Origin of the sequence: Loigolactobacillus jiayinensis (genome assembly GCF_003946445.1) — a bacterium.
GTDB lineage: Bacteria > Bacillota > Bacilli > Lactobacillales > Lactobacillaceae > Loigolactobacillus > Loigolactobacillus jiayinensis.
Window position 1 is genome coordinate 115,343 of sequence record NZ_RHOF01000001.1, and the last position, 52,333, is coordinate 167,675.

Annotated in this window: 56 protein-coding genes and 2 other annotated features (1 of these 58 only partly in view); of the genes, 45 read left to right on the forward strand and 11 right to left on the reverse strand. The window is 41.8% G+C overall.

Annotated elements, in window-relative coordinates:
- From EKM80_RS00525 to EKM80_RS00535, 3 genes are all read left to right on the forward strand, one after another.
- Positions 1–724, forward strand: partial view of an ABC transporter substrate-binding protein gene (locus EKM80_RS00525; protein ID WP_225418769.1) — the 3' portion only. The gene continues 278 nt to the left of window position 1, outside the view; only the last 724 of its 1,002 coding nucleotides appear in the window; its start codon lies off the left edge, out of view; it ends in the stop codon at positions 722–724.
- A gap of 24 nt (positions 725–748) precedes the next feature.
- On the forward strand, positions 749–1,498 hold the full coding sequence (locus tag EKM80_RS00530; protein ID WP_125551135.1) for an ABC transporter ATP-binding protein: 750 nt from the start codon (positions 749–751) through the stop codon (positions 1,496–1,498).
- Between the two features lie 115 nt (positions 1,499–1,613).
- A complete protein-coding gene (locus EKM80_RS00535; protein ID WP_125551136.1) occupies positions 1,614–2,012 on the forward strand; it encodes a hypothetical protein in 399 nt (132 codons plus the stop codon).
- Between the two features lie 121 nt (positions 2,013–2,133).
- Here the strand turns inward: EKM80_RS00535 and EKM80_RS00540 are convergent, their stop codons facing one another.
- The gene (locus EKM80_RS00540) at positions 2,134–3,000 is read right to left on the reverse strand and encodes a DegV family protein (RefSeq protein ID WP_125551137.1); all 867 of its coding nucleotides are present in this window, start codon (positions 2,998–3,000) and stop codon (positions 2,134–2,136) included.
- Positions 3,001–3,295: 295 nt separating this feature from the next.
- Here EKM80_RS00540 and EKM80_RS00545 point away from each other — a divergent pair, with 295 nt between their 5' ends.
- The 9 genes from EKM80_RS00545 to EKM80_RS00590 all read left to right on the forward strand — a co-directional run bounded on the left by EKM80_RS00545 (position 3,296) and on the right by EKM80_RS00590 (position 10,299).
- On the forward strand, positions 3,296–3,763 hold the full coding sequence (locus EKM80_RS00545) for an acyl-CoA thioesterase (RefSeq protein ID WP_125551138.1): 468 nt from the start codon (positions 3,296–3,298) through the stop codon (positions 3,761–3,763).
- A gap of 16 nt (positions 3,764–3,779) precedes the next feature.
- Positions 3,780–4,703, forward strand: a complete 924-nt coding sequence (gene coaA, locus EKM80_RS00550) for a type I pantothenate kinase (protein ID WP_125551139.1) — start codon at positions 3,780–3,782, stop codon at positions 4,701–4,703.
- A 195-nt stretch (positions 4,704–4,898) separates the two neighbouring features.
- Positions 4,899–6,440 (forward strand): glutamine-hydrolyzing GMP synthase, encoded by a 1,542-nt coding sequence (gene guaA / locus EKM80_RS00555; RefSeq protein WP_386699236.1) that lies wholly within the window; start codon positions 4,899–4,901, stop codon positions 6,438–6,440.
- Between the two features lie 325 nt (positions 6,441–6,765).
- Positions 6,766–7,326 (forward strand): Crp/Fnr family transcriptional regulator, encoded by a 561-nt coding sequence (locus EKM80_RS00560; RefSeq protein ID WP_225418770.1) that lies wholly within the window; start codon positions 6,766–6,768, stop codon positions 7,324–7,326.
- An 88-nt stretch (positions 7,327–7,414) separates the two neighbouring features.
- Entirely contained in the window at positions 7,415–8,005 is a 591-nt protein-coding gene (locus tag EKM80_RS00565; protein ID WP_125551141.1) for an NAD(P)H-dependent oxidoreductase, read from the forward strand.
- 573 nt (positions 8,006–8,578) lie between these two features.
- Complete coding sequence (locus tag EKM80_RS00575) at positions 8,579–9,121, forward strand: MarR family winged helix-turn-helix transcriptional regulator (RefSeq protein WP_225418771.1); 543 nt, start codon at positions 8,579–8,581, stop codon at positions 9,119–9,121.
- On the forward strand, positions 9,114–9,476 hold the full coding sequence (locus EKM80_RS00580) for a rhodanese-like domain-containing protein (RefSeq protein WP_125551143.1): 363 nt from the start codon (positions 9,114–9,116) through the stop codon (positions 9,474–9,476). The genes EKM80_RS00575 and EKM80_RS00580 overlap by 8 nt, the downstream gene beginning before the upstream one ends.
- A 282-nt stretch (positions 9,477–9,758) precedes the next feature.
- On the forward strand, positions 9,759–9,995 hold the full coding sequence (gene relB / locus EKM80_RS00585; protein WP_125551144.1) for a type II toxin-antitoxin system RelB family antitoxin: 237 nt from the start codon (positions 9,759–9,761) through the stop codon (positions 9,993–9,995).
- A complete protein-coding gene (locus EKM80_RS00590; RefSeq protein WP_125551145.1) occupies positions 9,988–10,299 on the forward strand; it encodes a type II toxin-antitoxin system RelE family toxin in 312 nt (103 codons plus the stop codon). The genes relB and EKM80_RS00590 overlap by 8 nt, the downstream gene beginning before the upstream one ends.
- A 349-nt stretch (positions 10,300–10,648) precedes the next feature.
- Here EKM80_RS00590 and EKM80_RS00595 read toward each other — a convergent pair whose 3' ends face one another.
- Complete coding sequence (locus EKM80_RS00595) at positions 10,649–10,870, reverse strand: site-specific integrase (RefSeq protein ID WP_125551146.1); 222 nt, start codon at positions 10,868–10,870, stop codon at positions 10,649–10,651.
- Between the two features lie 284 nt (positions 10,871–11,154).
- On the opposite strand from EKM80_RS00595, the gene EKM80_RS00600 reads away from it, so the two are divergent.
- From EKM80_RS00600 to EKM80_RS00615, 4 genes are all read left to right on the forward strand, one after another.
- Positions 11,155–11,742 carry a type IV toxin-antitoxin system AbiEi family antitoxin domain-containing protein gene (locus tag EKM80_RS00600; RefSeq protein ID WP_164509469.1) on the forward strand — a complete coding sequence of 196 codons (588 nt, stop codon included), beginning with the start codon at positions 11,155–11,157 and terminating at the stop codon, positions 11,740–11,742.
- Entirely contained in the window at positions 11,739–12,590 is an 852-nt protein-coding gene (locus EKM80_RS00605; RefSeq protein ID WP_125551148.1) for a nucleotidyl transferase AbiEii/AbiGii toxin family protein, read from the forward strand. Before EKM80_RS00600 ends, EKM80_RS00605 begins: the two co-directional genes overlap by 4 nt.
- A 251-nt stretch (positions 12,591–12,841) precedes the next feature.
- Positions 12,842–14,836, forward strand: a complete 1,995-nt coding sequence (locus tag EKM80_RS00610) for a serine hydrolase (RefSeq protein WP_125551149.1) — start codon at positions 12,842–12,844, stop codon at positions 14,834–14,836.
- Between the two features lie 92 nt (positions 14,837–14,928).
- Positions 14,929–15,348 carry a hypothetical protein gene (locus EKM80_RS00615; protein WP_125551150.1) on the forward strand — a complete coding sequence of 140 codons (420 nt, stop codon included), beginning with the start codon at positions 14,929–14,931 and terminating at the stop codon, positions 15,346–15,348.
- 7 nt (positions 15,349–15,355) lie between these two features.
- On the opposite strand, the gene EKM80_RS00620 is transcribed toward EKM80_RS00615, so the two are convergent.
- Positions 15,356–15,799 (reverse strand): hypothetical protein, encoded by a 444-nt coding sequence (locus tag EKM80_RS00620; RefSeq protein WP_125551151.1) that lies wholly within the window; start codon positions 15,797–15,799, stop codon positions 15,356–15,358.
- 215 nt (positions 15,800–16,014) lie between these two features.
- On the opposite strand from EKM80_RS00620, the gene EKM80_RS00625 reads away from it, so the two are divergent.
- Positions 16,015–18,549 (forward strand): M1 family metallopeptidase, encoded by a 2,535-nt coding sequence (locus tag EKM80_RS00625; protein ID WP_125551152.1) that lies wholly within the window; start codon positions 16,015–16,017, stop codon positions 18,547–18,549.
- 148 nt (positions 18,550–18,697) lie between these two features.
- On the opposite strand, the gene EKM80_RS00630 is transcribed toward EKM80_RS00625, so the two are convergent.
- Positions 18,698–18,919, reverse strand: a complete 222-nt coding sequence (locus tag EKM80_RS00630; protein ID WP_125551153.1) for a hypothetical protein — start codon at positions 18,917–18,919, stop codon at positions 18,698–18,700.
- Between the two features lie 333 nt (positions 18,920–19,252).
- Here EKM80_RS00630 and rpmG point away from each other — a divergent pair, with 333 nt between their 5' ends.
- The 17 genes from rpmG to EKM80_RS00715 all read left to right on the forward strand — a co-directional run bounded on the left by rpmG (position 19,253) and on the right by EKM80_RS00715 (position 34,261).
- Positions 19,253–19,402 carry a 50S ribosomal protein L33 gene (rpmG, locus tag EKM80_RS00635; protein ID WP_125551154.1) on the forward strand — a complete coding sequence of 50 codons (150 nt, stop codon included), beginning with the start codon at positions 19,253–19,255 and terminating at the stop codon, positions 19,400–19,402.
- Positions 19,403–19,410: 8 nt separating this feature from the next.
- Complete coding sequence (secE, locus tag EKM80_RS00640; protein WP_125551155.1) at positions 19,411–19,593, forward strand: preprotein translocase subunit SecE; 183 nt, start codon at positions 19,411–19,413, stop codon at positions 19,591–19,593.
- Positions 19,594–19,698: 105 nt separating this feature from the next.
- Complete coding sequence (gene nusG / locus EKM80_RS00645; protein WP_125551156.1) at positions 19,699–20,247, forward strand: transcription termination/antitermination protein NusG; 549 nt, start codon at positions 19,699–19,701, stop codon at positions 20,245–20,247.
- 17 nt (positions 20,248–20,264) lie between these two features.
- A complete protein-coding gene (locus EKM80_RS00650; protein WP_125551157.1) occupies positions 20,265–20,786 on the forward strand; it encodes a hypothetical protein in 522 nt (173 codons plus the stop codon).
- Positions 20,787–20,974: 188 nt separating this feature from the next.
- On the forward strand, positions 20,975–21,400 hold the full coding sequence (gene rplK, locus EKM80_RS00655) for a 50S ribosomal protein L11 (RefSeq protein WP_125551158.1): 426 nt from the start codon (positions 20,975–20,977) through the stop codon (positions 21,398–21,400).
- Positions 21,401–21,488: 88 nt separating this feature from the next.
- Positions 21,489–22,178 (forward strand): 50S ribosomal protein L1, encoded by a 690-nt coding sequence (rplA, locus tag EKM80_RS00660; RefSeq protein WP_125551159.1) that lies wholly within the window; start codon positions 21,489–21,491, stop codon positions 22,176–22,178.
- A 117-nt stretch (positions 22,179–22,295) separates the two neighbouring features.
- Positions 22,296–22,448: a sequence feature (ribosomal protein L10 leader region), on the forward strand.
- 51 nt (positions 22,449–22,499) lie between these two features.
- Positions 22,500–23,009, forward strand: coding sequence for a 50S ribosomal protein L10 (gene rplJ / locus EKM80_RS00665; RefSeq protein ID WP_125551160.1), 510 nt, complete (start codon positions 22,500–22,502; stop codon positions 23,007–23,009).
- Between the two features lie 28 nt (positions 23,010–23,037).
- Positions 23,038–23,406, forward strand: coding sequence for a 50S ribosomal protein L7/L12 (rplL, locus tag EKM80_RS00670; RefSeq protein WP_125551161.1), 369 nt, complete (start codon positions 23,038–23,040; stop codon positions 23,404–23,406).
- A 422-nt stretch (positions 23,407–23,828) separates the two neighbouring features.
- Positions 23,829–24,063 (forward strand) — a binding site (T-box leader).
- Between the two features lie 224 nt (positions 24,064–24,287).
- Complete coding sequence (locus EKM80_RS00675) at positions 24,288–25,403, forward strand: vitamin B12 independent methionine synthase (RefSeq protein WP_125551162.1); 1,116 nt, start codon at positions 24,288–24,290, stop codon at positions 25,401–25,403.
- A gap of 248 nt (positions 25,404–25,651) precedes the next feature.
- Entirely contained in the window at positions 25,652–26,752 is a 1,101-nt protein-coding gene (locus EKM80_RS00680) for a competence protein CoiA (protein ID WP_125551163.1), read from the forward strand.
- Positions 26,753–27,037: 285 nt separating this feature from the next.
- Positions 27,038–28,690, forward strand: a complete 1,653-nt coding sequence (locus tag EKM80_RS00685; RefSeq protein WP_386699191.1) for a peptide ABC transporter substrate-binding protein — start codon at positions 27,038–27,040, stop codon at positions 28,688–28,690.
- 162 nt (positions 28,691–28,852) lie between these two features.
- On the forward strand, positions 28,853–29,788 hold the full coding sequence (opp3b, locus tag EKM80_RS00690) for an oligopeptide ABC transporter permease (RefSeq protein ID WP_125551164.1): 936 nt from the start codon (positions 28,853–28,855) through the stop codon (positions 29,786–29,788).
- Positions 29,788–30,810, forward strand: a complete 1,023-nt coding sequence (gene opp3C / locus EKM80_RS00695) for an oligopeptide ABC transporter permease (protein WP_125551165.1) — start codon at positions 29,788–29,790, stop codon at positions 30,808–30,810. Before opp3b ends, opp3C begins: the two co-directional genes overlap by 1 nt.
- Positions 30,811–30,815: 5 nt before the next feature.
- Entirely contained in the window at positions 30,816–31,907 is a 1,092-nt protein-coding gene (locus tag EKM80_RS00700) for an ABC transporter ATP-binding protein (protein WP_125551166.1), read from the forward strand.
- 96 nt (positions 31,908–32,003) lie between these two features.
- Complete coding sequence (locus EKM80_RS00705; protein ID WP_125551167.1) at positions 32,004–32,960, forward strand: ABC transporter ATP-binding protein; 957 nt, start codon at positions 32,004–32,006, stop codon at positions 32,958–32,960.
- A gap of 137 nt (positions 32,961–33,097) precedes the next feature.
- Positions 33,098–33,862 carry a type I 3-dehydroquinate dehydratase gene (gene aroD / locus EKM80_RS00710; protein ID WP_225418772.1) on the forward strand — a complete coding sequence of 255 codons (765 nt, stop codon included), beginning with the start codon at positions 33,098–33,100 and terminating at the stop codon, positions 33,860–33,862.
- 30 nt (positions 33,863–33,892) lie between these two features.
- Positions 33,893–34,261: a PTS sugar transporter subunit IIA domain-containing protein gene (locus EKM80_RS00715; protein ID WP_125551168.1), complete on the forward strand. Its 369-nt coding sequence runs from the start codon at positions 33,893–33,895 to the stop codon at positions 34,259–34,261.
- 44 nt (positions 34,262–34,305) lie between these two features.
- Here the strand turns inward: EKM80_RS00715 and EKM80_RS00720 are convergent, their stop codons facing one another.
- Positions 34,306–35,058 carry an amino acid ABC transporter ATP-binding protein gene (locus tag EKM80_RS00720; protein ID WP_125551169.1) on the reverse strand — a complete coding sequence of 251 codons (753 nt, stop codon included), beginning with the start codon at positions 35,056–35,058 and terminating at the stop codon, positions 34,306–34,308.
- The gene (locus EKM80_RS00725) at positions 35,055–36,503 is read right to left on the reverse strand and encodes an amino acid ABC transporter substrate-binding protein/permease (protein WP_125551170.1); all 1,449 of its coding nucleotides are present in this window, start codon (positions 36,501–36,503) and stop codon (positions 35,055–35,057) included. The genes EKM80_RS00720 and EKM80_RS00725 overlap by 4 nt, the downstream gene beginning before the upstream one ends.
- A 177-nt stretch (positions 36,504–36,680) precedes the next feature.
- Between EKM80_RS00725 and EKM80_RS00730 the strand changes: the two genes are divergently transcribed.
- Entirely contained in the window at positions 36,681–37,244 is a 564-nt protein-coding gene (locus EKM80_RS00730) for a GNAT family N-acetyltransferase (RefSeq protein WP_125551171.1), read from the forward strand.
- Positions 37,245–37,281: 37 nt separating this feature from the next.
- Here the strand turns inward: EKM80_RS00730 and EKM80_RS00735 are convergent, their stop codons facing one another.
- Together EKM80_RS00735 and EKM80_RS00740 are read right to left on the reverse strand one after the other, a co-directional pair.
- Positions 37,282–37,803, reverse strand: coding sequence for an LURP-one-related/scramblase family protein (locus tag EKM80_RS00735; protein ID WP_125551172.1), 522 nt, complete (start codon positions 37,801–37,803; stop codon positions 37,282–37,284).
- 106 nt (positions 37,804–37,909) lie between these two features.
- Complete coding sequence (locus EKM80_RS00740) at positions 37,910–38,782, reverse strand: Cof-type HAD-IIB family hydrolase (RefSeq protein ID WP_125551173.1); 873 nt, start codon at positions 38,780–38,782, stop codon at positions 37,910–37,912.
- A 238-nt stretch (positions 38,783–39,020) separates the two neighbouring features.
- Between EKM80_RS00740 and EKM80_RS00745 the strand changes: the two genes are divergently transcribed.
- The 4 genes from EKM80_RS00745 (at position 39,021) to EKM80_RS00760 (ending at position 41,834) form a co-directional block, all read left to right on the forward strand.
- Complete coding sequence (locus EKM80_RS00745; RefSeq protein ID WP_125551174.1) at positions 39,021–39,719, forward strand: uracil-DNA glycosylase; 699 nt, start codon at positions 39,021–39,023, stop codon at positions 39,717–39,719.
- Between the two features lie 70 nt (positions 39,720–39,789).
- Positions 39,790–40,764: a phosphate acetyltransferase gene (pta, locus tag EKM80_RS00750; protein WP_125551175.1), complete on the forward strand. Its 975-nt coding sequence runs from the start codon at positions 39,790–39,792 to the stop codon at positions 40,762–40,764.
- Positions 40,765–40,845: 81 nt separating this feature from the next.
- Positions 40,846–41,313, forward strand: coding sequence for a tRNA (adenosine(37)-N6)-threonylcarbamoyltransferase complex ATPase subunit type 1 TsaE (tsaE, locus tag EKM80_RS00755; RefSeq protein WP_125551176.1), 468 nt, complete (start codon positions 40,846–40,848; stop codon positions 41,311–41,313).
- On the forward strand, positions 41,310–41,834 hold the full coding sequence (locus tag EKM80_RS00760; protein ID WP_125551177.1) for a GNAT family N-acetyltransferase: 525 nt from the start codon (positions 41,310–41,312) through the stop codon (positions 41,832–41,834). The genes tsaE and EKM80_RS00760 overlap by 4 nt, the downstream gene beginning before the upstream one ends.
- A gap of 45 nt (positions 41,835–41,879) precedes the next feature.
- Here EKM80_RS00760 and EKM80_RS00765 read toward each other — a convergent pair whose 3' ends face one another.
- A complete protein-coding gene (locus EKM80_RS00765) occupies positions 41,880–42,416 on the reverse strand; it encodes a 3'-5' exonuclease (RefSeq protein WP_125551178.1) in 537 nt (178 codons plus the stop codon).
- Between the two features lie 66 nt (positions 42,417–42,482).
- Positions 42,483–43,247, reverse strand: coding sequence for an exodeoxyribonuclease III (locus EKM80_RS00770; protein ID WP_125551179.1), 765 nt, complete (start codon positions 43,245–43,247; stop codon positions 42,483–42,485).
- A gap of 155 nt (positions 43,248–43,402) precedes the next feature.
- Here EKM80_RS00770 and murB point away from each other — a divergent pair, with 155 nt between their 5' ends.
- Together murB and EKM80_RS00780 are read left to right on the forward strand one after the other, a co-directional pair.
- Positions 43,403–44,317 carry a UDP-N-acetylmuramate dehydrogenase gene (gene murB, locus EKM80_RS00775; RefSeq protein ID WP_125551180.1) on the forward strand — a complete coding sequence of 305 codons (915 nt, stop codon included), beginning with the start codon at positions 43,403–43,405 and terminating at the stop codon, positions 44,315–44,317.
- Between the two features lie 75 nt (positions 44,318–44,392).
- The gene (locus tag EKM80_RS00780) at positions 44,393–46,519 is read left to right on the forward strand and encodes a cation:proton antiporter (protein WP_125551181.1); all 2,127 of its coding nucleotides are present in this window, start codon (positions 44,393–44,395) and stop codon (positions 46,517–46,519) included.
- 227 nt (positions 46,520–46,746) lie between these two features.
- Here the strand turns inward: EKM80_RS00780 and EKM80_RS00785 are convergent, their stop codons facing one another.
- A complete protein-coding gene (locus EKM80_RS00785; RefSeq protein WP_125551182.1) occupies positions 46,747–47,733 on the reverse strand; it encodes a YhdH/YhfP family quinone oxidoreductase in 987 nt (328 codons plus the stop codon).
- Between the two features lie 425 nt (positions 47,734–48,158).
- Here EKM80_RS00785 and EKM80_RS00790 point away from each other — a divergent pair, with 425 nt between their 5' ends.
- The 4 genes from EKM80_RS00790 to EKM80_RS00805 are packed head-to-tail and all read left to right on the forward strand — an operon-like array spanning position 48,159 to position 51,901.
- Positions 48,159–49,208 (forward strand): ABC transporter ATP-binding protein, encoded by a 1,050-nt coding sequence (locus EKM80_RS00790; protein ID WP_386699235.1) that lies wholly within the window; start codon positions 48,159–48,161, stop codon positions 49,206–49,208.
- The gene (locus tag EKM80_RS00795) at positions 49,195–50,007 is read left to right on the forward strand and encodes an ABC transporter permease (RefSeq protein ID WP_125551183.1); all 813 of its coding nucleotides are present in this window, start codon (positions 49,195–49,197) and stop codon (positions 50,005–50,007) included. Before EKM80_RS00790 ends, EKM80_RS00795 begins: the two co-directional genes overlap by 14 nt.
- Positions 50,004–50,831, forward strand: coding sequence for an ABC transporter permease (locus EKM80_RS00800; protein WP_125551184.1), 828 nt, complete (start codon positions 50,004–50,006; stop codon positions 50,829–50,831). The genes EKM80_RS00795 and EKM80_RS00800 overlap by 4 nt, the downstream gene beginning before the upstream one ends.
- Entirely contained in the window at positions 50,828–51,901 is a 1,074-nt protein-coding gene (locus tag EKM80_RS00805) for an ABC transporter substrate-binding protein (RefSeq protein ID WP_125551185.1), read from the forward strand. The genes EKM80_RS00800 and EKM80_RS00805 overlap by 4 nt, the downstream gene beginning before the upstream one ends.
- Positions 51,902–52,333: the final 432 nt, after the last annotated feature.

Genomic DNA, 52,333 nt, shown 5'->3' on the forward strand with positions numbered 1-52,333 from the left:
GTCACCAGAACTTAGCGGGAAAAAACAATTGCCGATCACGGCCATTGCTGCATTAGTGCAACATAATACGTCAGGAATCATGTCGCGGCAGGCTGATAATATCACCAGTCCTAAGGCGATGGTAGGTAAGCGTTACGCCACGTGGAATTTACCGATCGAACAGGCAATTATCCGTACCTTAGTTAATCAGGATGGTGGTCGCTACCAAGACGTTAAATTGACCCCGGGGAACTTTACTGACGAGGTGGCCGCGCTAAAAACTAAGAAAGTCGATGATGTCTGGGTTTATTACGCTTGGGGTGGCATTAACGCGCAAGTCCAGAATTATCCGGTTAATTATTTTGCCTTACGTAAAATCAATCCAGTATTTGATTATTACACACCAGTTTTGATTGGGAATAATCGTTATTTGAAACAACATCCAAAAGTCGCTAAAGAATTTTTAGCGGCGACCAAGGAAGGCTATCAGTATGCCATCAAGCATCCGACCAAGGCGGCAACTATTTTAGAAAATAAAGTGCCAGAATTAAAGGGTAAGCAAGCTAAGTTAGTTTTAGCGAGTCAAAAATGGTTAAGCGGCCAGTATCAGGCGGAAGTTAAACGCTGGGGTTACATTAAACCACAACGGTGGAATCGCTTCTATCAGTGGTTAAATCAAGAAAAATTAGTCGACACACCATTAGCTAAAAATGCCGGCTTCACTAATCAGTATCTACCTAAGTAAGCGACTGAAAAGTTTAGAAAGTGGGTGAGTCGTATTCTATTAGAGGTCGCGCACGTCAGTAAAAAATTTGATCAGCAGCCAGTTCTTGCTGATATTAGTTTGAAAATCGACCATGGTGAGATCGTTGCCTTATTAGGAATCAGTGGCTCTGGAAAGACAACCTTGTTCAACATTATTGCTGGATTATTAGCTTGTGATCAGGGACAAGTGCTTTTGGCCGGAGAAGATGTTACTGGGCAAAGCGGCCAGGTTAGTTATATGCTGCAAAAGGATTTGTTGCTACCATTTCGAACGATTGCTGGTAATGTAGCGTTACCGCTGTTGCTGCATGGTGAAAACAAACACGCGGCCTACCAAAAAGTATTGCCCTACCTTGAGACGTTTGGTTTGGCGGGAACGCAAGCACAATATCCAGCAGCACTTTCTGGCGGGATGCGTCAACGCGCTGCCTTATTGCGTACTTATTTATTTGGTAAACCGCTGGCGTTACTGGATGAACCGTTCAGTGCTTTAGACGAGATTACCAAACGCAATATGCATCAATGGTATTTAGACGTGATTCAGCAGATTGATTTGACCACGCTACTCGTGACACATGATATTGATGAAGCGTTGGTGTTGGCGGATCGAATCTATGTTTTGGCCGGCACACCTAGTCGTATTGCAACAGAATTGAAGTTGCCAGCCCGTGCGCAGCGGGGACAGGATTTTGAGTTAACACCCACCTTCGTTGACTTTAAACGGCAAATTTTAAGCCTATTAGCGGGTGCGTAATTTAAAACTTACTATAAAAATAAAGCGCTTTAGCAAAATTCATGAATTCTCCCCACCAAGTATGCTAAACTTTAATTATGAATGGGTCATATGGCTTAGCATTGGGGGGATCGAAGTGGCAAACTATCAAATTAGTTTTAACAATAAGATCAAAACAGAAACTATTACGGTGGCTTACACTGCCAGTCATACAACGTTGAGTGGCCGGCGGCAGATTTTGTATAATGGTGAGTCAGTTTTCCAACGGGAGGCGGTACCACCGCTGTTATTACAAACTGGAGAAGTGGCTTTACGGTCGATTGAGCAAGTTATGGTCGGGTTAAAACAAAACTATCAGTTGGTAAAGGTTAATTTTGCACAGCCACAAAACTCTGCGTTACTGGGTGTACCGAGTTTTCAGATGTTTAGTCGCTATTTAAAGGAGCATAAATTGTTACATTGTGTGCCAACGCACCAAGCTGCTGGTAAAACGGTTGTAGATATTACATTTGAACAAGAATTACGCATTGGTTAAAGCAAATGCGAGTGCGCCATAGTTTAGGTTTTTTCTGGACTACGGCGTGAAAAAACAAGCAACCGCCTACTGAAGTTTGTCAGTGGACGGTTGCTTGTTTCCTTATTTAATTTAAAACAATTTAATCAATATCCTCAAAATTGCGGGACCAAACAGCACCCATTACTTTGCGGCCAGTATGAACACCTAGTACTGGTCCTAGGCTACTGGTATCGATCGTAGCTTGGGGAAACGTTTCTTTTAGATCGGCGACCCATTCGTCACTGGTCGCCTGATTGTCGCCATTAATGACATCAATGCGAACAGGGTAGCCAACGCTATCGATAAAGCTAGCAATGTCGGTTTTGATGTGAATAAAGGCGCGGCGCATCGTTCGTTCCTTAGCCGCAGCAATAATTTGCCCAGCATCGTTGAAACGTAAAATTGGTTTGATCCGTAGCATATTACCCAGCAGCGCCGAAGTATTACTTAAACGGCCTGTACGGACCAAATGACTAAGATCGTCAACAACGAAATCAACGTGTTGCGTTGAACGCAATTCAGTTAATGCGGCAAGAATTTCTTCAACCGACTTACCGGCGCGGATTAATTTTGCGGCTAACAGTGCTTGGTTAGCTTCGGCGGCGCTGGTCAATTTAGAATCAAATGGATAAACTTTAATGTTATGAATATTCGGTAGATAAGCTTCAAGGTTGTTGATGAAGCTGGTGATGCCGCTAGATAAATGAATACTGATCACGGCTTCATAACCCTGAGCGGCTAATTCATCATAGACCGCTTGAATTTGGCCCATGGAGATTTGTGCGGTGGTTGGCAATTCCTTTTCGCTGGTTAATTTCTCGTAGAATTCCTTAGTTGTGATATCGACATTTTCTTTATATGTGTGCTGACCAAAAATTACGGTGATTGGAACGACAGTAATATTATTGGCAGCGGCTTGTTCAGGGGTTAAATAGCTGGCACTATCAGTTACAACGGCAATTTTCATACTAAACTCCTTTTTGGCGCAAACCTTGTATTATTTATTGAGCAAACGTTAACTGGATTAAATGCGCTAAGGTAAAAAAGCGCGTAGTTTCATTTTACGCTAAATATAAAAGTATTGCGACTATGTTTTACTTGCCAAATAATTGTTAGCGCTTTATTTTGCAGGTAGTACATCTATCAGTCTACTTTGTTATTGTCTGGATAAATTGCAATTAATTTTGCGGTGAACCTGTGCTATAATTCTGGTAATGCTTACACCGTAACTGGCTAAGTATAGATTACAATGAGGTGAGTAAATGGCCGTAAAAAGTTGTCAAGCATCGTTGATCGTGCATCAGCATCGGGTACGTTATCAGGATCTTAATTCACATCAAACGATGCACGGTGGTCAATTACTTCATTTGTTCGATGATCAAGTTGCTGAATCAGCCCGACAGTTTGGCCATCAGCGGGTGGTAACGGCTAGCGTCGATCGTTTTGACTTTATTCAGCCGTTAGTCTATGGTGAGCAATTCACAATTTATAGTTTTGTTAGTGGCGTGACCCAGCGTTCACTAGAAGTTTACGCTTACGTACTCAATGCAAAAGGCCAGTTCGCCGACGAAGCGTTCTTATCCTTGGTCAGCATGGTCCAACAACCTGATTGGCCACAGATTCAGCCGGAAAGTAAATTAGAACAAGCGGTGTGTGCTGGTTACGCTCAGCGCTATGCCGCCAATCTAGCACAACGACAAGCGGCCAGCGCACGACAAGCTTTACTGTAGTTGGAGGAAACTTGGTTTGCAAAATGAAATGAACTATTACAAAATTGAACGGCATGAATGGAAAAAGTTTTACCGTAACGGTATGGCACCATTATCACAGGCTGATTTGGATCAAGCCAAGTCACTGAATGACCGAATTTCTTTAGCTGACGTTAAAGAAATTTATTTGCCGTTGCGTCATTTGGTCCACGTTTATTATGATCAGTATCAAAGCCAGCAACAAGATCGGGCGGATTTTCTACGTTTGCGGCTGCACAAGGCACCATTTGTCGTGGGTATCGCAGGTAGTGTTGCCGTGGGTAAAAGTACGACTGCACGCTTATTGGAGATATTACTGACCCGCGCTTATCCGACTAAAAAAATTCAAAATATTACCACTGATGGCTTTTTATATTCTAACGCCGAATTGAAGAAGCGTGGTTTGTTGGCGCGTAAAGGCTTTCCGGAAAGTTATAATATGAAGCGGCTGATCATGTTTATGAATGAAGTTAAAAATAATCTTGGTCCCGCTAAAGCACCACGTTACTCCCATCAAAGTTATGACGTATTACCTAATCAGTATGACTTGATCGATTCACCAGATATATTGATCGTTGAAGGAATCAATGTACTCCAGTTACCTAGCAGCCAGCCAGTCTACGTCAGTGACTTTTTTGATTTTTCAATTTATGTTGATGCTGATCCTGTGCTGATTGAGCAATGGTATTTGGATCGCTTTAAGTTGTTGCTGGATACGGCCTTTACTGATCCAACTAATTATTATTATCCTTACGCCATTGGTGATCGTAAGGCTGCAGTGGAAATGGCTAAAAATGTCTGGATGACCAACGATCTACCTAATTTACGTGATTATATTTTACCAACACGCAGTCGAGCCGATGTGATTTTACATAAAACGAATAATCACCGGATCAATGAAATTTATTTACGTAAGTTCTAGCGGTGGGTAAAGTGTTCAGGTTTTAAGGCTACTTGAGCCTGATTCAGGCTAATACCTATTTTTGCGAAACATATTTTAAATGAGAGTCTGTTAGGAATAGTTGACCTAGCGGCTTGCAATCAGTAGAATAGGTTTATTGAAAAAAGTTATGAAAGTCAATCTTATAATGAGGTGAATTTGTTGGCAACGACGAACATGCAAGATTTTGATAAAATTATCGTGCTCGATTTCGGTAGTCAGTATAACCAATTGATCACCCGGCGGATTCGCGAATTCGGCGTTTATTCCGAATTATTGTCGCATAAAATAACTGCGGCAGAAATTAAAGCAATGAATCCAAAAGGCATTATTTTCTCTGGTGGCCCGAACAGTGTTTATGATGAAGGGGCATTCCAAGTTGATCCTGAAATTTATCAACTCGGTATTCCAATCCTAGGTATTTGTTATGGCATGCAATTGATGGCCCAAGATTTACCTGGTGGCGTGGTTGAAAATGCCAATAACAGTGAATACGGTCGTGCTGACATTCACGTGACCGACCCGAATGCGGTTATGTTCAAAGATTTGCCAGCTGATCAATACGTTTGGATGAGTCACGGTGATTTAGTGACTAAAGTACCTGATGGTTTTGTAGAAACAGCTACCAGCAAGAACTGCCCAATTGCAGCGATTGCTGATGATAAGCGTAAATTCTACGGACTGCAATTCCATACTGAAGTTCAAAACACTCAGTATGGCAGTGAGATTTTACATCATTTTGCTTTTGACGTTGTTGGTGCCCGTAGCAACTGGTCAATGGACGACTTTATTGACTTACAAATTGACAAAATCCGTAAGCAAGTTGGCGACCGTAAAGTCTTGCTTGGCTTATCTGGTGGTGTCGATAGCTCAGTTGTCGGTGTATTGTTGCACAAAGCAATTGGTAGCCAATTAACTAGTATCTTTGTTGATCATGGTTTGTTGCGTAAAGGCGAAGCTGACCAAGTTATGGCTAGTCTAGAAGGTAAATTTGGCTTAAATATTATTAAGGTTGACGCACAAAAACGTTTCCTAGATAAATTAACTGGTGTGTCTGATCCTGAAACTAAGCGTAAAATCATCGGTAATGAATTTATTCAAGTCTTTAACGATGAAGCGATTAAGCTGAAGGGAATCGACTTCTTAGCACAAGGGACACTGTATACCGATGTCATTGAAAGTGGTACCGATACAGCGCAAACAATCAAATCGCATCATAATGTCGGTGGCTTGCCAGAAGACATGCACTTTGAGTTGATTGAACCATTACGGACCTTGTTCAAAGATGAAGCACGTGAATTAGGCGAAAAGTTAGGCATGCCCGAAGCACTTGTTTGGCGCCAACCATTCCCTGGTCCTGGTCTTGGTATCCGGGTCATTGGCGCAATCACTGAAGATAAATTAAAAATCGTCCGTGATAGCGACTTGATTTTACGTGAAGAAATCAAAAACGCCGGCTTAGACCGCAGTATCTGGCAATACTTTACTGTTTTGCCTGGTATCCGTAGTGTCGGCGTCATGGGTGACGGCCGCACATACGACTACACTGTCGGTATCCGTGCCGTTAACTCAATTGATGGTATGACCGCAGACTTTGCGCGTATTCCGTGGGATGTACTGCAAAAGATTTCCGTACGAATCGTTAACGAAGTGGATCACGTTAATCGTATCGTGTATGACATCACCTCCAAGCCACCGGCAACTGTCGAGTGGGAATGATCCAGATATAAAACTTGGAGCCGAAATGTTGATTTAACGGCATTTTATTGAGATATAAAGCTAAGTTTTGGTGGGGTATTTAGATAGTTTCCCGCCAAAATCCCCGTCAAGATTTGGGATTCGCTGTTTGCGATTCCAAGTTTTGACGGGGATTTTTTAATGGTTATATGGGTTAAATAATAATAGAGTACGTTGAGTTTGCACTGGATTAAGTGTATTTTATTTAGATCCCAAGGTCTAAATTGTGACTTTGATTAAGTTCTAAAATGTGCAGGCTTTCATAAATTTGTTATTGATATGGTATTATAAAATTGAGGTGGGGTAAATGGTAGCGGAACAAAAAATATTAGATGGGGCTGCTTTCTTGAAGAAATATGGTTCAATGTTGACTGATGGGCTTTATATGGAACAAGTCCCTGCATTAACGACATTACTTTATCAAGGCGATATTTCGCATAGCTTGTACTTTATAAAACAAGGCAGCTTACGTCTTTGGCATAATAATGGTGATAAAGATATCACAATGCAATTTTTCTTTGAGAATCAAATGGTTTCTGCTTTTGAATCGATCTATTTAGCAACTGCAAGCCTGTATTCGATTGAATCCCTTGAGAATACCATACTATACAGGTTGGATAGAGATAATCTGTTGAAACTGATGGATAACTCAGAAGAATTGCAACATGATATTTTAAATTTTATTTGTGAGCGATTTATTAATTATCAGCATTATTTTCTATCACGAATAAAAGATTCCCCAGCAGAAAGATACCGCGATTTGGTGGCTAATGAACCAAGAATTATTGCACGGGTACCGCAACATTACATTGCTTCTTACCTAGGGATAACAGCTGTTTCACTTAGCCGAATAAAAAACCGTCATTAGTAATTAACAAATGTTAATGCGGAGAATCTTCACTGCTATTAAGATAGGTCTTGCTTTTAAAAATAAATTTTAATTGGAGATCTTTAATATGAAAAATGCAGTGATCGTTTATTACCATCCTTACGACGGTAGCTTTTGTCATGCAATTCTTGAATCAACTAAAAAAGGATTAATGACCGGTGGATTTTCTGTTGATGTTATTGATTTGCAGGCAGATAATTTTAATCCAGTTATGTCTAGTGCTGATTTGTTAGGTTTTGTTAAACATCAAATGATTGATGAACAATCAAAGGACTATGTTCAGCGACTAAAAAAAGCAAATAAATTAATTTTTATTTTTCCGATTTGGTGGGAACTCATGCCAGCGATGGTTAAAGGCTTTATCGATAAGGTGATTTTCCCTGGTAGCACCTATGAGAATGCTAAAACTGTGACTGGAATGGCTTCAAGTTTACCTAACCTAAAACAGACAACCATGATCACGACAATGAATACACCTAAATACGTTTATCAATTTATTTTTGGCAATGCAATTAAAAAGGCGATGATCAGCGGTACATTCAAAAAAACGGGAATCAAAAAAATAAAGTGGATTAATCTAAGCGGTGTAAAGTCACGAACTCAAGAAAAGCGTGGAACTTGGTTACACAAAATTGAAAAAGATATGGCTTTGAAATGAAAAGTGTTTATTTTTGCTTGAATTGATTATGACCGTAAAAAGCAATTTCACTAGTGTCATAATTAGTAGTGAATTTATTTATGTAAAACACGACATTCAATTTGAATGCCGTGTTTTTGTTTTCTACAAGCTAGATTTAATTGTCCAGTTTGAACCTGCTTTTTCCAAAACAAGTGTATTGCGAGTATTGGGTCATAACAGTTTCACTATCGAGAAACTTAACAGTAATACCAACTTATATATTGGCACCTTGTCGATGAAATGTCGGATTGTCTAATCTACAAAGCGATAATCTATATTCAATGGTTTCATATTGCCATCAATACAAATAGTCTGTTGATTAATTGTGAATAACACTTTATTGACTTGATTTTTCCTAACCTCAACTTGGCAATTCTTATTTTTGTTTACGAATTTTATATCTAAAACGTAGAAATAAGGTATCTTACCTAGACTATGCTCGAATCTAATCACTTTATTTCCACGCGCCTTAATTAACGGTTGACTTGATATGGAAGTTTGTTATACTAATATAGTTAGCCGGCTAATTATATTTCAAGGAGCTTTGTTATATTGAATTTTACATTTAACGACAAACCAACGCAGCAGCGAATTCAACTTGCATTGGAACAATTTACTAATGGAAAAACGGCCGATGACAAGATGGTCGGGTTATTTCTCGAATTGCAATGGACTTACCGAACAATGCAGCAACAGTACGACCAACTACTTGGCCGGTTTCACCTATCCGAATCTCAATTTATCATTTTGATGTTTTTAGAAGAGGCGCCAAATCATGCTCATCTGCCTTCTGAATTAGCGGACCAATTAGGGAGTTCACGAGCAACAATCACTAAACTCGTTAATCATATGCAAAAAGATGGCTTGGTAGTTAAGCAACATTCAAAAGTTGATAAGCGAAGTGTAACCATTCAAATAACTGCGCAGGGATCGCATTTTTTGAAAACCTTCTTGCCTAAAAACTTTGAAGCGGTAAATACAATTATGGATAATTTGTCTGCCGACGAGATTCAACAACTATTCTTACTACTCCAAAAAGTAAAACAAGGAACACAAAATTTAAAACAAGAAATGGAGTCCACGCACCATGAATAATAAAAAAATTGAGTTACTACAAACATATCTTAGCCTTTATATTGATCATCACAAGGTTCTAAACGGTTTGGAAGGCCCAGATTCACCTTATGTCATTTTAGATGTTCGAAACGCTCCCGCTCAGGTAAAACAAGACCAAATTAAAGGCGCCATTGCAATGCCGGCAAAGGACTTAACCGAACACTTGAGTGAACTTGATAAAAGCAAACAGTATGTCGTTTACGACTGGACTGGTGGAACGACACTTGGAAAAGCAGCACTGTTGATTCTTCTTTCAAACGGATTTGAAGCATATGAATTAGCCGGCGCCCTTGAAGGTTGGAAGGGTATGCATTTACCAATTGAAAAGATTTAAACAAAGAGGGCTGAGGAAAATTTAATTTTCAACCCAAATAAAGAGATCCTGAAAAGAAGTTTTTTCTTTTTCAGAATCTCTTTATTATTATGTAAACAGGAAACCATTCCTACTGGTGTAACTACGAATCTTTTTCATAAGGCATTTACTCCTTTCATCTGGATTAATTGGTTGTTATACTGGGCAAGCTTAAGCGCTAGTAATTTGGAAAAATGGCTTCGTAGTTATATTTGACTACAGGGCAACAATACCTTATAATATACAGTACAAGGAGGGATCAATATGGCACAAGCAACCTCAGTTCGGTTTGATGACACAACCGATAAATTGTTAAAAGCATATATCGCATCACATAACATTAGTAAGTCAGACTTTATTAAACAGGCAGTAGCGGCACAGCTAGAAGATTGGTCCGATGTTCAGGCTGCCGACCTAGCCTATCAAGAATGGAAGCAAGATAACTTTAAGACGATGGGCTGGCAAGATACGCTTAAAGATTTAGAGCTTGACGATGAGTAAATATGAGGTTCGTACTACAAAGTACTTTCGTCAATCTATGAAAAAACTTGATAAATCGACGCAGCGTGCGATAGTTAAATTCATTCAAAAGCATTTAGTCGATGTTGATTATCCAGCGTCACCTGGGAAAAAGTTAGTTAGCGATCTGTCCGGGTATACACGTTTTCGAATCGGTTCATATCGATTAATCACAGTCGTAGATGATGATCGTTTGATTATTACCAATATTTATGTTGCCAAGCGTGAACAAGTTTATGATTTAGATTCAGATAAATTACCGAGACCTAATTTTGATGACAGATAAGTAAAACCACAATTGCAAATTGTAATTGTGGTTTTTTAACGTTGAAGGAGTGGCTTACGATTGAGATCTCGAACGAATATATAGTATATTTCAATGGAGATCAGGCGATTAAGCATGCTTTGTTGGTGAGTTCACCAACAAATGTGGCCATGAACGAATAAAGCGTTGAAATATCAATGCTTTTAACGTAACTGTTACTGCCGAGTGGGAATAGATTTATAATTTTTCAAACAAGTTCAGCTCTGTGGCAACTCGTAAAAAAGGTTGTCGGGGGGCTGTTTTTTGTTTTCTGTAAAAGGAAGCTAAAAGATAAAACTCGATTGTCAGACGGTAAATTAGACGGTACATTTTATTTTGCCAGTTTTGTACCGTCTAAAACTTTCAATTTTGGATAAAGTTTCATAGAGGCAGGTTTTGTATCGGGTGAGTAGCTGGCAGTCATGTGTAAGTTCTTATGACCAAGCCAATGCATTGCATTAATTTCTGGTGCATTTGGATTAGATAGGGCTTGGCTAGTAAAATAATGACCCAGTAAATGTGGATTAACATGAATGTCCGTGGTCTTAGTCACCTTTCTGCATACTCAATTTAGATAGGTGGAGTGGATGGTTCGGCGGTTGTTGAATTGTCGATATATTACGGTTTATGTGTGTTTTTGCGACGTTGAATTATCTATTTCTACCTCCTTATTAGATACTGGGGTTGAGCGACCAGCTAACGCCGGCCGCGGTCCGCTCGCGCTTTTCACGTTGCCGCGCGGCGGGCTGGTATGTTAGACAAATTAATTAATTTATGTTATAAATGTACTGCACTTATAAATATATGAAGTATGTTTATAACGAAGAAGGTGATTTCGTGGTGAATGAAGAAGTGTTTAAATTATTAGCTGAAAAAAATGGTATGATCTCCACAAGGATGGCCGAAAAACACGGCATTAATCCGATGGTACTAACCAGAATGGTTAAGTCGGGTGAGCTAGAGCGGGTTACTCGTGGTTTATACGTCAAAGCTGGTGATTTTGAAGATGAATTTGCAACTGTTCAGCATAAACTCCGCCGCGGTATTTTTTCCCATGATACGGCATTATTTTTGCATGGAGTAACCGATTATACACCTAGCCAATATGATCTGACTTTTCCTAGAGGTTATCACTCTAAATTATTTGCTGATTTACTAGTGCGTCCACATTTTCAAATTTCAACGTTTTATCAGCTTGGCGTGATCACGCTTGAAACATCTATGGGTCAGGCTGTGAAGGTTTATGATTTGGAAAAAACGATTTGCGATGTTGTACGCGATCCGCAAACTGACAGTGATGTGATGATTCAAGCCGTCAGGCAATACGTCAGACGACAGGATAAAAACCTACAGCGTTTAATGAAATATGCCAAGATTTTGAGTGTAGAAAAAAAATTAAGACCATACATCGAGGTACTATTATGAAAGATAATTTTTCTAACCCCATGCAGTTTAAGTCTTTTATTAAGAAATCAGCACAGCGTAATCAGGTAACACCACAACTGTTTCTGCAAGAAGTGGTTTTGGACAACTTATTGGAGAAAATATCAGTTTCAAAATATCGGGATAATCTGATCTTAAAGGGCGGTTTTTTGATTGCCTCTATTATAGGTGTAGATACACGTTCAACGATGGATATGGATACCACAATTGTTGGCCTACCACTTGATGGACAGCGACTCTTTGAAGTTTTTAGTGAAATTTGTCAACAAAGCCTACTCAACGATATTATTAAATTAGTTCCAACAAAGATTGAGCCGATTCGCAAAGATGATGAATATGGTGGATATCGCCTGCATATTGATGCCCAGATTTATACGCTTAGACCCACGATTAAAGTTGATATTTCAACTGGTGATAAGATAACGCCAGCGGCAATTGTTTATCGGCACAAGCTACTAACCGAAAACCGTACCATTGATGTGATGTCATATAATTTGGAAACAATAGTTGCTGAAAAAATGGAAACGATTATTGCTCGTGGCATTAATAATACGCGGCCAAAAGATTTTTATGATGCGTATGCTTTTGATAAACTAGAGTTTAATAACCTTGATTTTAGTTTGCTTAGGCAAGCATTAGCAAATACGGCAAGCCATCGAGGAACAGTTGAATTGTTGGCTGATTATCAGCAGGTTATCATTGAAATTGAGACCGATGAACAAATGAAGCAAAGATGGCGCAACTATCAACGGACAAAGCCATATGCTAATGATATTGATTTTTCAGCGACTTGTCGAGCACTGAAAGAACTATATCAAAAAGTAAATTAGACACTCTCTGATACTGTTAAGATAAAGCATTAAGTGGGAATAGATTTATAACTTTTCAAACAAGTTCAGCCCCGTGGCAACCCGTAAAAAAGGTTGTCGCGGGGCTGTTTTTTTAGTATGTAAGCGTATAATTATAAATAGCATTAAGCTTTTCAATTAATAAGAAAAAGATAAACCAAATAAAAAGTATGAAAAAAATCATATTTAGTTGGTAGACTATTAGCTAAAGATTTTAGATAGGTGGCGTTATTGTGGCAGTAACTAAGAAGTCAAATTTAAGTTTAATTGCTTTTTTTGTTTTGTTAAATTTTGAAATATATGCACATCAATTTTTTAAAGGGTCATTAGTGATCTTTGTCGTGATATTTGCGATTCTTGGTTTTTTATTAACGGCAACTATTCTGGATACAGTAGCTAAGGATGGTCATTTTAGATGGCATACTTTTTTAGTGCGCAGTGGGCGTTTATTACTTGTGCCACTGGTCGCAATGCTTGTGTTGAGTTTACTGGGGGCCTGGTTATTTCGGCCTAGCCTGTTAAAGGAAGTCGGTATTCAAATTGCCGCAACGCTTGGTTTTGTGCGCAATTTTTGGGAAATGGCACGTGGCGTTGGTCACAGTACGCCAGTGGTACAGCAACTATTCTTTCAAACTTGGCCAGTTGCAGTTGGTGTTCAATTGTTGTTGGGTTGGAGCTTTTGCTTATGGGGGTTAAGCCATTTAGGGCGTCATGCTGCAAAAAAAGTGCAATGGTTACGAGGGACAACTTGTAGTTTGGCCATTATTGCAGGTGTTTTTGGCTTGGCTTTTCTTATTAGGGCAGCCATAATTAAGTCTAGTGTACTATCATTATCTGCTAACACATTGACCTACTTAGTACCGTTTAGCTTAGGCAGTATTGTGGCCTGTTTAACTGGTAATGAAGTGGTGCCTAATCATTTTAGGCAGCAACTACTGCAAAATGAACGGCACTTAAGCTTGATTGTTGGCGGCGGCTTATTGTTAGTGCTAAGTCTATTTTTACCAATTCAGAATCGGTGGCAATTATTGATAGCAGTTTTGCTAGGTAGTCTATTGGCGCTAGTTATTTTATATGGTATACGCAAGGTTCAAGTCGTGCGTGGTCGCCGCTTTGATCTGAGCATTGTGCCTAGTTTATATCAGATTTATTTATTGATGTGGCCGGCTAACTTGATTTTGCGTGGCTATTTTTCCCAAGTGGGCAGCCCGCTGTTTAGTTTTGTGATCGCGGTTGGTTTAGTTACTGGTGCCCATTGGTTTAATGGTGCTTTTTCTGAGCACTGGCGGCATTATGTTTCGGCTAGGCGGATGTGGCTCGGCTTAATGTCAGGAGCCGTTGTTTTAGTGATGGCGGGAGTAACTTTTAGTCGGGTGAATTCAGCGGTAGGGCAGCCGGCGCAGGCAGCTAATAGTGCTAGTACACAGTCGACGCCCACAGCAGATTCAACCAAGACGAGTCAAACACAAAACACGAGTGTACAAAAAAATACATATGTAGCACAAGAATTAAAAACAGCTTGGAATAAAATTTTGGCAACGACTAATAGCCAAGCACAAATTGCAGTGTATTCTAAAGCGACGGGGCAGGTTGTTGCGACTAGCAATGTTGCCAGTGGTAAAACATTTAATACCGCCAGTATTGTTAAAGTTGCTGTGGCTGCCGAGATGATGAAGCAGCGTCAAGAAGGCAAGCTGACTTTGACTAGTAGCGATGAGGCATACGCGCAGGCTATGATTGAAAACAGTGATAATGATGCGACCACTTATTTGCTGGCGAATCGTTTAGGTGGTTATGATGCAACCAAGGCATTATTTAAAGGCTTAAACATGACTCAAACTACAGCGGACGCTGAAGCATGGGGCACGACAACGACAACGGCTACTGATCAAATTAAGTTGTTAAACGCCATTTATTACGGTACTGATGGCTATCTTAATACAAAATCACGCACCTATATCATGGATTTGATGAACGCTGTGGAAAGTGACCAGGATTGGGGCGTTTCCGCCGGCGCCACCACTTATCAGCTTAAAAACGGTTGGTTAAATGATGATGATGGAAGCTGGATGGTTAACAGTATTGGTCATGTTGATGAGGCAAGTACTACTGGCGCTGATTATACCATTGCTGTTTTGACTGCTGAAAATAGTGATGAAGATACCGGTATTAATTTGATTGAATCATTGGCTAGTGCGACACACGAAATTTTAGTTAAAAATAATTAAAAAAGTCGGCAAAAGCCGGCTTTTTTTGTTTTTGCGGTAAACTAATAACAGCGTGGTTTATGCTAACGAGTATCAAGAAAGGATTGATTGAATTGAGTGAAAAAGTAAGCGTGCCGGCTTGGTTTGATCAATGGGCAAAAGAACAAAAAGCAGCTAAAGCTTATTTAGATGAAAATTCACAACTGTTATATTTACTGCGGCGTATTTCCAGTTCGGAAACAGCAAATGGGCGCGTGCTGACAGCAGCGGCTAAAGTATTTTTTATTAAGGCGGTTTTAGATGGCTATGCTATTGAACCGCCGAAGTACTTGCTACCGATGGCTGGAACAACGTCTCGGCAAGCCGCTGGTCAATTGTATGCTGGTTTACAACAAAATGGCACCTGGGTTGCTGAATATTTTACAAGCGGCCAAGCGAAACCAGCTAATTTTTACGTGACACAGGCGCAACTAAGCACAGCGCCAGAATGGGTCAAGGCAATTCAGCCAGTAGTAGCTGATGAGTTAGCCTAAACGGGGCTCAATAACCTAAGCTATTGGTAGCAGCCGTAGAATCGGTAGTAGTGTCGGCGCTAGTAGCACTATCAGCGCTGGAACTAGTTGTATCTGGTGGACTAGCTTGTTGGTCGGCTGCAGCTTGCGAATTTGCCGCAGCAGTAGCGGCTACTTGTGAGGATTCCGCCGCTTGCTGTTCAGTTAGAGCGGATGATTCGGCTGCGGCTGTGGCAGCTTGACTACTACTGGCGGCCTTTGATTCACGTTCAGCCTTGACGACGCTTTCAATTCGGGCTTTAACTTCAGCTTTACTGGTAGCGTTGGCTTTTGCCTCTTTTTTTGCCTGCGTGACACTTGCAGAGTGGGCTTGCGTAGCTGAACTATCTTTTTTAGTGGCATTATTATTACCGCATGCTGCCAATGATAGGGTGGTGAATACGATAATGCTCCAACTAAATAATTGTTTCATTTCTGGTCCTCCAGTTGTTTGTTTCAGTCTGTTGTCGCTATGTATTTACGGCCTTAGTTAAACTGTAATTGGTCTTCAATAAGTATATAAGTTAAACCGGCTTGATGGCAAGCAGATCAGATTGATCTATTAAAAAAATCAGTGTGGCAACTGGTTAGGAGTCTAGTCGTTGAAAGTTGTATAATAAATTTATCAAGTAATTCAGGGAGGTACTTATGACAGAACTAAGCCATTTTTATCAAGCATTTCAACCGACGCATTACGATGTTTTTTTAGATATTGACCGTGGTGCTAAAAAATTTAGCGGTAAAACGATGATCAAAGGTAACGCCAAAACACAGGCAATTGCAATTCATCAAAAATATTTAGCGATTGAAGCAGTTGAAGTTGCTGGGCAAACGGTACCCTTTACTGTTGATGATGCCAACGATGCGTTACGACTTAATTTGACGCAGACTGGTGAAATCACGGTAACCATTACCTATTCAGCCAAACTAACTGATTCCATGATGGGCATCTATCCATCTTATTACGAGGTTGATGGCGTTAAAAAGCAATTGATCGGCACGCAGTTTGAAACAACGGCGGCGCGGCAAGCATTTCCGTGTGTAGATGAACCAGAAGCTAAGGCAACGTTCGCTTTGGCCATTAAATTTGATGAGCAGCCTGGGGAAACGATTTTAGCTAATATGCCGGAAAAACGCTTCGCTGACGGCGTCCATTATTTTGACACCACAGTGCGTATGTCAACCTATTTGATTGCCTTCGCATTTGGTGATCTCCAAGGAAAACAGGCCACAACTAAAAGTGGTGTTCAGGTTGGTGTGTTTGCGACTAAAGCTCGTCAGGCTAACGAACTTGATTTTGCGCTAGATATTGCTAAGCGTTCAATCGAATTCTATGAGGATTTCTACCAGACACCATACCCATTACCACACTCTTGGCAGCTAGCATTACCTGACTTTTCTGCTGGTGCAATGGAGAATTGGGGCTTAGTCACTTATCGGGAGGCCTACCTGTTACTTGATCCTGACAACACGGCGTTAGAAATGAAACAGCGGGTGGCTACTGTGATTGCCCACGAGTTAGCGCACCAATGGTTTGGCGACTTAGTGACTATGAAATGGTGGGATGATCTCTGGCTAAATGAAAGCTTTGCCAACATGATGGAATACGTCGCTATTGACGCCTTAGAACCTGATTGGCATATCTGGGAAGTTTTCCAAACGTCTGAAGCAACGGCGGCTTTGCAGCGGGATGCCACGGATGGTGTGCAGTCAGTGCATGTACAAGTGGAAAATCCAGCTGAAATCGATTCAATTTTTGATAGCGCAATTGTTTATGCTAAGGGTGCGCGGATGCTGGTGATGGCGCGAGCTTTAGTTGGTGATGATGCTTTACGCGCAGGTTTGAAGGCTTACTTTGCGGCTCATAAATATGATAACGCAACAGGGGCTGACTTATGGGCAGCTTTAGGTACTGCTGCTGGTATCGATGTTGGGGCAATCATGAATTCTTGGTTGGAACAACCTGGTTATCCGGTTGTTACTGCGGCAGTTGTTGACGGAAAATTAAGTGTGACGCAGCAACAATTTTTCATTGGTGAAGGCCGTGCTGCTGGTCGCCAATGGCAAGTACCGTTAAATAGTAATTACACGGCAGCGCCAGCTATTTTGACGGAAAAATCAGTAGTGCTAGGTGACTATGCTGCATTACGCGCGACTAATGGCCAACCATTCCGTCTAAACGTTGGTAATAATTCCCATTTTATCGTTAAATATGACGACACATTATTAGCAGATATTTTGGCGCATGTAGCTGATTTAGATGCTATCGATCAGTTACAGATTCTGCAGGACCTACGCTTGTTAGCTGAGAGTGGTCAAGTTTCATACGCGACGGTAGTGCCACTATTAGGAAACTTTGCTAACAGTCACGCCAACGTGGTTAATGCCGCTTTGTACCAAGTTGCTAGTAATCTGAAGAAATTTGTGACGCCAGATTCTGCAACAGAAACTAAATTACAAGCACTTTTTGATCAATTAAGTGCCGCGCAAGTTGCCCGCTTAGGCTGGACGGCGCAAGCTAACGAGTCTAACGATGATCAATTAACACGGCCATACGTTTTGAGTGCCGCTTTGTACGCTAAAAACGTGCCGGCAATGACTGCGGCGCATGATCTATTTAGTGCTAACCGTGATCAATTAGCCGCATTACCAGCCGATATTCGGGTATTTGTATTGCGCAATGAGGTCAAAAACTTTGGTAGCACAGCTTTATTTAAGCAATTATTGACTGCTTATCGTCAATCAGCTGATGCCAGCTATAAAGCTGATTTGTGTGCCGCTTTGACTAGCACCACGGATCAAACTTTGATTGCGCAATTGGTTGCTGCGTTTGAGGATGCCGATACGATCAAGCCACAGGATCTACGGGCTTGGTATCGTGGGGTGCTGGCAAATGATGCTGGTCAACAGGCTGCTTGGGACTGGTTACGTAACGACTGGCAGTGGTTGGAAGATACCGTTGGCGGCGATATGGAATTTTCAACATATATCACCGTAACGGCAGGTATTTTTCACACGCCAGCACGCTTAGCCGAATTTAAGGCCTTCTTTGAACCTAAGCTACCTACGCCAGGTTTGACGCGAGAAATTACGATGGATATCAAAATCATTGAGAGCCGCGTTGCGTTGATCCAGCAGGAACAAGCTGCAGTTAATGCGGCAGTAGCAAAAGTGGTTAAATAGATATAAAAGGAGCTAACACTGAAATCGAGTTAGCTCCTTTTTGCTGGCCTTAAATTGTACGCTAGTGATACGTTAAATTAATGATAGGACAGAACCAGATCAGTAAAAAAACTCAGCCGCGAAAAATGCGCTGAGCTAGTACTGATCTTTATTTTTCCACAACGTTGGCACTAACGACATCGTCGGCTGCAAACACTTTATGTAAGCTACCTTCGTAGGTGATATCGTATTCGGTGGCACGGCCAATGTTCAGAAAATCATGGCTAGTGGTTTCAATGACAGCGTCGTTGGTGGTGACGCGCACCGTTGAAACTTCAGTTAGTGTGATCGTCTGACCGTTAGCTAGTTTTAGTGTTAAAATATTGTCCATCGTAGATCCTCCTCATAATGAATGCGTGGCCCAAATTTTAATAGCGGTGGCCGGGGCGTCGGGAGCTACACGTTAGTTGTATAAGTAAATTGTAGCACTGTTTGTGCGGTAGTGAACAGTGAACCTTGGCAAAAGTATTGACAAAGCGTTAAAATAAATTAAATATAACCAAGCCCAAGCACAGTTAATAACGTTACTGGCAGTTTTTTAATAACTGCAGCATAATTGATGCACTAGCAAGCAGGCAGTTTGATTTGACGTCTGTCGGTTCACATGCTAAAGTTATGAGCGTAAATTAAGATTATTCTATGGTATAGTAGAGGAGTGCGATTGATGGCTAGTGTTAAAGTAAGTTTGGCTTGCACCGTTTGTGGCGCACGTAATTATACGGTTACCGTCAAGCCACATCACACCCAACGTTTAACCTTAAATAAATATTGTAAACATTGTCAAAAAGAAACCCAGCATCAAGAAACGAGGTAAATGAATTAATGAAATTAGTCCGTTACTTAGGCGCTGTTCGTCAAGAAATGCGCGATACGACTTGGCCAACACGTAAAGAATTACGCCATGATACCAGTACCGTTGTTTGGCTATCACTCCTGTTCGCAGCGTACTTTGCGATCGTTGATAATGGTATTCAATGGGTTCTTAATCTATTCATTTTTAAATAATAACGTGTATCTAGGCTTATTTTCTGGTATACTTTTATTCAGAGACGAAAACTTCGCGTGGCGGGGTTTTTTTTGTTTAATCAAGTTAGACAGGAGCAATAAAAAATGGAAACCGAATCAGCACAAAAACAATGGTATGTTTTGCACACTTATTCCGGCTATGAAAATAAAGTTCGCGGTAATCTAGAATCTCGTGCTCAATCAATGGGTATGGAGGACAATATTTTCCGGGTAGTCGTACCGGAACAAGAACAACGGGAAATCAAAGACGGCAAAGAAAAAGTAACCATGCAAAAAGAATTTCCTGGTTATGTCTTAGTTGAAATGATCATGTCAGATCAAGCTTGGTTTATTGTCCGTAACACACCAGGTGTTACAGGTTTCGTTGGTAGCCATGGCGCCGGCAGTAAGCCAGCACCGCTATTGCCCGAAGAAGTTGAACGCATCTTACGTCAATTAGGGATGAGCGCACGTCATGCGGATGTTGACTTTAACGTTGATGATACCGTAACGATCATCGACGGTGCTTTCTCAGGTCTTTCTGGTAAGGTTACCGAAGTTGATGCTGAAAAGATGAAGTTGAAAGTTAATATTGATATGTTTGGCCGTGAAACTAGTACTGAACTAGATTACGATCAAGTCGATCAACTTTAAGAATTGAAGTGAGCAAGTTGGCCCGACAACTTAAAGTCGCCCGGCACTATAGGCAGTCAGTTAGCTTTACAAGTGAGCTGACAGTGGTGGTTACTTTATCTGGTTACGCCCATTTTGCAGCAAACCGGCAACTACATCAGTTGGTTAAGCAGGGCTTGATTTGTTGGCGACAGACTAGTTATCTGCGTCAGCAAGTTAATGTAGAAGTAAGCACGATGCTGGATAATCCGCTGATTTTATTAGTGGTACCTCAGCGCTGGACTCAGGATAAACAAATTCAGCGGGTCCAACAAGTGTTGACCCAATTATTACAGCAGGTCACTACTTTAAAACTGATTTGTTCACTACCGTTGAAGTTTACACTGCAACAGCGGCAGCAATTGCGCTGCTGGTTGGCAGTTAAGGTGCAGGCGGTGCCTTGGTTAAGTACCTATCTATGGTCGCCTAAGCTACCACCTGTTACTCGTACAGCTGACAGACGCATCGACCATGCTAGTTATCAGCGAGTATGGCGTGCAGATATCTTTTCTAGTGAGTAAGCCGTAAGAACTGCCGCACGCTGGGGCAGTTCTTTTTTCATGAAAGGCGACTTGCTTCTATAGAGTGTGCATGCTATAATGTCTGGGTGCGAATTTTCGCACCGTGGCACATTGGTGTCGCGTTAAGTGGGAGGCCAAAATCAGCTTGGCCAAATTACCACAGCACGGACTTAAGGAGGTTTTGTCTCGTGGCAAAAAATGTCGTAAATGTCGTTAAGTTACAAATCCCTGCCGGTAAAGCAACTCCAGCTCCACCAGTTGGCCCAGCATTAGGGCAAGCAGGTATCAATATCATGGGCTTCACTAAGGAATTTAATGCACGCACTGCCGATCAAGCAGGCATGATTATTCCAGTTGTGATCAGTGTTTATGAAGATCGTTCATTCGATTTCGTAACTAAGACCCCACCTGCTGCAGTTTTACTTAAAAAAGCTGCTGGTGTTGAACATGGTTCCGGCGAACCAAACACGAAAAAAGTTGCTACTGTAACCAGTGACCAAGTACGTCAAATCGCTGAAACTAAAATGCAAGACCTAAACGCTGCAGACGTTGAAGCTGCAATGCGCATGGTTGAAGGTACTGCACGCTCAATGGGCTTCACTGTCGAAGGCTAATAACGCGCACGGATTTTCAATGAAAGTTGTCTAATCAAGTGGGAGGAATTGCTTCCTGTGACCACATTTGCAAGGAGGAAAAACACAAATGGCTAAAAAGAGTAAAAAATACGCAGCAGCTTTAAAGCAGGTTGACGCTGACAAGAAATACAGTGTTAACGATGCAGTTGCTTTAGTTAAAAAAGTTGACTTCGCAAAATTCGACGCAACAGTTGAAGTTGCTTACAATTTGAGCGTTGACCCTAAACAAGCAGACCAACAGATCCGTGGGGCAGTTGTTTTGCCAAACGGTACTGGTAAAACACAAAAAGTGATTGTTTTTGCCCAAGGCCCACAAGCCGAAGCGGCAAAAGCAGCAGGTGCTGACATTGTCGGTGCTGAAGACTTAGTTCAAAAGATCCAAGACGGCTGGTTGGATTTTGATGTTGCCGTTGCAACACCACCAATGATGGCTCAAGTAGGTCGTTTAGGCCGTGTCTTAGGTCCTAAAGGCTTAATGCCTAACCCTAAGACAGGTACAGTAACGATGGATGTTACTAAGGCTGTTAACGATATCAAAGCAGGTCAAGTAGCTTACCGTGTTGACAAGGCTGGTATTGTCCATGCCCCAATCGGTAAAGTATCATTTGATGATGCTAAATTAGTTGAAAACTTCACGACAATGCAAGAAACAATTGCTAAAGCTCGTCCAGCTTCAACTAAAGGCACTTACATCAAGAGCTTAACGGTTACTTCAACCTTTGGCCCTGGTGTTAAGGTCGATATTGCTTCTTTCTAAGTTGCAAATAATAGGCACAGTTGGCGTTATGCTGGCTGTGCTTTTTTGATTTCTGAAAATATCAAAGGGCTTTCATTCAAAAGCGCTTGACGGGTGCCCATATCCATGATATGCTGGTTCTCGGTTATATTTCTACCTAAGACTCAGGTGGCTTCAGCCTTAAACACTTAGTTTTTTTACTAAGTGGCCCGCCGAGGAGAAAGTTTGTACGGTTTACACAGACTCTCTGCGGCGTTGTGTCTTTGAACACAGCGTTTTTTTATTAGGAGAAATCACCAACAGAGCGTTCGCGCTTTGATTCTAACAGGAGGTGAGATTCTCGTGAGTGAAGCAGTTATTGCACAAAAAGCAAAAGTTGTTGATGGTGTCACTGAACAATTCAAGAATGCAGCATCAGCTGTCATTGTGGATTCTCGTGGCTTAACAGTTGCGCAAGATACAGAATTACGTAAGGAATTACGTGAAGCTGGTGTTGAATTACACGTTATCAAAAACACGATTTTACGTCGTGCCGCTGATAAAGCTGGCTTTGAAGGGTTAGACGATACATTCGCTGGCCCAACAGCCGTTGCTTTTTCAAATGATGATGTCGTTGCACCTGCCCGTATTTTAGCGAAATTTGCTGAAACCGCAGATGCCCTTGAAATCAAGGGTGGCTTAATCGAAGGTAAAGTAGCTAGCTTAGACCAAATTATTGATCTATCCAAGTTACCAGACCGCGATGGTTTACTTTCAATGTTACTTTCTGTCTTACAAGCACCAGTACGCAATGTTGCGTATGCAGTTAAAGCTGTTGCTGATGCAAAGTCAGAAGCAGAACCTGAAGCATAATAATTACCTATTCTAGGAGGAACTTAAAATGGCATTAGATAAAGATGCAATCATTGCACAATTAAAAGAAGCAACAATTCTTGAATTAAGCGACTTAGTTAAAGGAATCGAAGACGAATTTGGCGTAAGCGCTGCTGCTCCTGTAGCTGCTGCTGGTGCTGCTGGCGGCGACGCTGCAGCTGCTCAAACTGAGTTTGCCGTTGAATTAACTGGTGCTGGTTCAGCTAAAATCAAAGTTATCAAAGCAGTCCGTGAAATCACTGGCGCTGGTTTGAAAGACGCTAAAGACATGGTTGACGGTGCTCCTACTGTCATCAAAGAAGGCGTTTCTGAAGACGAAGCTAACGAACTTAAAGCTAAGCTTGAAGAAGCTGGCGCTGAAGTTACTGTTAAATAGTCATTTAAACAATTTTAAAGGATTAAACGCTGTTAAGTCAGTGTTTGATCCTTTTTTGTTTTACCCAAAAAACAGCGATTCAAATGATCTTACTCACTTGGCTTGTTGTTTTTGCTAAACAACGTTGGCTGACAGCTGGTTGTTTTCACTGGTTTGCTACAGAAAGTACGACTATCGCTGATTGAAATCAAGCTAGAACGACCTAAGTAATTGCCTTGAAGCACGTCAGCGTAATAATGGCTGCCAAAGCTTAAAGTGTTTTTTTCTCAAATCCTTCAATTGTAAAAAACTTATTGTGCAATGCCGCAAATTCGCGCCAGAAATGTAATAGTGAGCTATTATCACCGGTACCAATATAACTATTGTGCCTGCAGTAATAAGCAGTAGTTGACAGTGCCAGTTTTCCGCGGTAACCTAGTAATTAAATATCGATTAGAAAAAGATGAGTAGATTGTGGCACCGCGCAGTGAGCTTCTGGTAAGTGCGAAGAAGCCGGTTAAAACAGTTGAAGATGGTCTTTAGTGAGAGATCAGCAGTGAGCTATAAGTAAACTGTTGACGGGTGACGTCTGTTATGACGTTGAGCTAAGTAAGCTCACTGAGGAAATATTTAATTATTTCGCAATTAAGGTGGTACCGCGATTCTGTCGCCCTTGACGTTTTAGTTGAGGGTGCTTTTTTTGATTTTGAGAGTTTTAAAGGCGTTCTGATATTACAGTGTGATCGTGGTGGTTTATTAGTCATTTTATTAATAAACCAGGTGCAAACCACCAGGCTAAAGTTGGCTAGGTGTAGCAATCTATTTTTCACCACGATTGGCTCCAATTAGTGACATCGTTTGAATAGTAGGTATAGTTAGTAAATTTAGAGGAGGAATTTTTCATGGCAACAGCACCATATCGTTTTGATCAAGTTGGTAGTTTATTACGTACGGCACCACTTAAGCAGGCACATCAACAATTTAAGGCAGGGGCAATTGATGCTTCCGGCCTACAGGCAGTTCAGCAAGCTGAAATCAAAAAAATCGTTGCTAAACAAGTTGAATTAGGGTTACATGCAGTTACTGATGGTGAATTTAGTCGTTCGTGGTGGCATTTAGATTTCCTATGGGGCTTAACTGGCGTTGATAAATACGATTATGAAAAAAGCTACAAATTCCATGGCAGTAAAACGCGGACTGATAATGTCACCTTGACCGGTAAGGTTGCTTACAACCCTGACCATCCTTTCTTCGCGGCTTTTAGTTACCTAAAGTCATTGGTACCAGACGGGGTAGTCGCTAAACAAACAATTCCGTCACCAAGTATGTTATTTCGCGATAACCGTAGCGATAATGCTGACCAATTCTATACTAACCATAAAGATTACTTAGATGATTTAGCTACGGCATACCATAAAACACTCCTGCGGTTTTACTCATTAGGTTGTCAGTATATCCAGTTGGATGACACGACTTGGGCCTTTTTAATTGATCGGTTAAATGCAACTAAGACTGATCCTGCAGCACATAAGCAATACCAACAAATGGCTGAGGACACAGTTTATGTTATTAATAAATTATTGGCCGACCTGCCAACTGATTTAACCGTTACAACACATATTTGTCGTGGTAACTTCCGTTCGACGTTCTTATTCTCCGGCGGTTATGATGTGGTTGCCGATTATTTAGGCGAGCTGAAGTACAACGGGTTATTCTTAGAATATGATAGTGATCGTGCAGGTGATTTTGCACCATTAACAAAAATTTGGAATAATGATCCTAAAAAACGAATTGTGCTCGGTTTAGTGACCTCTAAATTCCCTGAATTAGAGGATCAAGCTACTTTGATCAAACGGATCCATGAAGCAGCTGAACAAGTGCCATTAGCCAATCTTGCTTTATCAACGCAATGCGGTTTTGCGTCCACCGAGGAAGGCAATCAGCTGACGGCTGACCAACAATGGGCTAAGCTACAATTAGTGATCACGACTGCCAAGCAAGTTTGGCCTGAAGCTTAGGTAGAAAGACCGACAAGCCAACAGCTAAATTTTGAAGTGCCCTATAATTATTAGACCGTTAAGTCTAATGATTGTAGGGCTTTTGTATTATCTATTGGTGTTAGTCGTTTCGAACTTACTTTAATTAATCTGGTGTAAAATGGCGCATAGCCCTTGTTCAATTGAAAATAGGACTAAGCGGCGTAAATAAAATAACTTGCTTGTTTTAGCGTAATTTATAGATAAAGGATGAATTGAGGTAATCCATTATGTTAACAGCGCAAACGCCAGAAGCAAGCTATTTTAACTGTTTAGACTATTCACGGACACAACTAAAAAGGTTTAAGGGGCAATCCTTTTATTGTCCAGCCTGTCATGACCGGTTACGACTTAAAATTGGTGCAACTGTTCAGCCGCATTTTGCGCATTTACCTGGTGCAACATGTCATGTAGCGGCGGAAGGGGAAACGGCCGAGCATTTAGCTGGTAAGGCGCTATTAGGCAAGTTGTTTCGCCGCTGGCAAATTAACTTTGCATATGAAGTTTATTTAGCATCGATCCAGCAACGACCTGATTTATTGATCAGTAAAGGCGCACAACGGATTGCAATCGAGTTTCAGTGTAGTCCGATTTCACTCGCACGTTTGCGAGCGCGTACTGAAGGTTACCGGCGCATTGGTTATCGGGTGGTTTGGATCCTGGGGCAACGGTATCAGCGCCAACAATGGCCGGCAAGTAATCATGCTTTTTTACAGTATTCTGTAACGCGGGGCTGGTATCAGTGGCAATTAGCAGTTAATAGCGGGCAACTCTGGTTATTACATCATATTGCGCATCATGGCTACCCGCAACAGGTTAGTTATCAACGCTGTTTAGTGACACAAAAGCACTTGGTACCAAGTACGCATATGCGCTTGACAACAACGGTATTGTTAAAAGAAAATCAGCGCTTGAACTGGCAACTAGGTCAAGCGGCGCCGGAACTGCGGCCACTGCAACAAGCTTGTTATTTAGCTGGGCATCATTTAGCTGGCGCGCCGCTTTGTTGTCACCAAACCTGTATGCCGCCACTTAATCGGCAAGCGACCCTATTGTTGGCAGTGCGCTTATTGCTTTTTTGTGAACAACAGGGACAGGTGACAGTGACGCAGTTGCAACATTTTTGTTGGGAGAATAGGTTAGCCTTTTATCCATTACCACTAGTAGATGAACATTTTTGGTATGTTCAGTGGTGTGGCGTGCTTTTAAAGCAGTGGCAGCGTCAAAATATTGTCGTCCGGCAGGGACAAGTTTGGTTTTATTTAGGCGCATGCTGGTACGTTGATTATTATAGTAAAAAAAATAGGATACAAGCCGGTAGCCTAAAATGAGTAAATCAATGAGACAATACTCATTTAAATGACGCATCTATATTAATTATGTGAACTTTTTAAGCTTTTTTTTCATTTAATAGCAGTTAAAATCTATACCGAAAGGGTTTTACTTACCTAAACCACAGCATAATTTAATTAAAATTTAATATAAAGCCCTGTTTTTGACGAAAATGAGAATTTAATATTTACTTTAATTGATTTCTAATATAAACTTGTCAACAAGTTAAAAAGCAGGAATGCTTTTTCAGTGAGATGCACAATAACTGATCAAGGTGGGGATTTATGATGTGGAAGCAAGCAAAAAAGATCGGCTTAGTTGCGGCAGCTAGTCTAATGGTTGTGCCATTAGTAGGTAATGCAGGTACAGCTAAGGCGGCAACGTTAGCTAAGGATCAGACGTTTAAGATGATGGTACCGTCAGAATTAACCACAATGGATAATTCAAAAATGACCGATATCTATGCGGCAACGGTTATGAACAATACAAACGAGGGATTGTATCGTTTAACCAGTAAGAACAAAGCCGTACCAGCGTTGGCCACTTCAGTTGTTAAATCAACCAACAACGGTCTAGAATACACGTTCCATTTACGGCACTCTAAATGGAGTAACGGTGACCCCGTCACTGCGAAAGATTTCGTTTATTCGTGGCAACGAACCGTTACACCTAAGACTGCTTCACAGTATGCGTTCTTGTTCGAGGGGATCAAGAACGCAACGGCAATCGCTGATGGTAAGAAACAGCCTAGCACATTAGGGGTCAAGGCTGTTGATGACTATACATTGCAAGTTACTATGGAAAAGCCAGTTCCTTATTTTGATTTGTTAATGGCGAACCCAACCTTCTTCCCGCAAAGTAAGAAAGTAGTTGAGAAATATGGTTCTAAATATGGGACAACAGCTACTAAACAGGTTTATAACGGGCCATTTAAGTTAACTAAATGGAATGGGACTAGTTTGAAGTGGACCTTGGTCAAGAACAAGGATTATTGGGATAAGAGCAAGGTCAAGTTGAATACGATCCAATACCAAGCAGTTAAGGATCCTTCAACTGCCTTGAATTTGTACCAAAGTAAAGATCTTGACGATGTCACCTTATCTAGCGAAATGGCTAAACAATCAGCTAACAATAAGGATAAAGTAATCCGCAAGATGGCTTCAACTTTCTATCTGGAGTATAACCAGAAGAAAATTCCTGCCTTCAAGAACAAGAAGATTCGTGAAGCTATTTCTTTGACGATTGATCGGCAGAAATTAGCCAAGAATGTCTTGTCTGATGGTTCAACAGCGGCTAAAGGCTATGTTCCAGAAGGACTAGCTAACGATCCGAAGAATGGTAAAGATTTCTCAACTGAAGCACAAGGCGCTGCTGAAAAAACGGCCGTCGATTATAACTTGAAGAAAGCTAAGAAGTTATGGGCTGAAGGTAAGAAAGAAGTCGGCATCAAAAAACTTAATGTTGAGTTAATGGGCGACGATACTGACGGTTCTAAAAAGATCCTGGAGTACATGCAAAACGGGATGGAAAAATTACCTGGTTTGAAAGTGACTAATCAAAATTTACCATTTAAGACACGCTTGTCACGTTCGGTAGATGGTAAATTCGATATGGTCATGACCGCATGGAATGGTGATTTTGGTGATCCAATTACTTTCATGGACTTATTAACTAGCACAAACTCTTATAATAATGGGAAATGGAGTAATGCTAGTTACGATAAGAACGTTTCAGCTTCTAAGAATGAAAATGCTGCTAACCCAGATGCACGTTGGCAGAACTTGCTTGACGCTGAAAACACATTGATGACTGATGAAGGGGTAGCACCAATTTATCAGAAGAACGAATTCCATTTAGTTAACCCTAAAGTTAAAGGTATCGTTTATCATCAAACTGGTTCAAGCTATGATTACAAGACCGCTTATATTGCAAAATAAGTGATCAGCTAAACAAGTGAGGTTAGGTTAAGGTTAGGGGGAAAACAACTAATCGGGCTGACCTTACTTGTTTTTTAGTCTAATTGTAGGTAAAAACAAGACAGCATTAATTTTTCAACACGATCTAAGTCACTAAAACTATTGAATAGAGGAGCATTGCCCATGCGTAAGTATATTTTGAAGCGGGTGCTGTACATGATCTTGACCTTGTTCTTGATTGCGACCATTACCTTCTTCCTGATGAAACTTTTGCCTGGTACCCCATATCAAAACCAGGACAAAATGAGTGCATCACAGATTCACATGATGAATGAACAGTATGGTTTGAATAAGCCAGTATGGCAACAATATCTGATCTATATTTTTGGCATGGTTCACGGTGATCTGGGGATCTCATTCCAATTCTCCAGTCAGCCGGTATCATACTTGATTGCTACTAGAATTGGGCCATCCCTGCAATTAGGGATTCAAGCAATGATTGTCGGCTCAGTCCTTGGCATTTTATTAGGTGCGTTCGCTGCGATTCGTAAGAACACCTGGGCCGATACGCTGGCCACGTTACTAGCAATTTTAGGAATGTCGATTCCTAATTTTGTTTTCGCCGTTTTATTACAGTATATTCTGGGCTTCAAATTGAAATTATTTCCGATTGCGCTGTGGGACAACTTTAGTTCCAGTATCTTGCCGACAATTGCCTTGGCAATGATGCCATTGGCTGAAACTGCACGCTTCATGCGTACAGAAATGATTGACGTCTTGAGTAGTGATTATATTATGTTGGCACGGGCTAAAGGTTTGACGCAAGCTGGTGTCGTTTGGCATCATGCGTTGCGCAATAGCTTGATTCCTGTCATAACACTAGCAGGGCCGCTAGCAGTTAATTTGATGACTGGTTCAATGGTTGTTGAAAATATTTTCTCTATTCCTGGGATCGGGGAACAATTCGTTAAGTCAATTACGACTAACGATTACCCCACGATCATGGGCGTGACGATGGTTTATTCCTTCATGTTAGTTATTGTTATTTTGGTTGTAGATATTCTATATGGAATTATCGATCCGCGGATCAGACTTAGTGGAAGCGAGGTTAGTGCCTAATGGCTGATGAAAAAATGAATTTACCTAAAGATGCTTTTGAACCTTTAAAAGCAGGGGAACAGTTAAATAATGAACGCATCGCCGCCCCGTCACTAACTTTCTTGCAGGATGCTTGGCGGCGATTGAAGAAGAATAAGGCAGCTGTGATTTCTCTGTGGGTGTTGATCGTGATTATCGTGCTGGCAGTGGGTTCTATTTGGTTCTCACCGCGCAATCCTAATGCACAAAATGCGACGTACGCTAATTTACCGCCTAAAATTGGTCATGGTTTTTGGGGCTTTAGTGGTAAGGCCAATGTTGCTGGCGCCGTGGTTGATGCGTACAAGCAAGCTGGCGTGCCTAAGGGAACTTATTATATTTTAGGAACGGACTATCTAGGCCGTGACTTATTATCACGGATCTTGTTTGGGACGCGAATTTCATTATTGGTTGCTTTTGTGGCGACATTCTTTGATCTTGTAATTGGTGTTGCCTATGGGATGTTCTCAGGTTGGTATGGTGGCCGCGTGGATAATATTATGCAACGGATACTAGAAGTTATCTCTTCCGTACCTAATTTAGTTGTTGTTATCTTGATGATCGTCGTCTTCAAGCCAGGTATTTTTTCGATCAGTATGGCGATTGCAATTACTGGCTGGATCACGATGGCCCGGTTGGTGCGGGCACAAACGCTGAAAATGAAGGATCAGGAATTTATTTTAGCAGCGCGGACATTAGGCGAATCCACTAGAAAAATTGCCTTGAAACATTTGTTGCCGAACTTGTCCAGCACGATCATTATTCAATTAATGTTTACAATTCCTACAGCGATATTCTTTGAAGCTTTCTTGAGTTTTATCGGCATCGGGATCTCAGCACCAAATGCTTCGTTAGGGACGCTGTTGAATGATGGCTATAAAACGTTCCGCTTCCTACCTTATCAAATGTGGTATCCGGCGGCCGTTTTATCGATTATTATGATTGCCTTTAACTTATTAGCCGATGGATTACGTGATGCGTTTGATCCACGGACAAGGGGGTAACAGGATTGGATAATATTCTTGAAGTGAAAGATTTAAAGATCAATTTTGGCACCTTTGCTGGGGATGTTCAAGCAGTCCGCGGTGTTAGTTTTAATCTCCGTAAAGGGGAAACACTGGCCATTGTTGGCGAAACGGGTTCCGGTAAAAGTGTCACTACTAAAGCAATTATGGGCTTATTGGATAGTAATGCTAAAATTGCTAGTGGGTCGATCATGTTCGCTGGCGAAGATTTATTAAAAGCCAATGCACATGAAATGGCCGCAATTAATGGTAATAATATTGCTGAAATTATTCAAGATCCAATGACTTCACTGGATCCAACGATGACGATAGGTAAGCAGGTATCGGAACCTTTACGTATTCATAAAAGTATGTCGAAGGAAAAGGCAATTGCACGAACTAAAGAAGTACTAGCGCTAGTCGGTATTCAAAATGCGGAAGCACGGATGAAAGATTATCCGCATCAATTCTCTGGCGGTCAACGACAACGAATTGTTATTGCAATGGCGCTGGTTAATTACCCGAAAATTCTGATTGCTGACGAACCAACAACGGCATTAGATGTAACAATTCAAGCACAGATTTTGGATTTAATGACCGAATTACAACAAAAAATTGATACCTCAATTATTTTTATCACCCATGATTTAGGTGTTGTAGCCGGTATGGCTGATCGGGTAGCGGTGATGTATGCGGGTAAAATCATTGAAGTTGGTACTGTTGACGAAATTTTCTATGATCCAAAACATCCCTATACTTGGGGACTGATCAACTCAATGCCAACGTTAGATACAAAAGCTAAGCGGCTATACGCAATTCCGGGTACGCCACCAGATTTATTAGATCCACCAAAAGGCGATGCGTTTGCACCACGAAACGAATACGCCTTAAAAATTGATACAGAAATGGCGCCACCGTTTTTCCCGATCACAGCGACACATTCAGCAGCAACTTGGTTACTGCATCCCGATGCACCGCAAGTAACACCACCACCAGAAATTGTTCGGCGGCAGGAAGTTTATCAAGAAATGGTGGACAAAGGATTAGATCAACCTAATAATCCAGAAGTAAAGCTCAATACACCAGCGACAGATTAGCTGGTTTTGAGAAAAACACTTAGAAAATAGTAGACTGATTATTGGTGAGTTGCGCTAATAAATAACCTTAGGTGTGAAATAGAAGGAGGCAAAGTAGTGGCTGCACGTAAGAAGATATTACAAATTAAAAATTTGAAACAATATTTCAACATTGGCAAGCCGGATGAAGTTAAGGCAGTTGATGATGTATCGTTTGATATTTATGAAGGCGAAACTTTTGGTTTAGTTGGCGAATCTGGATCAGGTAAAACAACTGTTGGTCGCAGTGTCATTCATTTGTACAATCCAACTGCAGGCGAGATTTTATTTAATGATCGTGATATTCGTAAATTAAAATCAACTAAGGAGCAGTTACAGTTTCGTCGTGAAATGCAAATGATTTTTCAAGATCCTTATGCGTCATTGAATCCACGAATGAAAGTTAAAGATATCATTGCTGAAGGCATCGATATTCATCATTTGGCTAAAAGTAGCGCCGATCGTGATGCCCAAGTCGCTCATTTGTTGGAAGTTGTTGGTTTGAATGCTGATCATTCAACGCGGTACCCTTACGAATTTTCTGGTGGTCAGCGGCAGCGGATCGGTATTGCTCGTGCATTAGCCGTTCAACCTAAATTCATCATTGCTGATGAACCAATTTCCGCGCTGGATGTATCGATTCAAGCGCAAGTGGTTAATCTGTTGCAGGATTTGCAGGAACAGCATAATTTAACTTATTTGTTCATCGCACATGATCTGTCAATGGTTAAATATATTTCTGATCGAATCGGTGTGATCCATTATGGGCGCTTGATGGAAATTGCGACCTCAGACGAGATTTACGCTAATCCATTACATCCCTACACGGAGAGCTTACTGTCGGCTGTACCTGTGCCTGATCCGCAGTATGAGCGCAATCGGAAGCCGATTCCGTATGATGCCGCTGCGCACGAAGGTGATGACAAGAAACGGCAGTTAGTCGAAATTGTGCCAGGACATTTTGTTCGTGCCAGTGAAGATGAGCTACCAGCTTATCGTGAAAAAGCTGAACAGTATCGTGCCCAATTAAGTTAGATACATTTGGCCGTTACGCTAAATTCAGCATGAGATTAAGTCGAAACTTGATTCAAGGTTTCGACTTTTTTGTTGGAAAAATTAACTATCGCTAGTCGAACTTTGCTAAAATAGAGATGGTAGAATAGGAGGCGTGAATGGTGACTAAAGTAACTTATCTGCGGCAGGTACCGCTAGGCGATGGTGTGCCCAAAACTTGTGTACCATTAACGGCTAAAGCTTTAAATCAGGTCATACCGCAGTTGGTACCACTAATAGCTGCAAAGCCGGATTTGATTGAGTGGCGTTTAGATGACTTAGAAGACCTTTCAGAAATGACACAATTACTCACAACGCTACAGCAGGTGCGCCAACAATTAGGTGAGTTACCGCTATTAGTGACCTTCCGTAGTCAGGCAGAAGGTGGCAATGGGTCACTAAGTAGCGCAGCTTATCAAAATTTAGTGCAACAATTAATTCACAGCGGGTGTATTGATGCGGTTGATATTGAGTTAAGCCGAGGCGGGTACGTGGCTGATTTATGTGAACTCGCACGACTTGCTGGTGTGGTGACTGTTGTTAGTGCGCATGACTTCAAGCAGACCCCCTCAGTTGTGGCGCTGGTGACGTTGTTGCAACAAATGGCACAACAAGGCGCAGCAGTTGTCAAAGTCGCGGTGATGCCGCAATCAGCACAGGACGTTTTAAACTTATTACAAGCTACATTAACGGCCAAGCAGCAATTAGAACAACCTATGATCACGATGGCAATGGGAAAATTGGGACAAATTACGCGATTAGCTGGTAGTACTTTTGGTTCTGCTGTTACTTTTGCGACGGTGACGGCTAGCTCGGCACCGGGGCAGTTACCATTAGCCGTTTTACAGCAGTTATTACCATTACTAGCAGTTGATCAAGACTAGAGTAGAGTAAGTGGAAAGGAATTAGATAAAATGAGTTTAGGTATCGTGGTGGTGGCCCATGTGCCAGAGATGGCAACTGGTTTAGCCAAGTTATTACATAGCATCGCACCAGCAATCAGTATTACGGCAGCTGGTGGTAATAGTGTTGGGGCAATTGGGACTAGTATGGATCAAATTGAACGTGCTTTTAAGGCTAATCAAGCAACGGAATTATTAGTTTTTTATGATTTTGGCAGTGCTAAACGTAACGTTGAGTTGGCGGCTGCATTTGGCGATAAAAATACGTATATTTATGATACGGCCTTTACAGAAGGTGCATTTACCGCCGCAACTATGTTGGCATCAGGTCAGGATCGTGCTGCAATTAATGCGGCAGTTCAGCGTATAGTCATTAAATAAGCAGTAAAAAAAACAACCTCTAAATTTAGAGGTTGTTTTTTAGTTTAAGCATTTAATACTTTACGTAAGAAGTCCTGTGTCCGTGGGTTTTGTGGGTGATCGAAAAGCTGTTGCGGATCGCCTTCCTCCATAATATGGCCATCAGCCATGAAGACAACACGATCGGCGACTTCTTTAGCGAAGCCCATTTCATGAGTGACCACGATCATGGTCATCCCTTGTTTAGCAAGCTTTTTCATGACGTCCAGTACATCGCCAACCATCTCAGGATCTAGTGCCGATGTTGGCTCGTCGAACAACATGATATCTGGATGCATTGCCAATGCACGGGCAATGGCCACACGTTGTTCTTGACCGCCAGAAAGCGAGGCGGGGTAGGCGTCTGCCTTTTCAGCTAAACCGACTTCGTCTAACAAAGCACGCGCTTCCTTTGTTGCGACCTCTTTATCTGCTTTCTTTAGTTCGATTGGTGCTAACATCACGTTTTCTAATACAGTTAAGTTAGGGAATAAGTTGAAATGCTGGAAAACCATACCAATACCTTCGCGAACTTTGTTCATATTGGTTTTATTATCAGAAATATCATAGCCATCGACAATTACGGAGCCAGAAGTTGGATCCTCTAATTTATTGAGGCAACGAAGAAAGGTACTTTTACCAGAGCCTGAAGGACCAATCATACAAACGACTTCATTGTTTTTAACGGTTAAATTTAAACCTTTAAGGACTTCGTTACTGCCATAATTCTTAACGAGATCAGTTACAACGACGCGGTTATTGTTTTCAGCAGCGTTCATTTGTTCATTCTCCTTTCAACGGCTTTGGACAGCCAAGTTAATAAGGTAATAATAACGATATACATAATCGCGATAATCGTCCAAACTTTGAATCCTTGGAGATTGCGGGCGATAATAATTTTACCAGTTTGGGTCAATTCAAGGATACCGATAACGGATAAGATCGAGGTATCCTTTAAAGTAATAATAAATTGGTTAATAAACGATGGAATCATGATTTTGATCCCTTGTGGTAAAATAACGCGGCGCATCGCCTTGCCATAAGGGAGGCCTAAACTTCGGGCAGCTTCCATTTGACCATTGTCAACGGCGCGAATCCCACCACTGACGAAGGCAGCGGTGTAGGCACCTTCATTCAGCGTCAACGTGATAATACCAGCGAGAAAGGCGGAAATCTTATTGCCAGTCAGGTTGGGGACACCAATGTAAATGAATAACGCTAGGACTAGTAATGGCATGCCGCGGAAAATATAGATCAGCGTGCTAGACAGCCAATTAGCCCACTTGGCAGGGACGACTTGCATTAAGCCGATGATCACACCAAAAATAGTGGCGAGAATAATGGAAATAACGGTTAAATAAAGTGTCTGTAGTAAGCCGCCACCTAAAGCACCTGTGTTTTGCTTAACTAAGCCCCACAAGCTATTATCTTGTTTCTTGGCAGTAGCAGTTGCTTTAGCAACACTACTTTTACCTAAATATTTAGCAACGATTTTGTCATATTGGCCATTCTTTTTTAAGGCCTTTAAGCCAGCGTTAAACTTAGTCAATAACTCAGGATTTTCACCTTTTTTAACAGCAAAGCCGTAGTTACCACCTTTTGCTGGCTTAGTGACGATTTTTAATTTAATGCCGTTTTGGATACCGTAAGCCATAACAGGGTAGTCTTCAAAGGCAGCAACAGAGTTACCAGTAACGACATCGTTATACATATCGTTAGATTGATCAAATTCAGTGATTTTAAAGCCGTATTTTTTCTGGATCGATTTAGCGTAGGCAGCACCTTGGGTCCCCACCTTTAAGGCTACGTTTTTACCACGCAGGTCCTTAAATGATTTGACCTTGCTACCTTTGGCTACGGCCATCACTTCACCTGCATAATAATAAGGATCAGAAAAGTCAAATTGTTGCTTCCGTTCCTTAGTAATCGTCATGCCGGCGATCACACCGTCCATTTGGTTAGCCTCAACGGCTTGAACGGCAGCGTTAAAGCCAACTGGTTTCAAGTCGATCTTCATATTCTCTTCTTTGGCGATTGCTTTGATCAAATCAATGTCGATCCCAGTATATTTGCCATCGGTTCCTTGGAAGTCAAATGGTGCATATGTAATATCAGTACCAATCGTGTATGTTTTTTCTGCTGCGTGGCTGGTCGTAGTAGTTGCCAATAGCGCACCGAAAACGGTTGAACAAAGTAGCGCGAACCAAATCAATTTTTTACGCATAAGTAAGCCTCCAAAAATGATGTTATATTTAATAACACGTGTTCATGTTATTAAATATAACATAAAATTTTAGCACTGACTATGCATTCAGAATAAAAAATTGCTGTTTTTTGACAGATGACTGGGAGTAACGTAGACTTCTAAATAGAGCATTCTTATAGAAGGGAAGTTATATTTGTGATTCGACCTGCTGAAAAAAAGGACGCTAAGGCGGTTGTCCCGATTATTAACATTGTGTTGGAAGAAATGGAGTTGCCATTTTTAGATCATGTCGACCAAGCTACTTTTTTTGAAGTGTTAGCACAAGCCTTTCAAACTGAGGATTATCGGTATAGTTATCGTCATGGGATCGTCAATGAACGTGACGGTCAAGTTGTCGGTGTCGCCTTTGGTTATCCGGAAACAGCGGAAGCACATATTGACGATGCACTGCAACCATTTTTGCCTCAATTAGGCGTTGCGGCTGATGACAAGGTTTTTGCTGATAAGGAAGCTTATCCTAATGAATGGTATCTAGATACGTTATCGGTTGCGGAAAAGCAACAGCATCAAGGTATCGGCAGTGAGCTACTGGCCGCAGTACCTGATGTTGCGCGGCAACAGGGACTAAGCAAAGTTGGCTTAAATGTTGATGTTGCTAATCCTAATGCGCGTAAATTGTACGATAAAATGGGTTTTCAAGTTGTGGGTAAGGTTAAATTAGCTGGCCATGATTATGAACACATGCAATTAGATATTTAAAAAAGTTGCGTTCCTTTTTACGAGGAACGCAACTTTTTTAAACGTCATAAATTGGATTAGCCACGCCACGTTTAAGCGGTGACTTGTCGCGGCGGACAGACCAGTGATCCAGTACTAAACTGAGCAACAGGCATATTGGGGCATCTTGCGGATGAGTGATGGCCAACTCGTAGTAATCACCATCGGCTAAGATTGCTTTATCCAATACCAGCAACGTTTCCGTACGATGGTAGACCTTATAATGATGATTCATTAAATCACCCATAATGATCCAATTAAGCTCGCTCACAAATTGAAATTGATGCCAAACGCCATACATTTTCTTAACTGAGCCGACTTTTTCCTTGCCTAAATAAAGGTCAAAGCGGGGGAATAGGCCTAGCGTTGTTTGCTTGATCTCAGCGACATAGCGGCCACCAATGGTATACAGCGTAAAAGCGTCTTGACGGAGCCCCCAGCGGCCAGTAATTAAATATAAGGGATTATTTTTTTCATCACGAACAATAATTGGAACACCTTTGGTTGCCATTAATTGTTCCTTGATGTACAAACGCAACAAGCCGGCTCACCTCTTTTAAATCACATTTACGTTGCTACACTCAAACAGCACGGATACAGCCATAAACGGCGCTAAGTATCATCTAGCTTTTAAATTCACTTCATTTTTAGCTTAAGTTTTCATTCAGTGCACGTTCGATTGCTTTACCCACGCCATGATTAACGTTAGTGTCAGTTAAATAGCGGGCAATTTGTTTAATTTCTTCAGTGGCATTGCCCATGGCAAAGCTGACACTAGCGGCTTGCAGCATGGAAGCATCATTTAAATTATCGCCAATCGACATGACTTGTGTCAGTGGAATATTCAAACTTGTCGCGTAAGTTTCCAGCGCAACACCTTTTTGCGCGTTGCTGTGATTGATTTCGATATTACTGGCAGAACTAGCGGTAATGGCTAAGTTACCAAGCGCCGTCAATTCTTGAGCAATTGGGCGCAGAACTTTTTGCTTTTCTGCACTGAAGGCGATAACTTTAAGAATTGTCACTTTAGGATCAGCTAATAGTTTTTCATAGGAATCGACGTAAGTGATGTTCATTAATTCCAAACGTGCTGACGCCAAAGAAACGGCAATTTTAAAACTATCGGTGGTTTGCAGATCAACTAATAAAGAAGCCACGTTTTGAATCCGCCGCATTTTACTGTCGGAAACGGTGCCTTGATCGGTCATAACCTCAAAATAAAGTCCCTTAGATTTCAGTAAATGGAAAATTTTGCGCACAACAGTTTTCCGGATACTAACAGTACTGATAACTTGGCCTTGTTCATCAAAAACTTGTGCGCCGTTCATCGCAATGATAGGGGCTTCAATGCCGACTTGTTCGATCAGCGGCTTAGCTTCACCGTAACTACGGCCAGTAGCAACAATAAATTTAACGCCACGCCGGGCTGCTTTTTTGATGGCTGCAGCATTTTCAGGTGGGACAGTCATTTTTTCGTTAAGTAGGGTACCATCCATGTCGGATGCAATAAGTGAGATCACAGCAGATTCCTCCGTTTCTGTTCACCCTAGTTTAGCATATTTTAGGGTCAAGACGAAACCGTTACCGTTGCCGAATAAGTGTTTGAAAAAGTAGGCCAAAGTTACGGCGCAATAGTAACTGCTTAGCAGCAAAATTGTTAGCGATTATAAGCAGGTAAAAATAAAACAGGATGTAGTTCCTTTCGCTGGTGGCAATCTGTTACGAAAATCGCTAAAATAGTCGGTGAGGTGTGATCGTATGAAAACAATTATCCATAATGATTGGCAAGATGTGTTGGCGCCTGAGTTTGTCCAAACGTATTACGCGCAGCTACACCAATTCTTAAAACAGGAATATGCCACCCAAACCGTGTATCCGGATATGTACCATATTTTTACGGCTTTTGAGTGGACGCCCTTCAACAAGGTTAAAGTGGTGATCCTAGGCCAAGATCCGTACCACAATCCAAATCAGGGGATGGGCGTTAGCTTTGCCGTGCGGCCTGGCGTTAACCTGCCACCATCACTGCAAAATATTTATAAAGAATTGCAGGATGATTTAGGCATTGCGCCAGTAAATCATGGTTATTTGAAACCGTGGGCCGATCAAGGCGTTTTGCTGCTGAATTCTGTTCTAACCGTCCGCCGTGGACAAGCATTTTCCCATAAAGGTAAGGGCTGGGAGCAACTAACTGATAAAGCGATTGAAAAATTATCGCAACGCGGTCACGTTGTTTTTATTCTGTGGGGGAATGCCGCTAAGGCTAAGCGGGCACTGATCGATGAAAGTAAAAATGCGGTATTGACAGCCGCTCATCCTAGTCCATTTTCTGCACGCTATGGTTTTTTCGGGTCGCGGCCATTTTCTAAAACAAATATGGCGTTAGAAAAATTCGGGGAAACGCCGATCGACTGGCGCTTACCTGCAAATGTTAGTGAAAATCAACCAACAGCTTAGAAAATTAAGCTGTTCTTTTTTATGTAAGCGTTGTATTATTTTAGGTAGCAAGTGAAATGGAGGCATAATTGTGGATTTATTTGAAAGTTTAACTGCAAAAGTTAGTGGTAAGCAAATTAAGATCGTTTTCCCTGAAGGTGCAGAGGCCCGTGTTCTTGGTGCAGCTGTACGACTCCAGCACGACAATCTGTTACATTCAATCGTGTTAGGTGACCCAGCTGAAATTGAAAAAGTAGCGACAGCGCATAATTTTGATTTGGCTGACGTTGAGATTATCAATCCGGCAACTGCAGCGAATTTTGACGATTTAGTCACTGCATTTGTTGAACGACGTAAAGGCAAAAATACAGCGGAGCAAGCACAAAAAATGTTGCGCGATCCCAATTATTTTGGCACGATGCTCGTTTATACTGGCTTGGCTGACGGTATGGTTTCCGGTGCGGTTCATCCAACTGGCGATACAGTTCGGCCAGCATTACAAATTATTAAGACTAAACCAGGTGTTAGCCGGACCAGTGGCGCCTTCATCATGCAAAAAGGGGAACAACGCTACTTATTTGCTGATTGTGCGATCAATATTGATCCTAGCGCCGAAGAATTGGCTGAAATTGCTATTTCTTCAGCTAAAACGGCAGAATTATTCGACATCGAACCTCGTGTTGCTATGTTAAGCTTTTCAACTAAAGGCTCAGCCAAAGGCGATGCGGTAACCAAAGTGCAAGAAGCAACTAAATTAGCTCAAGCATCGGCACCAGCTTACCAAATTGATGGTGAATTACAATTTGATGCTGCCTTTGTACCAGCTGTTGCGCAACAAAAAGCACCAGGTTCCCGAGTTGCTGGGAACGCAACGGTCTTTGTTTTCCCTGAATTACAATCCGGTAATATCGGTTATAAAATTGCGCAACGCTTTGGCGGTTTCGAAGCAATTGGGCCAATTTTGCAAGGCTTGAATAAGCCAGTTTCTGACTTATCCCGTGGTGCCAGTGAAGAGGATGTTTATAAATTAGCCATCATCACTGCAGTGCAAACCTTACTTGATTAATAGGATTAGCTTAAGCACGTTGCCTACGCGGTGATGTGCTTTTTTGTTATAATAGAGAAAATTTGGCAAGGACGTGACAAGATGTTTGAATATACAGTTGCTAGTGACGCCGCAACGCAGAAAGTTGGGGCAGCGCTAGGCCAGTTAGTGCAACCCGGTAGCGTCATTTTTTTACAAGGCGATCTTGGTGCTGGTAAAACAACCTTTACTAAAGGGCTAGCCGCCGCGCTAGGAATTCAGCAGTACGTGAAGAGCCCTACCTTTACGCTAATCCGCGAATATACTTCAGGGCGGTTGCCGCTCTATCATATGGATGTTTATCGTTTGGAAAACGGCGGTGGTGACGAATTAGGCTTAGAAGAATATTTCAATGGTGCTGGAGTCTCGGTGGTGGAATGGCCGCAATTTATTGAAGATGAATGGCCGGACGATTATTTACAGATCGAGATCAAAAAAGTGGCAACTAATGATCAACAGCGGCAGTTACTTTTTCACCCACAGGGTCAGCGTTATGAACAATTGGTGGCGCAGTTAGCGCAGGCACTATGAGTGATGAAGTGACATTGCGACCAGCTACGCCAGCAGATGCGGCAGCGCTATTAAGCCTGCTCGGTCAACTGGCACAGGAAACGCCATTTTTATTAACGGATATCGCTGATCTACAAGTAGCGGTCGACGTGGAAGCTGCACAATTACAGCAATTAGCCCAAGCGGACAATAATGTCTTATTTGTCGCAGTACTAGGCGATGAACTGGTTGGTATGGCGCGGGTGACGGCCAGTGCAGCACCAGAAATTCAACATATCGGTGAAATTGGGGTTGCTGTATTGCACGAATTTTGGGGTTACGGTTTAGGCACAGCGTTGTTGGAGGAAGTATTGGCGTGGGCGCAAGCTAATCCGCTGATCCGCCGCCTAGAGTTAACTGTACAAGAGCGTAATCAGCGAGCATACCAGCTGTATCAGAAGCTAGATTTTCAAGTTGAAGGTAAAACGGTCCGAGGCTTTTATGACGCAGAGGCTGGTTTTCAAACCCTGATTCGCATGGCCCGTTTGATCGATCATCAGTAAAAAAGAACGTTGTCACCGCAATTAAGGGTGACAGCGTTCTTTAGTTTAGGCAATCACTTTAACAAACGATTTCAACCGCTCAGGGCCAAATTGATGAGCTTCTTGCAATAAAATATTGGCGCAAGCCCGACTGTCGTCCAATGCATTGTGATGATGTTCTAATTCAATGTTAAGTGCCGCACACAATGTGTTCAGCTTATGGTCACTAAATTCAGGATAGAACTGGCGACTAGTACGTACGGTGTCCAAAGCCAAATATTGTGGGGTTGGCAATTGATAATGTTCCAGACTACTGCGCAAAACACCAATATCAAAACTGGCATTATGGGCGACTATTAAGCGATCACGTTGAAATAGTGACGCAATGTGTGGCCACAGAGTAGGAAAATCAGGTGCATCGGCAACATCAGCAGTATGAATACCGTGGATTTGCGTATTACGCCAGAAAAATGGCGTATCAGGTTTGATCAACGAATAAAATTCATCAACGATTTGGTCATTGCGCACGACGGTTAAGGCTAAGGAACAGGCACTGTAACGTTTAGCGTTGGCTGTTTCAAAATCCATTGCCACAAAGTTCAAATTATTCACCTATTTCATTAAAATATTATCACTATTGTACGAACAAATGTACGCTTTGTAAAGTGATCAAGCTTCTAGTTCTGGCTTTGTGAGTAACAGCACTGGACAATGATCCGACCCTAACACATCAGTTAAGATTTCCGCATCAGCTAATTTTGGTTGTAGTTGGTTGGCAGCAACAAAATAGTCGATCCGCCACCCAGCGTTATTTTTGCGAGCGTTGAAGCGATAACTCCACCATGAATAAGTAACTTGATCAGGGTAGAAGTAGCGGAAACTATCGGTGAAACCAGCAGCCAATAATTGGCTAAACTTACCCCGTTCTTCATCAGAAAAGCCAGCGTTATGATGATTAGTCTTATCATTTTTCAAATCAATTGGTTCGTGGGCAACGTTAAGATCACCACAGAAAATGACTGGTTTCTTTTGATTCAACGTACTGATATAGCTGAGAAAAGCATCCTCCCATGACATGCGGTAGTCCAGGCGCTTCAATTGATTTTGTGAATTGGGAGTGTAGCAAGTTAGCAAATAAAAATCTTTATATTCCAATGTGATCAGGCGGCCTTCTTGATCATGTTCAGCGACGCCCATGCCATAAGCCACGCTCAACGGTTCATGTTTAGTGAAAATTGCTGTACCAGAATAGCCTTTACGTTCAGCATAATTCCAATATTGATGATAGCCAGGCAAGGTCATTTCAATTTGGCCGGCCTGTAACTTAGTTTCTTGAATACAGAAAAAATCAGCATCTTGTTGTTCAAAAAATTCCATAAAGTTTTTTTTAACAACAGCGCGTAAGCCATTAACGTTCCACGAAATAAATTTCATATTATTCACTCCATTCAAATTTCCTACCTTCCTTATTCTACAAAAGATTGATGAGAAACTAAAGAGCTGGTGATACCAAGACTATCAAAAGCGTTTTTTTCATGCTAAAATATATAGAATAGACGACTTTAAATGATGAAAGGAATGCGTCCAAAATGTTGCAAAAAGAACCGACTATTGTGGAGTTGTTTCCGCAAATTGAAATCAAGTTGGCTGAGCCATTAAGCCATTACACGTACACAAAAACCGGCGGTAAGGCGGATATTTTGGCGTTTCCGAAAAGTAGTAACGAGGTCCAAACACTGGTTAATTATGCGCATAGTCAGCAATTAGCATTAACAGTGATCGGCAATGCCAGTAACTTGATCGTCAAAGATGGTGGCATTCGTGGCTTAGTTTTGATCCTGACAGCGATGGCGGTTATCACAGTGACCGATACGACATTACACGCCCAAGCTGGTGCAAAATTGATCGACACAACGATTGCAGCGGCAGACGCTGGCTTAAGTGGCATCGAATTTGCGGCAGGAATTCCCGGCAGTGTTGGTGGTGCGATGTTTATGAATGCCGGCGCTTATGGTGGTGAAATGAGTGACGCCGTACAAAGCGTGACTGTACTTTTACCTAATGGCACGATCAGCGAGCTAAGTCGAACTGCTTTACATTTTGCTTATCGGCATAGTATTATTCAAGAAAATAATAGTGTGGTGTTAGCGGCAACTTTTGCGTTGACTAAGGGTGAACCAGCAAAAATCAAGGCGGAAATGGCTGATTTCAACGCGCGGCGGGCAGCCAAACAACCGTTAGAATACCCATCCTGTGGTAGTGTTTTTAAACGGCCAACTGGCTACTTTACTGGTAAATTGATCCACGAAGCAGGGTTGCAGGGGCATATTATCGGCGATGTACAAATTTCGACTAAACATGCTGGGTTTATGATCAATCTAGGTCATGGCACTGCTACGGACTATATTGACCTGATTCGCTATGTCCAAGCAGAAGTTTTTAAGCAGTTTAGCGTCGCTTTGGAGCCAGAAGTCCGTATTATCGGCGAAGATTTGATTGAATAGCTAACAGCTGACTTCGAGGTGAGGTCAGCTGTTTTTTACAGTTAGCAGGAAGTCCATTATGAAGGAGTCGATGTCATGAACATATTAGAAGCCGTTATCATGTTAGTCAGCGTTGTACTTGTCTCTAACGTGATCAGTCACTATCTAACTTTTATACCAGTCAGCTTGATTCAAATTGTTAGCGGCCTAGTGTTGGCGCTGGTTTTCAAAGTGACGATTCCGTTACGGACAGATTGGTTTATGCTCTTATTTATCGCGCCATTGCTTTTTAACGATGGCCGTCATTTTCCTAAACGCGAACTATGGGCGCTACGTGGACCAATCATCATGAACGCAATTTTTCTCGTGTTTGTGACCATGTTTGTTGGGGGTTGGTTCATTCATTTCTTGGTGCCCGACCTACCATTAGCTGCCAGTATTGCCCTAGCGGCGATTATTTCACCAACTGATCCAGTGGCAGTACAGTCAATTTCGAAGCAAGCTAAGTTACCTAGCAACGTGCTTCATTTAGTCAGTGGCGAAAGCCTGATCAACGATGCCAGTGGTTTGATTGGCTTTAAGTACGGCATAGCGGCTGCGGTAACTGGTGTTTTCACTTGGCAACAAGCTGCTGGTGACTTTTTTTACATCTCAATTGTTGGCGCTTTAATGGGGATGCTATTGATGGCAATGATCCAAGCACTGCGTACTTTTATCCTCCAACAAGGAATCAACGATGTCGTGCTCCACACCGTGTTGCAAATTGTGACCCCATTTATTATCTATTTGGTGGTCGAAGAAGCACTCCATGCATCAGGTGTCATTGCTGTTGTTAGCGCGGGTATCGTGTATAACTTCTCGCAGCCGGCATTAATGGACTACTTGCCTGAGCTAAAAATTGTAACCGAGCGGACCTGGGATATCGCAATTTATTTGTTAAATGGTATTGTCTTTTTGATTCTTGGTATTGAGCTACCACTGGCAATGACGCAAACAATTCGCAATCCCAGCGACAACACCTGGATGGCAATCGGTGATATCATTTTAGTCTGGCTGGCGATTTTCGTGATTCGCGTGCTATGGACCCTCGTCAACGTTACGTTCAAGTGGCTGAAGGATAAAGAAAAGCATCAGCGGCCTAGTTTAAATGTGGCTTTGCTGTCAGGCTTAACCGGTGTCCGCGGTGCAATCACCATGGCCGGTGTTTTATCAGTGCCCTATACACTAGCAAGTGGTGCAGCATTTCCCGAACGCGCATTAATGTTGTTTATTGCTGCCGGGGTGATTATTTTAAGTTTACTGATGGCGGTGATCTTCATTCCGTTGCTAACGCGGACACCTGTGTCGATCACTACCCGGGGAACTGAGCCAGTGGTAGATAACGACATGGATACAACTGCGGTAGCAACCACTGAATCAAAGTTATCTGAAAGTGAAGCCCGAATTTACACATTGCGACTAGCAATCAATCGACTAGAAAGTGAACGGCGTCCAGAAAATCAGCGCGTTGTTTATGATTTGATCACCGAATATCAAGAAATTGTGCGCCGGTTGCAGGCTGCTTATCAACCAGAAGAAAAAATCGCACCATTTTTAGATGAAGAATTAGCTTTACGGCGAATCGCGTTGCAAGGTGAAACTGACGTATTGGACAAATTGTGGCGCGATGGCAAGATCCAGGAACGTAGCTATCAACAATTTCAGAAGCATTTAGTCCACCGCTTGCAAATGGTTGAGAATTTACCCCATAAATTGCAGCGGCCTAATTTTTTCACGCGTATGCATCGCTTGGGAACTTGGGCGAGTCATATGCGGTTAAAATTAGTTCGCGCGCGGTTTAGCGGGCCGTACTATAACGAGCGTTTATTTATTGAAAAAGAAACCGCAAAAGGGGGCATTAAGGCGTTATCAGCGTACTTAAAGCAGCCGGAAGCTAAGGCGGCCCATTATAATCGACAAGTGATTTATCAGATCATCATCAGCTACCAAAATCGAATTGAACAAATTAAACATTTACATCGTGAACAAACTGGCCAGCATTCACGGCGCGCTGATTATGACCGTACGATGCGTGGTCTACGCTTTAAGGCGTTAGCTGCTGAGCGCAGTGGAATTCAGAATATGGTTGAACAAGGTTATATTTCCTGGGCGTTAGCAGCGAAGTTGCGGCAATACGTCAATTATTCGGAGAATGCCTTGTTACTTGGTGAAGATGTGGACTAAAAATTAAGTGAGCACCATGCAAGATTGGGGCGCGGCTTAATTAGACAGTTTAAAGTAGTCTTCGCTGGGAGCAGTAAGGGTAAAACCAATGCCGGCAGGTGCTCGCCTTTAGTTGGTATGTTCTTAATAGCTATAAAAAATAGCAGACATAATTAATCGAAAAAATTAATTATGTCTGCTATTTTTAGTTAAACATGAGCGAAATTATAATTGACTTGGCTTAATTTTTAAAGGCTAACTAATGTCCGACCTTGATGTTTCTTGTTCATAAATTCAGCTAGCGTTGTTGGTAATTCATTAAAGTCGATGATAGCGTGATGTAGCAATGCCCGGTTATCTGGCTTGAAGTCAGTGGCAAGTTGTTGCCAAACTGCTACCCGCTTAGCTGCTGGGTAGCTGACAGAATCAATGCCTTGTAAGCGGATGCCACGGAGGATGAATGGTAATGTGGTCGTAGCTAATTTATTGCCGCCAGCATTGCCTGATAAGGCGACGATACCACTGTAACTGACCTGCGGCAGAATTTCTGCCAACAAGTCACCACCAACTGCGTCGACAACGCCAACAAATTTTTGTTTTTGTAACGGTTTATGGCGGGCATCAGCCAACTCATCTGGGGTCACAATGTTAGTTGCACCTAATTCATGTAGGTAATCGCTAGCTGCTGGGTTGCGGCTGACAACCGTTAGATCAGTGTAGCCGAGCTGGTGCAGAAAAGCAGTTGCCCAGCCGCCAACACCACCAGTTGCCCCGGTGACTAACAATGGGGCATCTAATGGAAAGTCGTATTTCAATAAAGCTCGTACTGACAAGGCAGCCGTAAAACCTGCAGTCCCGTACCACATAGCTTCTTGTAAGCTTAAATTTTCCGGTAACGCAACTAACCATTTAGCCGGTACCGTGATGTACTCAGCGTAACCGCCAGGCCAGCTAATACCAAGGTCAAAGCCAATTAATAGGACTTTTTGGTCGACCTTGAAATTGGCGCTGGTGCTAGCGATGACGGTTCCGGCGGCATCAACCCCTGGAACTTGAGGATATTGGCGCAATACACCACTACGAGAATTTAGCGTTAGTGCGTCCTTATAGTTAATGTCGGAGTAAGCGACTTTAACTGTAACTTGATCCGCAGCTAATTGCGGTAATTCTTGCTCGATAAATGTCGGCGTGACTTGGGTGTCATCTAATTGTAGTTCTAATGCTTGGTATTTCATCAAAAAGCCTCCTTGTAAAATAGTGGCAATAACATTGTTATAATTGTAACCCTTTTCAGTACAGTTAGACAAGCGCAACACTTGAAAATTTTTAACGCCATAATTTGTCATGATTTTTGTGGGAACCACCATGCAAAAACAGTTTACCCAATATGTTCAAGTTAACAAATGGTTTTAAAAATCGCTTGCTTAGATTATAATTGATGTTGCTGTGCAAAGCGATAAAAAAGCGTTAACGTTAAGTTATTCTATTAGTTTTAGTGGCTTATAGTTAGGCGATTTTCAGCAACTTAATGACGTGCAGTGATAGCTGATGTGACCAGCAATGAACGGCAAAATTTAGATAGATAAAAGGGAGCGTGACAGTTAAGTTGGCCAATACAATTATCAAATTTAGCGGCGTAAACAAGCGTTATGGGGATACGATGGCGTTAAAGCAAATTGATTTTGAGCTCGAACAGGGGAAATTTTATACGTTGTTAGGCCCGTCTGGTTGTGGTAAGACGACAATTCTGCGGATTTTGGCCGGCTTTACTGATGCCAGCGCGGGGACGATTGAATTTGAAGGTAAAAAAATAAACGATCTACCAGCAAATAAACGTAAAATTAATACGGTATTTCAGGATTATGCGTTATTTCCACATTTAAATGTTTACGATAATGTCGCGTTTGGTTTAGTTCTAAAAAAGACGGCTAAAAAAGTTATCCATGAAAAGGTGATCGAAGCGTTGCGCTTGGTTCAGTTATCCGGTTATGAGGAACGCGAGATCAGTGAAATATCTGGTGGTCAACAGCAGCGGGTCGCAATCGCCCGGGCCATTGTTAACGAACCAGAAGTTTTATTGCTCGATGAACCATTGTCAGCATTGGACGCTAAATTACGAACGGCCATGCAGGTGGAGCTGCGTCAGTTACAGCAGCGCCTAGGAATCACCTTTGTTTTTGTCACCCATGATCAAGGGGAAGCATTGGCGATGAGTGATGAAATTTTTGTTATGAATGCCGGTGAGATCCTGCAACAAGGTGCTCCAGTGGATATTTACGATGAACCAATCAATCATTTTGTCGCTGACTTTATCGGTGAAAGTAATATCGTTAAGGGACGGATGCTTGCCGATTATCAAGTGGAAATTCTTGGTCATCAATTTGAATGTGCTGACGCTGGGATGCGCGTTAACGAACCAGTTGAAGTCGTCATTCGACCAGAAGATCTGGTGCTAACAACTGTTGATAAGGCTAAATTAACGGTGACGGTCGATACGCAGGTGTTCCGCGGTGATATTTATGAAATTATGAGTCACGATGACGCCGGCAATGAGTGGTTGATCCATTCTGTTCGTAAAACGGCGGTCGGTCAGCAAGTGGGCATCTACTTTGAACCGGAAGATATTCACGTGATGCGTTTCGGTGAATCAGAAGAAGATTTCGATGCCCGACTAGAAAGTTACGAGGACGATGCTGATGAAAAAGTATAATACCTTTTACAGTGTACCGTATGTTCTCTGGCTATTGCTATTTGTGATTGCACCGCTAGTTTTGATCGTTTATCAATCCTTTTTTAACATTAATGGTCAATTAACGCTAAGTAATTATCGTGAGTATTTTGGTTCTGGAACTTATTTACGCATGACCTTTAATTCGATTTGGTACGCTTTTATCATTACGGCAGTTACTTTGCTGATCAGCTATCCAACAGCATATTGGCTCAGTCAAACGCGGCATAAGCAGTTATGGTTATTGCTGATCATTTTGCCGACGTGGATCAATTTATTGTTGAAAGCTTACGCGTTTATCGGTATTTTCAGCCAAGCAGGCGCGGCTAATCACTTCTTTGAATTTATTGGTATTGGGCCACAGCAGATTCTGTTTACCAAGGGCAGCTTTATTTTGGTGGCCGCGTATATTGAAATTCCCTTTATGATCCTGCCGATTTTTAATGCTATCGATGAGTTGAATCCATCATTGGTCAATGCTAGTCGTGACCTTGGTGCAACCAATTGGCAGACCTTCAGTAAGGTGATTTTTCCGTTGACCTTAGACGGCGTTAAAGCCGGGGTCCAAGCTGTCTTCATTCCCTCACTCTCGCTATTTATGCTGACTCGTTTGATTGGGGGCAACAAAGTGATCACCTTGGGGACTGCAATTGAGGAACATTTCTTGGTAACCCAAAATTGGGGGATGGGTTCAACAATTGGGGTCGTCTTGATCGTAGCGATGGTCGTGATCATGTTTGCAACTGGTGAGCGCAAGAAGAAGGGGGGCCAGCGGCGATGAAACGTAAATGGTTTGATTGGCGTAATATCTATTTGTGGCTGGTTTTCTTAGTTCTGTACGCGCCGATTTTTTACTTGATCTTCTATTCCTTTAATGCTGGTACGACGATGACGCGTTTTAGTGGCTTTTCTTGGCAACATTATGCGGAATTGTTTGCCGACACGCGGATGATTGAAATCGTGCTGGATACATTGCTGATTGCGTTGTTGTCCTCATTGATAGCGACTATTATCGGTATGTTAGGTGCACTGGCAATTTATGGAATCAAAAAGGTTTGGCTGAAAAATTCGATTTTATCCTTGAATAATATTTTAATGGTGTCACCGGATGTTATTATTGGCGCGAGCTTTCTGATTTTCTTCACTTTTTTGGGCTTACGGTTAGGCTTTAGTTCAGTGCTGCTCAGCCATATTGCCTTTTCAATTCCCATCGTTGTGTTAATGGTGTTGCCACGGCTCAATGAAATGAATCATTCGTTGATCGATGCAGCCACCGACTTAGGCGCCACCAACGTGCAGGTACTGACGCGGGTGATCTTTCCCTTCATTACACCTGGTATTTTGACTGGTTTCTTCATGGCCTTCACTTATTCGTTGGACGATTTTGCGGTCACTTTTTTTGTCACTGGCAATGGCTTCGAAACGTTGTCCGTCGAAATTTACGCACGTGCTCGGCAAGGTATTAGCTTAGAGGTTAATGCATTGTCGGCGCTGATGTTCTTGTTCTCGTTATTGTTGATTGGCGGTTATTACTTTATTGAACAATATAACAATTCGAAAAAAGCACGCCGGCGTAATCGAATGGGGGCGAAATTGATCAAATGAAACGTTTAGTCAGTTTAGCCTTAGCCATTTTGGCGTTTTGTGCTTTGTTAGCAGTGGGGAGCAGTCAGTTGCAGCGGTCACAAGGTGCTGCCAGTAGTGGCACGTTAACTTTATATAATTGGGGCGATTATATTGATCCGGCGTTGCTAAAAAAGTTTCAAAAACAGACTGGGTACAAAGTTCAAGTTGAGACCTTTGATAGCAATGAAGCCATGTTTACTAAAATCCAACAAGGTGGTACTGATTATGATTTAGCGGTACCATCGGATTATATGATTCAGAAAATGCATAAAGCTAATTTATTAGTGCCGTTGGATTATAAGCGCCTGCACGGTTTTAACAACATCGATACGCATTTCCGTAATCAATCTTTTGACCCCGGCAATCGGTATTCGGTGCCCTATTTCTGGGGAACACTGGGTATCATTTATAACGACCAAATGATCAAAGGATCGCAGGTGCAACATTGGAATGATCTCTGGTCAGCAAAGTTGCGCAATAATATAATGTTAGTCGATAGCGCCCGCGATATTATGGGGATGGCATTGATTTCTCAGGGACATTCAGTGAACACGACCAACGTGGCCGAATTAGATCAAGCTAAGTTAAAGCTGGAAGGTCTAATGCCCAATGTTAAGGCAGTAGTCGCTGATGAAATAAAAATGTATATGGCACAAAATGAAGCGGCGGTAGCGGTGACCTGGTCTGGTGAAGCGGCAGAAATGATGGCTAATAATTCTCATCTACATTACGTGGTGCCTACTGAAGGTAGTAATCTGTGGTTTGATAATTTAGTGATTCCTAAAACTGCGAAGCACTATAAAGCAATCTACGCATTTTTAAATTTCATGCTTAAACCAGAAAATGCAGCGCAGAATGCAGAATATGTTGGTTACGCCACACCAAACACGGCGGCTAAAGCTTTGTTACCACAAGCAATTGCTGACGATAAGCAATTTTATCCAAGCAACCAGGTGATCGATAAGCTGCAAGTTTATGCTGATCTGGGTAACCGGATGGTGGGAATTTACAATGATAAATTCTTGGAATTCAAAATGTACCATCAATAAAAATATGAATTTATCAAAAATTAAATAAATTAATTGATAAATAGGCTTAAAAATCAATCCGTTTTTATTCTTCAGGTGTACAAATCAGGATGATATGATTATAAATAACATCTAAATAATTTAATATTACTAAAAAAGAAAGCAATAATCCGCGCGGGATTGCTTTCTTTTTTTATAATATAAAACGATTGATAACAGAAACTTTTTATTGATAAATATTCTTTATAATTATGGTAATGGTGTCATACTAGATATGAGTAATCATGTAATCTCAATTAATTAAGTATTGATTTTTGGTCAGATTGATTTTTATAGTATCACAGTGTTAGGAGGGTAGTTAATATGCGTAAATTTTTATTAATAGCGCTTACTTGTACCGTAAGCACCTAATAACAGACCGGATATGAATCGGCCAATAATCGCGGTATCATA

Excerpts from the sequence above, each read along its gene's own strand:
- EKM80_RS00540 (WP_125551137.1), bottom strand. The coding sequence starts at position 3,000 with ATGAAAATTGCCGTTGTAACTGATAGTGCCAGCTATTTAACCCCTGAA.
- EKM80_RS00545 (WP_125551138.1), top strand. The coding sequence starts at position 3,296 with ATGGCCGTAAAAAGTTGTCAAGCATCGTTGATCGTGCATCAGCATCGG.
- guaA (WP_386699236.1), top strand. The coding sequence starts at position 4,899 with ATGCAAGATTTTGATAAAATTATCGTGCTCGATTTCGGTAGTCAGTAT.
- EKM80_RS00560 (WP_225418770.1), top strand. The coding sequence starts at position 6,766 with ATGGTAGCGGAACAAAAAATATTAGATGGGGCTGCTTTCTTGAAGAAA.
- EKM80_RS00565 (WP_125551141.1), top strand. The coding sequence starts at position 7,415 with ATGAAAAATGCAGTGATCGTTTATTACCATCCTTACGACGGTAGCTTT.
- EKM80_RS00580 (WP_125551143.1), top strand. The coding sequence starts at position 9,114 with ATGAATAATAAAAAAATTGAGTTACTACAAACATATCTTAGCCTTTAT.
- relB (WP_125551144.1), top strand. The coding sequence starts at position 9,759 with ATGGCACAAGCAACCTCAGTTCGGTTTGATGACACAACCGATAAATTG.
- EKM80_RS00590 (WP_125551145.1), top strand. The coding sequence starts at position 9,988 with ATGAGTAAATATGAGGTTCGTACTACAAAGTACTTTCGTCAATCTATG.
- EKM80_RS00605 (WP_125551148.1), top strand. The coding sequence starts at position 11,739 with ATGAAAGATAATTTTTCTAACCCCATGCAGTTTAAGTCTTTTATTAAG.
- EKM80_RS00620 (WP_125551151.1), bottom strand. The coding sequence starts at position 15,799 with ATGAAACAATTATTTAGTTGGAGCATTATCGTATTCACCACCCTATCA.
- EKM80_RS00625 (WP_125551152.1), top strand. The coding sequence starts at position 16,015 with ATGACAGAACTAAGCCATTTTTATCAAGCATTTCAACCGACGCATTAC.
- EKM80_RS00630 (WP_125551153.1), bottom strand. The coding sequence starts at position 18,919 with ATGGACAATATTTTAACACTAAAACTAGCTAACGGTCAGACGATCACA.
- rpmG (WP_125551154.1), top strand. The coding sequence starts at position 19,253 with ATGGCTAGTGTTAAAGTAAGTTTGGCTTGCACCGTTTGTGGCGCACGT.
- secE (WP_125551155.1), top strand. The coding sequence starts at position 19,411 with ATGAAATTAGTCCGTTACTTAGGCGCTGTTCGTCAAGAAATGCGCGAT.
- nusG (WP_125551156.1), top strand. The coding sequence starts at position 19,699 with ATGGAAACCGAATCAGCACAAAAACAATGGTATGTTTTGCACACTTAT.
- rplA (WP_125551159.1), top strand. The coding sequence starts at position 21,489 with ATGGCTAAAAAGAGTAAAAAATACGCAGCAGCTTTAAAGCAGGTTGAC.
- rplL (WP_125551161.1), top strand. The coding sequence starts at position 23,038 with ATGGCATTAGATAAAGATGCAATCATTGCACAATTAAAAGAAGCAACA.
- EKM80_RS00675 (WP_125551162.1), top strand. The coding sequence starts at position 24,288 with ATGGCAACAGCACCATATCGTTTTGATCAAGTTGGTAGTTTATTACGT.
- EKM80_RS00680 (WP_125551163.1), top strand. The coding sequence starts at position 25,652 with ATGTTAACAGCGCAAACGCCAGAAGCAAGCTATTTTAACTGTTTAGAC.
- EKM80_RS00685 (WP_386699191.1), top strand. The coding sequence starts at position 27,038 with ATGATGTGGAAGCAAGCAAAAAAGATCGGCTTAGTTGCGGCAGCTAGT.
- opp3b (WP_125551164.1), top strand. The coding sequence starts at position 28,853 with ATGCGTAAGTATATTTTGAAGCGGGTGCTGTACATGATCTTGACCTTG.
- opp3C (WP_125551165.1), top strand. The coding sequence starts at position 29,788 with ATGGCTGATGAAAAAATGAATTTACCTAAAGATGCTTTTGAACCTTTA.
- aroD (WP_225418772.1), top strand. The coding sequence starts at position 33,098 with ATGGTGACTAAAGTAACTTATCTGCGGCAGGTACCGCTAGGCGATGGT.
- EKM80_RS00715 (WP_125551168.1), top strand. The coding sequence starts at position 33,893 with ATGAGTTTAGGTATCGTGGTGGTGGCCCATGTGCCAGAGATGGCAACT.
- EKM80_RS00720 (WP_125551169.1), bottom strand. The coding sequence starts at position 35,058 with ATGAACGCTGCTGAAAACAATAACCGCGTCGTTGTAACTGATCTCGTT.
- EKM80_RS00725 (WP_125551170.1), bottom strand. The coding sequence starts at position 36,503 with ATGCGTAAAAAATTGATTTGGTTCGCGCTACTTTGTTCAACCGTTTTC.
- EKM80_RS00745 (WP_125551174.1), top strand. The coding sequence starts at position 39,021 with ATGAAAACAATTATCCATAATGATTGGCAAGATGTGTTGGCGCCTGAG.
- tsaE (WP_125551176.1), top strand. The coding sequence starts at position 40,846 with ATGTTTGAATATACAGTTGCTAGTGACGCCGCAACGCAGAAAGTTGGG.
- EKM80_RS00760 (WP_125551177.1), top strand. The coding sequence starts at position 41,310 with ATGAGTGATGAAGTGACATTGCGACCAGCTACGCCAGCAGATGCGGCA.
- EKM80_RS00770 (WP_125551179.1), bottom strand. The coding sequence starts at position 43,247 with ATGAAATTTATTTCGTGGAACGTTAATGGCTTACGCGCTGTTGTTAAA.
- murB (WP_125551180.1), top strand. The coding sequence starts at position 43,403 with ATGTTGCAAAAAGAACCGACTATTGTGGAGTTGTTTCCGCAAATTGAA.
- EKM80_RS00780 (WP_125551181.1), top strand. The coding sequence starts at position 44,393 with ATGAACATATTAGAAGCCGTTATCATGTTAGTCAGCGTTGTACTTGTC.
- EKM80_RS00785 (WP_125551182.1), bottom strand. The coding sequence starts at position 47,733 with ATGAAATACCAAGCATTAGAACTACAATTAGATGACACCCAAGTCACG.
- EKM80_RS00790 (WP_386699235.1), top strand. The coding sequence starts at position 48,159 with ATGGCGTTAAAGCAAATTGATTTTGAGCTCGAACAGGGGAAATTTTAT.
- EKM80_RS00795 (WP_125551183.1), top strand. The coding sequence starts at position 49,195 with ATGAAAAAGTATAATACCTTTTACAGTGTACCGTATGTTCTCTGGCTA.
- EKM80_RS00800 (WP_125551184.1), top strand. The coding sequence starts at position 50,004 with ATGAAACGTAAATGGTTTGATTGGCGTAATATCTATTTGTGGCTGGTT.
- EKM80_RS00805 (WP_125551185.1), top strand. The coding sequence starts at position 50,828 with ATGAAACGTTTAGTCAGTTTAGCCTTAGCCATTTTGGCGTTTTGTGCT.